The organism is Streptomyces sp. NPDC047072 (assembly GCF_040643855.1).
Classification (GTDB): domain Bacteria; phylum Actinomycetota; class Actinomycetes; order Streptomycetales; family Streptomycetaceae; genus Streptomyces.
The window spans coordinates 1-41,744 of record NZ_JBEYVC010000087.1 but is presented as its reverse complement, the minus strand read 5'-3'; the positions used below and the strand labels follow the sequence as shown (position 1 = coordinate 41,744).

The following is a 41,744-nucleotide window of genomic DNA, read 5'->3' as shown; positions in this document are numbered from 1 at the left end:
AGAGCGTGTCCTCGATCGCCTTGTCCAGGAGGCCGTTGGTCGTGTAGTGGTCGTCCGTGAACAGCAGGTGCAAGGTGTTGCCGATGAGGTTGCGCAGCCCGGCGAGGGCCCGGTGCGCCCGGCGCCGCACGCGCGCGTGCCGCCACAGCGCGCGCCCGCACACCGCGGCGACCGCCAGCAGCGCCGGGATCGCCGCCGTGCCGGCCACCTCGTCGTACGGCACGGCCTCCCGGACCTCCGGGTCGGACCAGCCGTCGGGCAGCGGGTTGCCGGGCAGCTGCGCGGTGCCGACGACCATGAGCAGGCCGAGGCAGACCGTGCTGCACAGGGCCATCACCCCGGCCACGCCGGTCAGCAGCCGGGTGGCGACGCGCGGATGCAGATGCTGCTCGGCGAGCCGCGCGATCGGCCAGGCCGTCAGCGGCAGGACCAGCGGCAGAAAGACGAACACCCCCATGAGGCCTCAGTCTTCCCTTTCAGGGGTCTGCCCCAGCAGTTCCCGCAGCAGCTTCTCGTCGTCCGCGTCGAGCGAGGTGACGAAGCTGGCCAGCACCGCCTCGCGGTCGTTCTCGCCGTCGAGGAGGCGCCGCATGCGGTGCGCGGCGAGCCCGGCCTCGTCGGCGACCGGGGTCCACACGAAGGAGCGGCCCGAGCGCTCCCGGGTCACCACGCCCTTGGCCAGCAGCCGGGTCAGGATCGTGATGACCGTCGTATAGGCGAGGCCGGCGCCGAGGCGTTCCTGGACCCAGCCCGCGGTCGCCGGTCCGTCCGCGTCCCGCAGGGCCGACAGGACCTGCACCTCCAGCTCGCCCTGTCCCCGCCGCCGGGGCCGCCGGTGGTCCGTCATGCCCACTCTCCCTTCCGCCGCCTCGTCGCGGACGCCCTCCCACCCTATATCTACAATGGTGTAGATTCGGCTCGCGTCGTCGTCTGCCGGAGGGCCCTGACATGTTCGGACTGAGCGAGCTCGCGATCATCCTGGTCGTCGTCATAGCCGTCCTCGCCGCCAAGAAGCTTCCCAACCTGGCCCGTTCGGCGGGCAAGTCGGCGCGGATCCTCAAGGCGGAGGCCCGTGCGGCCCAGGACGACCCCGGTCCGCGCCCGGTGATCCAGGGCGAGGTCGTCCCGCCGGCCGCCGAGCAGCCGGGCGCCGGCTCCCGCTGACCCCCGCCGACTCCCGCAAGGGAGCGCGTGGCGCAGCCGACAGCGGCAGTCCGGGGCTTCGGCTGCCGCGGGGGCGTGCGATGCCCCATGATGAGCGGGCCATGTACCAGCCCGTCACGACGTCCCGTGCGCCCCTGCCCGTTCTGCGGGCCGCGGTGTTCGCCGTCGTCGGCACGGTGCTCGGGGTGAGCGCCCACCATCTGCTCGCCGAGGGGCCGGTGCCGTGGGCACCGGGCGCGGCCGCGGCGGGCGTGCTCTTCGGAGTCGGTCTGGTCGGGGTGCGCAGACCGCGCGGTCTGGCCACGGTCGTCGCGTGCAGTGTCGCGGGACAGTCCGGGCTGCACCTGTGGCTGACGCTGACCTCGCACCCGTCCACCCCGGTCATGGCCCACCACGGCGGCCACCTCCACGAGTCCCATCTGGCCTGGCATGCCCGGCTGCACGGCTCCCTGGCCATGACGGCGGGCCACGCGCTGGTCGCCGCCCTGGTCGCGGTCCTGCTGCACCGCGCGGACACGGCCTGCTGGACGCTGGCCCGCGGGGTGACGGCGGCGCTGGACGCCGTACGGGATCTTCTGGCCGCCGTACGGCCGCTGTTGACCCGGACTGCGGCTCTCGAAGCCTTCCAGGCACCGCTGTTCGTCCCTTCCGACGGCGAACGGCCGCCTCCGGTACGGCCGTTGCTGGCGCACGCGGTGGTACGGCGGGGTCCGCCGGCGACGAGCGCAGCTCTCGCCGTCTGACCTCATCGGGACCCTCGTCCCGCCGAACCGCCCTGTCTGGAGACAGCCATGTCCCGCACCACCCTGACCCGTCTGTCGGTCGCCGCCGCCACGGCCGCGACCGCCGTCCTGCTCACCGCGGTACCGGCCGCCGCGCACACCGAGGTCGAGGCCGACAAGCCGCAGGCGCTCGCCGAGAACGTCACCGTGTCGTTCCACGCCGAGGCCGAGTCCGACACCTCCGGGATCACGCAGGTCCGCGTGGTCCTGCCCGAGGGCATCGCCCCCGCCGACGTGGCCTACGGCAAGGGCCCCGAGGGCTGGAAGTTCACCGCGAGCGCCGACGGCTACACCGTCGGGGGGCCGGAGCTGAAGACCGGCGCGAGCGCCGAGTACTCCGTGGTCGTACGGCAGTTGCCGGACGCGAAGGAGGTCGCCTTCAAGACGCTCCAGACCTACGGCGACGGGCATGTCGACCGCTGGATCGAGCTGGACGAGAAGAGCGACACCCCGGCGCCGACGCTGGCGCTCAAGGCGGCGGCCCCGGGCGCGAAGCCGCTCAGCCCCTCCCCCACGGCGACGCCCACACCGACCCCGACCCCGACGCCCACACCCTCGCCCGAGGAGACGGCCCCGTCGACCTCCCCGCAGGCCGCGGACACCGAGAAGGACGACGAGGGCGGCCTGTCCGCCGCAGCCTGGACCGGCATCGTCGCGGCGGTGCTGGTGGCGGCGGGGGCGGTGGCTTTCGCGGTACGGCGCAGGGGGGCGACGCCGGCACAGGCGGCGGAGGAGGAGCCGCAGAAGCAGGAGTAGGCGCGGAAGGAGGAGCCACTGAAGCAGGAGCACGCGCCGGAGGAGTGGGCGGGCCGCCCTCGGCTGGATCCAGAGCTTGGCGCCGTACGTGATGTCCGCGCCGAGGCCGGGCCGGATCGACCGGAGGCAGTCCGGCGGGCGTCGGCCGAGCAGCCGGGGCGGGGCCGGACATCGCGTCGGCCCGCCCCTTCGGCTCCGCGTCCGCGAATTCCCCCGTGCTCCGGATGAATCCCCCCGCTCCGGGTAGGCCAGCCCCACGGTGTACCCGGAGATGGAGTGCCATGACCTGTGCGAACCCTCCTGCACGGCACGGGACCTGGGCGGCGGTGGTCGCGGTGGCCGCCCTGGTCCTCACCGGAGCGTGTGACGGCGACGGGGGCGGTGACGGCGGTACGAGTCCGTCGGCGTCGCCCTCCGTCACCGGTTCGCGGAGCGCGGCGACGGACGCGTCCCCGTCGCTCTCCGCCTCGCCGACACCGACCGCCACGGCACCCGAGGACCCGGAGTCCGCCGAGCGGGACATCAGGGAGGCGTGGCGGGTCCTCTTCGATCCGCAGTCCTCCTCGGAGGAGCGCAGTGACGTCGTCGAGGACGGCGCCGAGAACTCCCTGATGATCGACAACCTCTTCCGCGACCCGTCCGGACGCAAGCTGCGCGCCGAGGTGACCGCCGTGTCGTACACCTCGGACCTGCGCGCGGACGTGACCTACGAACTCACCCGTGACGAACGGCCGTTGGACACCGGCGGGCCGGGCGCGGCCGTGCTCCAGGACGGCTCCTGGAAGGTGGCCCTGCGCACGGTCTGCGGTCTGACCCGGCACGCCGAGGACGCCCCCGAGGCACCGAGCTGCGTGCTCACGCCGACGCCCACACCCTCCTAACTGCGGAAAATGCCGTTGAGTTCGTTCTGGGAGAGCTGGTCGGCCGCGTACGAGAAGGTGCCGAGGTCCGCCAACTCCCGTGCCGCGGACAGCAGATGGCGGTACATCGCGCGGGCGATGCTGCCGCCGACCGTGACTCGCCGGACGCCCAGTTCACGCAGGTCGTCCAGGGAGAGCGCGTTGCCGGTCAGGCCCATGACCACGTTGAGCGGGCCGTCGATTTCGCGGACCAGCGTCCCGATGGTCTCCGCGTCGGCCGCCCCCGGCACGAACGCGCAGTCCGCGCCCGCCTCCAGATACGCGTTGGCCCGTCGCACGGCCTCGTCGAGCGGGCCGCCGACGAGCAGCACATCGGTACGGCCGACCAGGACGAAGGGCTCACCGGCGGCGCTCAGCGTCTCCCGGGCCGCGCGGACACGGTCGACGGCGAGCTTCTCGTCGTAGAGCGGACGGGCACGGTCGCCGGTGAAGTCCTCGATGTTGCCGCCCGCGGCCCCGGCGGCGAGGGCCAGCGAGATCGTCTCCGCCACGGTCTCCGGCGCCTCGCCCCACCCGTCCTCCAGGTCGGCGCTCAGCGGTACGTCGATCCCGGCCGCGATCTCGCGCACGCGGCCCAGCATGGTGGCGCGGTCGACGCGGTCCTCGGACGGCTGCTCGGCGAACCAGTCGTGGTCGGGGCGGCCGAGGGAGAAGGCCACGCCCGCGCTGGTGGTGGCCACGGCGGGGAATCCGGCCGCCGCGAGGATGCGGGCGCTGCCCACGTCCCAGGCGTTGGGGAGCAGGAAACAGCCCTCCCGATGCAGGTCGGCGAAGCGCTGCGCCCGTGCTCGACTCTCGGTGTCCACGCGATCCTTCCCGGCCGGTCGCCCCTCGACGGCCTCCAGGAGAACCTACGCCGCTGCCTGCGGCGCATGGGCGGGGGCGGGGGCGGGTGCCTGCGGCGCATGGGCGGGTGCGGGCCGGTGGGGGCTGGTCGCGCAGTTCCCCGCGCCCCTACGGGGGTTGCACGTGTCGCCGCCGACAAAGCGCCCCCGATGCCGGTCCCCGTCCCTCAGGCGTCCCGTCCCAGCCATGTCTCCAGCGCCCACCACCACTGAAGTGTCCGTACCGGGCCCGATCGTTGATCGGTGAGGGCCCAGCCCGTGATCTGCTGGAGTCGGCCGAGGCGGTAGCGGATCGTGTTGGGGTGGGTGAACAGGGCCGCGGCCGTCTGGTCGAGGCGGCGGCCCTGGTCCAGGAACGTGCGGGCGGTGAGGGCGAGTTGGCGGTGGAAGTCGTCGGCGGGGTCCAGGGAACCGAGCAGGCGGCGGCTCAAGTGCGCGCCGAGGAGCGGTTGTTCGGCGAGCGCCACCTCGGCCGCGAGGTCCGTGAGGTCGTACAGGCCGGTCCGTCCGGCGGGTCCGCCCACCTCGACCGCGCGGGCGCACAGCCGGTACAGCGCGCGCAGTTCGCCCGCGGGGGCGGCCGGGGCCACGACGACCAGGGCGCCCGGCGGGATCTCCTCGGGGTCCGGAGGACGCGGGGCGACTCCGGCCACATGGCCGTCGAGGAGGGCGGAGACGGGCAGGGCGTGCGGGTGGGCGGCGGTCGCGGCGAAACAGTGGTGCAGGCCGGCGGCGCCCGGACGGATGCCCGCGCGCGCCAACTCCTCGGCGGGCGGGACCACTCCGTCCAGGAGCAGCTGCCTGAGCAGACGTCCGCGCACCGCGCCCGCCTCCCGGGGCGTCTCCTGCTCGGCCGCCCGGTAGCCGTTGACGACATGCCGTTCGACCGCGTCGCCGTACTCCTTCATGCGCAGCACGACCGAGAGCAGCACGGCGTCCGGGACCCCGGCGTCGCGGCAGCGGTCGACGGCGATCTCCACCGCGCGGGTGAGCCCCGCCTGGACGCCCTGGAGGACGGAGGTGACGGCGATGCCCTGCACCGCGCGGTCCGCGCCGAGCAACAGGGCGGCGCCGAAGTCCTGTTCGTCCACGTCCTCGGCGCGGCCGAGCGCGGTCAGCCAGGGTCCGGCGGCCCGGATCAGGGCGACCACGTGCGAGCGGGTCTCGGCCTCGCCGATGCGGGCCAGTTCCGGGGAGCGGGTGCGGGCGGCGCGGACGAGCTCGCCGCACACGTCGGTGTCGCCGGCCATGTCCAGCAGGACCCCGACGACCGGCTCGGGTCCGTGGACCACGGTCATGCGCACCTCCCGCACTGTCTCCGAACCACACGGCCCCGGACCACATGTCGCCCGGCCACATGGCCGCAGCGCACATGTCCCCGGACCACATGGCCTGGGACCACACTGTCTGCGGGCCACAACGTCTCCGGGCCCGTGTTGACGCCCGGCCACTACCGCTCCGGCATGACGTGCTGGTTTCCTGTGGGCTACCGACGGTAACAGCGCAGTTGGCGCAGCAACACCCTTTGCCCTCTCTTGACTTTCCCGTGTCACCTGCCCCGGAGGCGCTCCATGGACACGCCCGCAGCCGTCAACGGCGTCACCCGCCGTCACGCCCTGACCGTGGCCGGCGGGGTGGCCGCGGCCACCGCCCTCACCGCGCACGGCTTCCCCGCCGCCGCGGCCGAGTCCCAGGACGCCGACGCGATCGTCGTGGGCCACGGACTCGCCGGACTCGTCGCCACCGCGGAACTCGCCGCCGCGGGGCGCAAGGTGCTCCTCCTCGACCAGGAGCCCGAGGCGAGCCTGGGCGGCCAGGCCTTCTGGTCCTTCGGCGGACTGTTCTTCGTCAACTCCGACGAACAGCGGCTGATGGGCGTCCAGGACACCTACGACCTGGCCTGGCAGGACTGGCAGGGCACCGCCGGCTTCGACCGGGGCGTCGACGACCCCGCCGGACAGGACTACTGGGCCGCCAAGTGGGCCAAGGCGTACGTGGAGTTCGCCTCCGGCGAGAAGCGCTCCTGGCTCGCCGGGCTCGGCATGCAGTGGTTCCCGATCGTCGGCTGGGCGGAGCGCGGCGGCGGCCTCGCGACCGGCCACGGCAACTCCGTACCGCGCTTCCACGTCACCTGGGGCACCGGCCCTGCCGTGGTCGAGCCGTTCGAGAAGAAGGTCCGGACAGCCGTCGCGAGCAAGCTCGTCACCTTCAAGTTCCGCCACCGCGTGGACGAGTTGGTGACGACCGGCGGGGTGGTGACCGGGGTGCGCGGCGCGGTCCTGGAGCCCAGCGACGCGGCCCGCGGCAAGCCCAGCTCCCGTACCGTCGTCGGCGACTTCGAGCTGCGCGCGCCGGTGGTCGTCGTCACCTCGGGCGGTATCGGCGCCAACCACGATCTCGTACGCCGGAACTGGCCCGCGCGGATGGGCACTCCGCCCGGGTTCATGGTGACCGGCGTCCCCGCGCACGTCGACGGCCGCATGCTCGCGATCACCGAGAAGGCGGGCGGGCGGATCGTCAACCCGGACCGCATGTGGCACTACACGGAGGGGCTCCGCAACTACGACCCGATCTGGCCGGGGCACGGTATCCGCATCCTGCCCGGGCCGTCCTCGATGTGGTTCGACGCGAAGGGGCGCCGCTTCGACACACCGGACATCCCGGGATACGACACCCTGCACACCCTCAAGACCATCGTCGACTCCGGGTACGACTACTCGTGGTTCGTCACGACCCAGAAGATCATCGCGAAGGAGTTCGCGCTCTCCGGGTCCGAGCAGAACCCGGACCTCACCAACAAGAACATCTGGCAGCTGCTCACCCGCATCTGGCAGACCCCGGAGCCGATCGAGCGGTTCAAGAACAAGGGGGAGGACTTCGTCGTCGCGACGACGCTGACCGACCTGGTGGCCGGGATGAACAAGCTCACCGGGGACAACCTGATCGAACTCGCCGATCTCAAGCGGCAGATCGAGGCGCGGGACCGGGAGATCACCAACTCGTACACCAAGGACGTCCAGGTGATGGGCATCCGCAACGCCCTCAACTACCCGGGCGACACGCTCAGTCGTACGGCGTCCATCCACCGGATCCTGGACTCGTCCGCGGGGCCGCTGATCGCCGTACGCCTCAACGTCCTCACCCGCAAGACGCTCGGCGGGCTACAAACCGACCTGTCCGGGCGGGTGTTGGGGGCCGACGGGTCGCCGGTTCCCGGTCTTTACGCGGCCGGGGAGGTCGCCGGGTTCGGGGGTGGCGGGGTGCACGGGTATCGGTCGCTGGAGGGGACGTTCCTCGGCGGGTGCCTGTTCTCCGGGCGGCAGGCGGGGCGGGCCGCGGCGGAGGCGACGGCGTAGCGGGTGACTCCGTGAACGGGCACCGCGTCGGGGCCGTACCTCATCCCGTACGACCCGGCGCACAGCCCTGCCACAGCAGCCCTCTAGGATGAATCCCGATGACCGGCCCGACGCAGTTCCGCACGCGAACGCCCTCGTGGCGCGCGCTGTGCGTGCTCGGGCTGCTCGTCGGGCTGTTGGGCATGCACGCCCTGGCCCCCGTCGGCGGGCTCTCCAGCCATCACGAGACCTCCGCCCGCGTGGCCGTCGCCGCCGTCAGCGCCGACCAGGACTGTCACGACGACTGCGGCTCGGGACACATGCGCCACGCCGACGTCACCTGCGCGTCGGCCTCCGTCGGGGGCGCGCCCGCGCTGCCCGCGCTCGGCTCCGACCCGTCGGCGGCCGTCGTACGACCCGATGCCCTGTGTGCCCAGACGGCGGCCGGTCAGGACGGCGCCCGCGCACCACCCTCCCTCGCGGAACTCCAACTGCTGCGGATCTAGACACGACGTGCTCCGTCGCGTCCAGATCCCTTTCACAGCACAGGAGTTCCAGCATGCGCACCACCCGTACCCTGACCCGTCGCGCCTGTCTCGCGGCGGTGGCCGTCGGTGCCGCACTCACCCTCGCGGCCTGCGGCGGTGACAACGGCGACGACAGCGACAGCGGTTCCGCCGCCTCGTCGCCCTCCGTGTCCGCCGAGGCGTCGGCCGCGGCCCACAACGAGCAAGACGTCTCCTTCGCGCAGGGCATGATCCCGCACCACCAGCAGGCCGTGGAGATGGCGAAGCTCGCCGCCGGCCGGGCGTCCTCCGCCGAGGTCAAGGACCTCGCCGCGCGCGTCGAGAAGGCGCAGGGCCCGGAGATCACCACCATGACCGGCTGGCTGAAGTCCTGGGGCGCGAAGGTCCCCGAGTCGATGCCCGGCATGGACCACTCCGGGATGGCCGGCATGGCCGGGATGATGTCCCCCGACGACATGGCGAAGCTGGAGAAGGCCTCCGGCAAGGAGTTCGACACCATGTTCCTGACCATGATGGTCGAGCACCACGAGGGCGCCGTCGAGATGGCGACGACCGAGAAGGACAAGGGCGCCTCCGAGGACGCCAAGACGATGGCCGACGCCATCGTGACCACACAGACGGCGGAGATCGCCGAGATGAAGAAACTGCTCGCGGGCTGACGCGCGCACGCGGCCCGGCGCCTACGCCCAGTGGGTGCCGGGCCGCCTCTCTGCTGTAGCCTCTACTCCAATTGGAACGATCACTACGTCAAGGCGGCCAGGGCGGCCGGTGCGGCGGCGAGGAGCACCGGATGAGCCTGACCTACGTACAGCGCGAGGAGGCCGCCCGGCTGCTGCGGGAGGCCGAGCACCGCGCGACGCCGGTCGGCCCGCTCTCCGCCCTGTTGCCCGGACTGGACCTCGCCGGCGCCTATGCCGTACAGCGGGACAACGTCTCCTGGCGGGTGGCCGACGGGGCCACCGTCATCGGCCACAAGGTGGGCCTGACCTCGGCCGCGATGCAGCGCCTGCTCGGCGTCGACGAGCCCGACTTCGGACATCTGCTCGACGACATGGTCCACCGCGACGGGGCCGCCGTCCGCGTCGCCCGGTACTGCGCGCCGCGCGTCGAGCCCGAGATCTGCTTCCGGCTCGCGCGGCCGCTGTCCGGTCCCGACGTCACCGTCGAGGACGTCCTCGCGGCCACCGACGCGGTGGCGCCCGCGCTGGAGATCGTCGACAGCCGGATCCGGGACTGGCGGATCACGCTCGTCGACACGGTCGCCGACAACGCGAGTTCGGCGGGGCTGGCCTGCGGCCCGTGGACCCCGCTCGCACAGCTGCCCGACCTCGCAGCCGTCCCCGTCGACCTGGTCGTCGACGGGGAGCGCGTCGCCTCCGGGAGCGGCGCGGAGGTACTGGGCCACCCGGCCGCCGCCGTGGCCTGGCTCGCCCGCACCCTCGCCGACTTCGGCGGCGCCCTGGAGCCTGGGCACGTGGTGCTGCCCGGCGCGATGACCACCGCCCCCTTCGTCACGGCGGGCCAGAAGGTGGAGGCGCACTTCGGCCTCCTCGGCCCGGTGTCACTGACGTTCACCTGAGTCCGCGTGTTTACATCCACGTGACGGAAGCGTTGACGCGGGCATGACTTGCCCTTACCTTCTGACCGAAGTTACGAACCTCGTTCGAAATAACGAACAGGACAGGACGGTCCGGGATGCGTCGGCTGCTCGTCTGCGTGCTCGCTCTGCTGCTCGCCCTGGTGTCGGGAACCTCATCGGCCTCCGCCGCCGACGGCCGCCCGTACACCAACCCGCTGAAGTCCGCCAAGGGCGCGGATCCCTGGCTGGAGTACTACGACGGCAACTACTACCTGATCACGACCACGTTCACGGGCATCCTCGGCATCCGGAAGTCGCCGACCCTCGCGGGCCTGGCCACCGCGCCCAGCGTGCAGGTGTGGTCGGACACCACGGCGACCCGCAACACCAACATCTGGGCCCCGGAGATGCACTTCCTGGGCGGGCACTGGTACGTCTACTACTCGGCCGGCCAGGGTGGTGTGGCCTGCTGCGACTCGCAGCGCACCCATGTCCTGGAGAGCGCCGGGACCGACCCGCTTGGCCCGTACACCTACAAGAACACGCTCACCGGATCTGACCTCACGCCGGGCGGCTGGCTGATCGACGCGAGCGTGCTCCAGCACAACGGCGGGCTGTACCTGGTCGGCAGCGGGTTCGTCGGCGGCAGTGCGCAGAGCCTGGTCATCGCGCCGATGAGCAACCCGTACACGCTCGCGAGCAGTACGTTCACCGTCATCTCCGGTCCGACGCTGGACTGGGAGAAGTCCGGCGCCCCGGTCAACGAGGGCCCGGAGCCGCTGTATCACGGCGGCCGGACCTTCCTCACCTACTCGGCGAGCTACTGCCAGACCGCCGACTACAAGCTGGGCCAACTGGAGTTGACCGGCTCCGACCCACTGAGCCCCGCGTCCTGGACCAAGAAGCAGACGCCGGTCTTCCAGCGCAGTGACGCCAACGGCGTGTACGGGCCGGGCCACAACGGCTTCTTCACCTCGCCGGACGGCACCGAGAACTGGATCGTCTACCACGCCAATGCGTCCGCGAGCGGCGGCTGCGGCAACGGACGGACCACCCGCGCCCAGGAGTTCACCTGGAACGCCGACGGCACTCCGGACTTCGGGACCCCGGTCGCCCTCGGCACCACCCTCCCCGGCCCGTCCGGCGAGACAGCGGCCACGCCGACGTCGTACACGATCGTCAACCGCAACAGCGGCAAGTGCCTTGACGTGAACGGCGGTTCGACGGCCGACGGCGCCAACATCCTCCAGTGGACCTGCAACGGCGGGACCAACCAGAAGTGGAAGGTCGAGGACCTCGGCGACGACACCAGCCGGCTGGTGAACGTGGCGACCGGCAAGGTGGCCGACGTCGCCGACTGCTCGGCCGCGGACGGCGCCGACATCCGCCAGTGGTCCTGGCTCGACAACAAGTGCCAGCGTTTCCGGCTGGTGTTCACCGCCACCGGCGACTACGTGCGGATCGTCAACGAGTCCACCGGCAAGGTCGCCGACGCGGCCGACTGCGGGACCGCGAACGGCACCGACGTACGGCAGTGGACCTGGCTGAACAACACCTGCCAGCAGTGGCGCCTCGTACCGACGACGTGACCGGACCCCTCGAACTCGGAGAACTCCCTTGAGACGTATAGCCGTTCGGCTGCTGACGGCCCTTCTCACCGCCGTCCTGATCGGCGTCGGCATCCCCGCGCACGCCGCCGTGCCCGACTCCCCCGCCGTGACCTACACCAACCCGATCGCGGAGAAGCGGGCCGACCCGCACATCTTCAGACACACCGACGGCTACTACTACTTCACGGCGACCGTCCCCGAGTACGACCGGATCGTGCTGCGCCGGGCGACCACCATCCAGGGCCTGTCGACGGCCGCCGAGACCACGATCTGGACCAAGCACTCCAGCGGGGTCATGGGCGCGCACATCTGGGCGCCGGAGATCCACTTCATCGACGGCAAGTGGTACGTGTACTTCGCCGCCGGGTCGACGAGTGACGTGTGGGCGATCCGGATGTACGTCCTGGAGGGCACCGGCGCCAACCCGTTGACCGCCACCTGGACCGAGAAGGGCCAGATCAAGACCACCTGGGAGAGCTTCTCGCTGGACGCGACGACCTTCGTCGTGAACGGCGTGCGCTACCTCGCGTGGGCCCAGCGCAACCCGGCCGAGGACAACAACACCAGCCTGTTCATAGCCAAGTTGGCCAACCCCTGGACCATCAGCGGGACTCCGGCCGAGCTGTCCCAGCCGACGCTGTCCTGGGAGACGATCGGGTACAAGGTCAACGAGGGCCCGGCGCTGATCCAGCACGGCGACAAGGTCTTCATGACGTACTCGGCGAGCGCCACGGACGCCAACTACTGCCTGGGCATGCTCACCGCGTCCGCGACGGCCGACCTCACCAACCCGGCTTCCTGGACGAAGAGTTCGGTCCCGGTGTTCCAGTCCAGCGCCGCGACCTCGCAGTACGGGCCGGGCCACAACTCCTTCACCACGTCCGAGGACGGCAAGTCGGACATCCTCGTCTACCACGACCGTAGCTACAAGGACATCAGCGGCGACCCGCTCAACGACCCCAACCGCCGTACCCGTGTGCAGAAGGTCTACTGGAAGGCCGACGGCACCCCCGACTTCGGCATCCCGGTCGCCGACGGCGTCACGCCCCAGCGCCTGTCCTCGTACAACTTCGCGGACCGGTTCATCCGGCACTGGGAGTACCGGGCGAAGATCGAGGCGAACGTCTCGCCGCTCGCCGACTCGCAGTTCCGGGTCGTCACCGGTCTCGCGGGCAGCGGCACGGTCTCCCTGGAGTCGGCCGACTTCCCCGGCTACTACCTGCGGCACAAGAACTTCGAGGTGTGGGTGGAGAAGAACGACGGCACGACGGCCTTCGCCGCCGACGCCAGCTTCCACCAGCGCGCGGGGCTCGCCGACTCGGCGGGGGTCTCGTACGAGTCGTACAACTACCCCGGCCGCTACGTCAGGCATTACAACTACCTGCTGTACGTCCAGATCCCGAGCACGGCGACCGACCGGGGGGACGCGACCTTCTACGCCCAGTGACACCCCCTGCCCGGCGGGCCGTGATTGGTCCGCCGGGCTGCGGGCACCCGGAGAGGGAGTTCCGGATCCGGCAGGAGTGCGCGAGGAGCGACGGTGACGACAGGGCGACTTCCCGATCACGAGCAGCGCATCCTCGACGACATGGAACGCGCCCTGCGCCGCGACCGCCGCCTTGACCGGCGGTTGCGCACACTCAAGGTGCGCAGGCGTCCCGATCTCTCCGGTCCGGTCGCGCGGGTGGCCGGCTACCGACCGCACCCACTGACCGCGGCGGTCCTCCTCGCGGTGTCGATCACCCTCATGGTGATCGGGATCCGCACCTCCGACCCCGCCGTGATCTGGACCTTCGCCGGGGTGTGGCCGCTGACGCTGTTCGCGGGGTTCCGGCTGCTGTGCCGGTGGTCCGAGCCGTGAGCCCCGTCATCGCGGCCCCTGCTTGTACGCCGACCTGATCGGCCCCTCGTCCACCAGCACCCGCCCCGTCGGCGTCCCGGCGAGCAGCGCGCGTACGGCGGTGCGCAGGTCCGGCGCCACATGGTCGGCCCGTGCCGTCTCCTCCGGCCCGGTCCGCCCGTCCGGTACGAGGATCCCGTGCGCGCCCGCCCGGTGCGCGGCCTCGGTGTCCGCCAGGGTCCCACCGACGACCGCGCACCGGTCGGGCGGGGTGCACAGGCGTCCCACGGCCCACAGGAGGAGCCCCGGCTCGGGCGGCCGGCAGTGACAGCCGTCCTCGGGCGCGTGCGGACACACCCCGCGGACGTCGAAGGGGCCGAGGAGTTCGTCGACCCGGCGGTCCACGGCCCGTACGTCGGCGTCGGTGAGCCGGCCGCGCGCGATGCCGGGCTGCCGGGTGAGGAAGCCGGTGCGGACACCGCCCAGCCGGAGCATGCCGAGGGCCTCGCGGGCACCGGCGACCGGGCGCACCCGCTCCGGGTCGGCGTTGTCCGGGACGTCCTCGACGAGGGTGCCGTCGCGGTCGAACAGCACGGCACGCACGCGGGTCATGAGACACCTCCTGGCTCTGGCGTGGCTCTCGGGCACGGGTACCCCGCAGGGGCGGTCCATGCCGTGAGAGCACGATCTACCAGGTCAGGTGCAACTGCTGCGGCGAGCGGTGGATCATCGTCGGGCGCATGGTGACCGGCTGATCCTCGGCCAGCCGCAGCCCCGGCAGGCGGCTGGTCAACTCCTGGAGTGTCAGACGGAGTTGTTCGCGGGCCAGCTGGGAGCCGGGGCAACTGTGCACGCCGAGACCGAAGGCGAGGTGGCGGCCCGGCGGGCGGGTGATGTCGAACGCGTCGGGGCGCGGATGCCGCTCCCCGTCCCGGTTGGCGCTCCCGAAGGCCACGAACACGGCGGCTCCGGGCGGGAGTTCGGTGCCCGCGAGGGTGAGCGGCCGGGTGGTGACGCGGCGGAATCCCTGGATGGCGCCGTCGTAGCGGGCGACCTCCTCGACGGCGGCCGGGATCCGCTCCGGTTCGGCGCACAGCAGCGCCCACTGGTCCGGGTGGCGCAGCAGGTGCAGGACGGTCGTGCCGATCAGCGCGGTGGTGGTCAGATGCCCGGCGATCAGCAGGTTCTGGAGGTGGGAGACGAGGGCGTGCCGGTCCTCCAGGGTCAGCTCGCCGGGGGACGCGAGGTCGGCGACGAGCTGGGTGCACAGGTCCTCGCGCGGTTCGGCGTGCCGCTCGCGCACATACCGGTCCAGGAGGTGCTGCGTCGCCACGACGTCCTCGGCGGCGGCGATCTGCTCGGCCTCCGCCAGCGGCCGGAACAGCAGTTCCTCGGCGCGGTGTCCGCCGTGCACGGCGAGCGGGACGTCGGCGGGGTCCAGGCCGACGATCCGCCCGATGACCTCGCCGGGCAGCCGTCGCGCGTAGGCGGACATCAGCTCGACCCGGCCGTCCTTGGCGAACCCGTCGACCAGGGCGGCGGCGCGCTCGGCGGCGTACGGGAGGACGGCGGCGACCCGGGACGGGGAGAGCCCGCGCACGATCGGCGCACGTAAGTGCTGGTGCGGATCGCCGTCGGTGGTGAGAACGACCGGGCGGCCGCCGAACCCGCCGCCCAGGACGGCGAGCGCGGCGGGCGTCGGCAGGACGTCGGGCACGAGGGTGTTCGCCGACGAGAAGTCCTCGGGGCGGCGCAGCACTTCGCGTACGTCGGCGTCCCGGGCGACCAGCCAGGCGTCCAGCTCGGGGAGGTGCACCAGGCCGTCGGTCCCGCGGGCCCGTTCGTAGTGCGGGTACGGGTCGCTCTGCAACGCGTCGAGCCTGCCCTGCCGTTCGCTGTCCACGAGACGCCCCCCTTGCGGCCGGTGGTGCGGGTCGCGCTCATGGTGCCGTACGGGTGCACGCGTGTACATGCGTAGACACGTCAGCCTGTGGGCCACCTTCCCCCGTACGCCTTCCCGCTCACCCGGCGCTGCCCCAACGATGTGAGACCGCTGTGAAGGGCCCTGTGAACAGTGCGGATTCCCTAAGATCACCTCGTGGTCACCTTCCTCCTCGAACGCACGGCCCCGCTCTCCCAGGACGAGGCCTGGCGCCGTCTGACGACCTGGTCCCGCCATGGCGAGGTCGTCCCGCTGACCCGGATCAGGGTCCGGCCGCCCGGCCCGACGGCCGTCGGCACGGTCGTCGTCGCCCGCTCGGGGATCGGCCCGCTCTCCTTCGACGACCCCATGGAGGTCACGGCCTGGCGCCCGCCGGCCGACGGCGAACCCGGCCTGTGCCGGCTGGAGAAGCGGGGCCGGGTGGTGCGGGGCTGGGCGGAGCTGGAGGTGCACCCCGGCCCGGGCGGCCGGGCCCGGGTGGTCTGGCAGGAGGAACTGCGGATCCGGCTGCTGCCGGGGGCGTTCGACCCGGTGGTGGGGGCGGTGGCACGGTCGGTGTTCGGGCGGGGGTTGAACGCGCTGCTGCGGAAGCCGTGACCGGCGAAGCCGCAGGGCTCCGGTGGCGTCCTTACCCGGTCATGCAACAGTGGTCGCCATGACGGCAGTTGAGGGTACGACGGTGCGGACGGACCAGGTCGAGGAGCTCGCGGCGGACGGGCTGCGGTGGTTGATCTCCACCGCGCGGGAGTCGGAGGACGGAGGGCTCGGGTGGCCCGCCACACCCTCCGCGGACACGACCGACCCGACCCTGTACAGCGGCACGGCCGGCGTCATCGCCGTACTCCTGGAAGCCTGGCGGCACTTCGGGGACGACATGTACGCGGACCTCGCCTCTCGCGCGGCCCGTTCCGTCGCCGCCTCGGACGAAGCACACGACTCCCTGTACTTCGGCCGGACCGGTATGGCCCTCGTCCTGCGGGCCGTTCAGGAGAGCCTCGGCGACACCGCGTCCGGCGCCGCGGCCGACCGCGTGCTCGAAGGCGTGCGGACCCGCTTCGACGGGCGGCGCTGGAACGAGTTCTCCGACCTGATGGGCGGCAACGCGGGCATCGGCCTCGGCGCCCTGTTGGTGGGGGACGCCGATCTCGCCGTACTGGCGCTGGAGCCGTTCCTGGAGTGGGCCGAGCAGACCCCGTACGGCGTGACGTGGGCCCATCGCGAAGGCGTCGAGTCCCGTCTGCACCACATCTCGCACGGCGCCCTCGGCATGGCCTACGCGCTGGCCCGGGTGGGCCACGCGACCGGCCGTCCCGACCTGGTGGACCTCGCGCTGCGGGGCGCCGCGGACACCGTGGGCCGCGACCAGGACAGGCCCGACGGGTTCCTGGTGCTGCACTCGACCCCGCAGTACCGCCCGGACGTGATCCAGCCCGTCAGCTACGGCTGGTGCCACGGACCGGCCGGTGACGCCCAGGTGTTCCGGCTACTGCGCGATCTCGACGGCGACCCCGCGTGGGCGGTCCTCGCCGACCGCTGCTGGCACACGGTCACCCACTCCGGTGTCCCGCGGCGGCTGCGCCCCGGGTTCTGGGACAACAACGGCCGCTGCTGCGGCACTTCGGGTGTCCTCGCCCTCGCCTGTGACCGGCTCGCGGAGGGGCGGGAGGCGCGCGACCTCGCCGAGGTCCTGGTCGCGGACCTCGCCGCCCGCGCGGTCCGGGACGCCGACGGCGCCCGCTGGTCCAACGTCGAGCACCGGGCCACTCCCAGCGACCTCGAACCCCGCACCGGCTGGGCGCAGGGCGGCGCGGGGATCGTGCGCGAGCTGCTGCGGTTCGTACGGATCAGCCGGGGCGGCGACCCGGCGTACGCGTTCACGTGGCCGGACCAGCCCGCGGTCGGCTGAACGGGCCCCCGGATACGGGGAGTTCAGGCCACCGACCCGATCCGCCGGGCCGTCGCCGCTGTGCCGTCGTGATGGATCGGCGTGTGCGCTCCGGTCAGGGAGAGGCCGCTGCCGCCGCGCCGGTTGGCGACGATCTCCGAGGCGATCGACAGGGCCGTCTCCTCGGGGGTGCGGGCGCCTAGGTCGAGGCCGATCGGGGACCTGAGACGGGCCAACTCCAGCTCGGTGACGCCCACTTCGCGCAGCCGCTCGTTGCGGTCGAGGTGGGTGCGGCGGGAGCCCATCGCGCCGACGTACGCCACCGGCAGACGCAGGGCCAGCTGGAGGAGCGGTACGTCGAACTTGGCGTCGTGGGTGAGGACGCACAGGACGGTCCGGGCGTCGACGTGAGTGCGCTCCAGGTAGCGGTGCGGCCAGTCGACGACGATCTCGTCGGCGTCCGGGAAGCGGGCCTGCGTGGCGAAGACCGGGCGGGCGTCGCACACCGTGACGTGGTAGCCGAGGAACTTACCGATGCGGACCAGCGCCGAGGCGAAGTCGATCGCACCGAAGACGATCATGCGGGGCGGCGGGACGGACGACTCGACCAGCACGGTGAGCGGGGCCCCGCAGCGGGAGCCCTGCTCGCCGATCTCCAGGGTGCCGGTGCGGCCGGCGTCCAGGAAGGCACCGGCCTCCGCCGCGACCGTGCGGTCCAGTTCGGGGTGGCCGCCGAGGCCGCCGTCCCAGCCGAAACCGCCGATGCCACCGCCCGGGCCGGAGCCGCCCTCCCGGCCGAGACCACCGTCCCTGCCCATGCCACCGCGCCCGCCAGAGCCGCCGTCCCCCGCGTCACCGGGCCGGACCACCAGCGCCCGCCCGACCAGCTCCGCCGGCCCCGACACCACCCGCGCCAGGGCGGCCGCCTCGCCGCGCGCGGCGGCTTCGAGGGCGCCCCTGACCGTCGTACGGACGAGGTCGCCCGCCCGGACCGGAGTGACCAGGATGTCGATGATGCCGCCGCAGGTGAGGCCGACGGCGAAGGCGTCATCGTCGCTGTAGCCGAAGCGTTCGAGGACCGACTCCCCGTCTTCCAGGGCCTGTTGGCACAGTTCGTACACCGCGCCCTCGACGCAGCCGCCGGAGACCGAGCCGATCGCCGTGCCGTCGGCGTCCACCGCGAGGGCGGCACCGGGCTGGCGGGGGGCGCTGCCGCCGACGGCCACGACGGTGGCCACGGCGAAGTCGCGTCCCTGCTCGACCCACCGGTGCAGCTCTTCGGCGATGTCCAGCATCTCTCGGTCTCCTTACGGCAGTTGAGTGGACGGGCTAGTGAACGCCCAGCCAGCTCTCGATCGGGTTGAGGGCGAAGTAGACGAGGAAGATCGCCGTGAGGGCCCACATGAAGGCCCCGATCTCCCGCGCCCTGCCCTGGGCGGTCTTGATGGCGACGTACGAGATCACGCCGGCGGCGACGCCCGCGGTGATGGAGTACGTGAAGGGCATGATCACGACGGTCAGGAAGACCGGGATCGCGGTGGCGCGGTCGGCCCAGTCGACATGGCGGGCGTTGGTCATCATCATGGCGCCGATCACCACCAGGGCGGCGGCCGCGACCTCGCCCGGCACGATCGCCGTGAGCGGGGTGAAGAAGAGACAGGCGGCGAAGAACAGCCCGGTGACGACCGAGGACAGCCCGGTGCGGGCGCCCTCGCCGACCCCGGTGGCCGACTCGACGAACACGGTCTGGCCGGAGGCCCCCGCCACCCCGCCGATCGCGCCGCCCGCGCCGTCGATGAACAGCGCCTTGGACAGGCCCGGCATCCGGCCCTGGTCGTCGGCGAGCTTGGCCTCGGTGCCGACGCCGATGATGGTGGCCATCGCGTCGAAGAACCCGGCGAGCACCAGCGTGAACACGATCATGCCGACCGTCATCGCGCCGACCTCGCCCCAGCCGCCGAACTCGACCTTCCCGAAGAGCGAGAAGTCCGGCATCGACACCGCGCTGCCGTGCAGTTCGGGTGCGCCGCTCGCCCACTGCTTCGGGTCCACGGCACCAACTGCGTTGAGAACAACGGCCAGTACGGTCCCGCCGAGGATGCCGATCAGGATCGCGCCGGGGACTCCCCGGGCCTGGAGCATGAAGATCGCGAGGAGGGTGACGGCGAACAACAGGACGGGCCAGCCCGCGAGTTCGCCCGTCGGACCGAGCGTCACCGGGGTCGCCTTGCCCTGGTGGACGAAGCCGGCCTTGTAGAAGCCGATGAGGGCGACGAACAGGCCGATGCCCATGGTGATCGCGTGTTTCAGGGCGAGCGGGATCGCGTTCATGATCATCTCGCGCAGGCCTGTGACGACCAGCAGCATGATGACCACGCCGTACATCACGCACATGCCCATCGCCTGCGGCCAGGTCATCTGCGGGACGACCTGCGAGGAGAGCACGCCGGAGACGGAGAGGCCGGCGGCCAGCGCGAGCGGGACCCTGCCGAGGAAGCCCATCAGCAGCGTGCTGAGGGCCGCCGCGAACGCGGTCGCGGTGATCAGCGCCTGCTGGCCGAGCATGTCCCCGGCCACGTCCTTGCCGGACAGGATCAGGGGGTTGAGCAGAAGGATGTACGCCATCGCCATGAAGGTCGTGACGCCGCCGCGGAGTTCGCGGGCGACGGTGGACCCCCGCCGGGATATGTGGAAGTACCGGTCGAGCCAGGACCGGCCGGCCGGGACGCGGGTGCCTGCGCCCGCGTCCTCGGCGGTGGTCCTGGGCTCCAGGGACTGCTGGGTCATGGTGCCGTCTCCCAAGTTTCAAAGGGGGTTGGGATTTCACGACCCGGGGGACGGCCCGAGACGAACTGGGGGTGTGTCACACGGTGCCGGTCAGATGTTCCGGACGGACCGGCGTGCGGTTCAGCTCCAGCCCGGTCGCCGCGCGAATCGCCGCGAGGACCGCGGGAGTCGACGACAGGGTCGGTGCCTCGCCGATGCCACGGAGCCCGTACGGCGCGTGGTCGTCGGCGAGTTCGAGCACGTCGACGGGGATGGTCGGCGTGTCGAGGATCGTGGGGATGAGGTAGTCCGTGAAGGAGGGGTTCTTCACCTTCGCCGTCTTCGGGTCGACGATGATCTCCTCCATGACCGCCACGCCCAGGCCCTGGGTCGTGCCGCCCTGGATCTGGCCGACGACGGACAGCGGGTTGAGCGCCTTGCCGACGTCCTGCGCGCAGGCCAGCTCGATCACCTTGACCAGGCCGAGCTCGGTGTCGACCTCGACGACGGCGCGGTGCGCGGCGAAGGAGTACTGGACGTGCCCGAAGCCCTGTCCGGTGCGCAGGTCGAAGGCCTCGGTCGGCCGGTGCCGCCACTCCGCCTCGACCTCGACGGCCTCGTCCTCCAGGACGTCGGCCAGGTCCGCGAGGACCTCACCGCCGTCGGTGACGACCTTGCCGCCCTCCAGAAGCAGTTCGGCGGTGGCCCAGGCCGGGTGGTAGGAGCCGAACTTGCGGCGCCCGATCTCCAGGACCTTCTCGCGGACCAGCTCGCAGGAGTTCTTGACGGCGCCGCCGGTGACGTAGGTCTGCCGGGACGCGGACGTCGAACCGGCGCTGCCCACCTGGGTGTCGGCGGGGTGGATGGTCACCTGGCTGACGCCGAGTTCGGTGCGGGCGATCTGCGCGTGGACGGTGACCCCGCCCTGGCCGACCTCCGCCATGGCGGTGTGCACGGTGGCCACGGGCTCGCCGCCGACAACCTCCATGCGCACCTTGGCGGTTGAGTAGTCGTCGAAGCCCTCGGAGAAGCCGACGTTCTTGATGCCGACCGCGTAGCCGATGCCGCGTACGACGCCTTCGCCGTGGGTGGTGTTGGACAGACCGCCCGGCAGCTGCCGTACGTCCGCGCCCTCGCTCGACTCCCACTGGCGCTCCGGAGGCATCGGCATCGCCTTGACGCGGCGCAGGAGTTCGGCGACCGGGGCGGGCGAGTCGACGGGCTGCCCGGTCGGCATGATGGTGCCCTGCTCCATGGCGTTCAGCTGCCGGAACTCCACCGGGTCCATGCCCAACTCCGCGGCCAGCTTGTCCATTTGGGCCTCGTAGGCGAAGCACGCCTGGACCGCGCCGAAGCCGCGCATCGCGCCGCAGGGCGGGTTGTTGGTGTAGAGCGCGATGGCCTCGATCTCGACGTCGTCGACGACGTACGGCCCGATCCCGAGCGAGGAGGCGTTGCCGACGACCGCCGGGGAGGCGGAGGCGTACGCGCCGCCGTCGAGGACGATCCGGCACTTCACGTGGGTCAACTTGCCCTCGCCCGTGGCCCCGTGCTCGTAGTACAGCTTCGCGGGGTGGCGGTGGACGTGCCCGAAGAAGGACTCGAAGCGGTTGTAGACGATCTTGACGGGCTTGCCGGTGCGCAGCGCGAGCAGACACGCGTGGATCTGCATCGACAGGTCCTCGCGGCCGCCGAACGCGCCGCCGACACCGGACAGCGTCATGCGCACCTTGCGCTCGGGCAGGCCGAGGACGGGCGCGATCTGGCGCAGGTCGGAGTGGAGCCACTGGGTGGCGACGTAGAGGTGGACGCCGCCGTCCTCCTCGGGCACCGCGAGGCCGGACTCGGGGCCGAGGAAGGCCTGGTCCTGCATGCCGAAGGTGTACTCGCCCTTGACGACGAAGTCGGCCTTCTTCGCGGCCTCTTGGACGTCACCGCGGATGATCGGCTGCCGGTGGACGATGTTCGGGTGCGGGACGTGCCCGATGTGGTGGTCGTCGCGGCCCTCGTGGACGAGGATCGCGTCCGGGGCGGTCGCGGAGGCCTCGTCGGTGATGACGGGGAGTTCGCGGTACTCGACCTTGATCTTGGCGGCGGCGCGGCGGGCCGTCTCCGGGTGGTCGGCTGCGACGATGGCGACCGGCTCGCCGTGGTGGCGGACCTTGCCGTGGGCGAGGACGGGCGTGTCCTGGATCTCCAGCCCGTAGTTCTTCACCTCGGTCGGCAGGTCGTCGTACGTCATGACGGCGTACACGCCGGGCAGCGCGAGGGCCTCGCCGGTGTCGATGGAGACGATCTCGGCGTGCGCGACGGTCGAGCGGAGGATCTGCCCCCAGAGCATGTCCTCGTGCCACATGTCGGAGGAGTACGCGAACTCTCCGGTGGCCTTCAGGGTGCCGTCGGGGCGGAGCGTGGACTCGCCGATGCCGCCCTTGGTCTGCGAACCCTGGTTGATCTTCGTAGGAGCGCCTTTGGTGGACGCGGCTTGGGTGGACGTGCCTTTGGTGGGCATGTTCAGACCCCCTCGGACTGCCGGGCGGCCGCGAGGCGGACCGCGTCCATGATCTTCTCGTAGCCCGTGCAGCGGCACAGGTTGCCCGAGAGCGCCTCGCGGATGTCCGCGTCGCTCGGGTTGGGGGTGCGCTCCAGCATCTCGTCGGCGGCGACCAGCAGCCCCGGCGTGCAGAAACCGCACTGGACGGCGCCGGCGTCGATGAACGCCTGCTGGATGGGCGAGAGTTCGGTGCCCTCGCCGGTCTGCGAGTCCTGTCCCTCAGGGGCCCGGTGTCCACACGCGCGGTGCTTGGCGTAGTCGGCGAGCCCCTCGACGGTGACGACCTCGCGGCCCTCCACCTGCCCCGCCGCCACCAGACACGAACACACGGGAACGCCGTCCAGCCGGACGGTACACGACCCGCACTCGCCCTGCTCGCAGGCGTTCTTGGACCCGGGGAGCCCGAGCCGCTCCCGCAGCACGTACAGCAGGGACTCGCCCTCCCACACGTCGTCGGCCTCCTGCGGACGTCCGTTGACAGTGAAGTTGACGCGCATCAGGCGACTCCCTCCGTGCGGGCGGCCGTGCCGCGGTACGACTCCCAGGTCCAGGTCAGCGTGCGGCGGGCCATGATCCCGACGGCGTGGCGGCGGTAACTGGCCGTCCCCCGGACGTCGTCGATCGGGTTGCAGGCGGCCGAGCACAGGTCCGCGAACTGCTTGACGACCGAAGGCGTGATGACCTTCCCGTTCTCCCAGAACCCGCCTTCCTCCAGAGCGGCGTTCAGGAACTCCTCGGCGGCCTTGGCCCGGACGGGCGTGGGAGCGGCGGACCCGATACCGGTCCGCACGGTCCGCGTCTCGGGGTGGAGAGCGAGCCCGAAGGCGCACACGGCGATGACCATGGCGTTCCTGGTCCCCACCTTGCTGTACTGCTGAGGCCCGTCGGCCTTCTTCACATGAACGGCGCGAATGAGCTCGTCGGCCGCCAGCGCGTTGCGCTTCACGCCGGTGTAGAAGGCGTCGATCGGGATGAGCCGCGAGCCCCGTACGGACTCCACCTCGACCTCGGCGCCGGCCGCGAGGAGCGCGGGGTGGGCGTCACCGGCGGGAGAGGCGGTCCCGAGGTTGCCGCCGACGCCGCCGCGGTTGCGGATCTGCGGGGAGGCGACGGTGTGCGAGGCGAGCGCGAGCCCCGGCAGCTCGCCGCGCAGGTTCTCCATGATCTTCGTGTAGGGCACCGAGGCGCCCAGCCGCACACTCTCCTCGCCGACCTCCCACTCGTAGAGGTCACCGATGCGGTTGAGGTCGAGGAGGTACTCGGGCCGACGGTGGTCGAAGTTGATCTCGACCATCACATCGGTGCCACCCGCAATCGGCACAGCGGTGGGGTGCTCGGCTTTCGCGGCGAGCGCCTCCTCCCAGCTGGCGGGGCGAAGGAAGTCCATGACCGGCTCTCTTCTGCGTCTCGTGATCGTACGGATCGAGCCAGATCGGGTGCGGCGGGCCCGGCTCGTTCATGTGCTGTTTACGCGGAGTGGAGTCAGTACACAGCGGTGTACTCCGACGGGGTCAGTCACGGAAACCATGAAGGAGTTGGCTGGTCGGGACCCTCATCTTGTAGATTCGTATGAACGGAGGTCCTCAGTAACCTCTGCGTTTTCCAGTGGAAACGTGCGGCACACCCCACGTGACCTGGGCCACAGTCGGCCCGCTCCACCGACTCCCCTCCCACCATGGTTTTCGAGACAAAGAACGGCGGCGACGAGAATGCGGCTGCGCGCACTGCTGGACACCGACGCGCTGGGCCTGCGGCTGCTCGGCGGCGAGGACGAACTGGACCGGACCGTGCGCGGGGTGATGACCACCGACCTGCGCGACCCGAGCCGCTATCTCTCGGGCGGCGAACTGGTCCTGACGGGCCTCGCCTGGCGCCGTGACGCCACCGACTCGGAGCCTTTCGTACGACACCTCGTACAGGCCGGGGTCATCGCGCTGGCGTCCGGCACCGCGGAGTTCGGGTACGTCCCCGAGGACCTGGTGGTGGCCTGCTCCCGGCACCGCCTCCCGCTCTTCTCGGTGGACGAGTCGGTGGCCTTCGCGACGATCACCGAGCACGTCGTACGCCAGGTGTCCGGCGAGCGCGCGGGCGACCTGGCGGCCGTGGTGGACCGGCACCGCCGCATGATGACGTCAGGACCCGCGGGCGGCGGCCCGGACGTGGTCCTGGACCTGCTGGGCACCGACCTGGACCTGCGCGCCTGGGTGCTGTCCCCCACCGGTCGCCTGATCGCGGGCCCGAAGACGGCGGGCCCGGGCCTGCCCGCGGACGTCTGCGCACAGCTGGCGGCCGAGCACCTGGCGGCGACCCGCACCGGCCGCCGGGGCCCGCACCGCGTCACGCTCGGCCCGTCGACGTACTCCCTCTTCCCGGTCCGCTCCTCGGCCCGCTCCCCGCAGGCCGCCCGGGACGTCCGCGAGACGGTCCTGTCGGAGTGGCTGCTGGCGGTCGAGGCGGACGCCGGGGACTGGCCGGAGGAGCGCCTGGACCTCCTCCAGGGCGTCACCCAGCTGATCGCGGTGGAACGCGACCGCAGGGACGCCGCCCGTACGGTCCGCCGCCGGCTGGCCCAGGAGGTCCTGGAGCTGGTCCAGGCGGGCGCGGCCCCCGCGGAGATCGCCGCGCGCCTCAGGGTGGCCGCCCCGGTCCTCCTGCCCGGCCTCGGCGCCGCCCCGCACTGGCAGGTGGTCGTCGCCCGGGTCGAATGGCAGGGCGCCGAGCTGGAGGACGGCCCGGTGGCCCAGTCCCTCCTGGAGGAGATCCTGGTCGACCCGCAGGCCACCGGCCCGGAACCCTTGGACCGCATCGCGGTCGCCCACATGGCGGACGAGGCGATCGCCCTGGTCCCCCTCCCCGCGGTGTCCACCGAGCACGACGGCTCGGAGACCGGGATCCTCGCGGACGCGCTCCTGGAGGCGATCCGGGACCCCCTCTCCGCGGGCCTGGACGACGACGGCAGGGTCACCCTCGGCGTCAGCGCGTCGGTCCACTCGGCGGAGGGCCTCAGAGGCGCCCTGGAGGAGGCGCGGCACGCCCGCAGAGTGGCGGCGGCCCGCCCGGGCAGAGTCTGCGCGGCAGGCCACCAGGAACTGGCCTCTCACGTCCTCCTGCTCCCCTTCGTCCCTGACGACGTACGGCGAGCCTTCACGGCCCGCCTCCTGGACCCCCTGCGCGACTACGACCGCCGCCACCGCGCCGAACTGATCCCCACCCTCGAAGCGTTCCTGGACTGCGACGGCTCCTGGACCCGCTGCGCCACCCGTCTCCACCTGCACGTCAACACGCTGCGCTACCGCGTCGGACGGATCGAGCAGTTGACGAGCCGGGACCTCAGCCGCCTTGAGGACAAGCTGGATTTCTTCCTGGCACTGAGAATGAGCTGAAACTCAGGAAGGTACCGGACCCCACGACTTTGTGAATTCCTTCACCCACCCCCTTGGCCGGGCATGGCGATCCGTGCTGAGATTCCGCCACCACTCAAAGCTCGATGGCGTGCTCGGGGAGGGCAACGTGGCGCATACCGCCATGTCTGGTAACGGAACGACCGCCGGTGACGATCCACTCCAGACCGCGGTGTGGCGGCTGCGCTCCCGGGCCTGCTGGGCCGACGCGGCCGCCCTGCTGGAACCGGTCACCCCCGCGACGGCCCTCCAACGCACAGCGCTCCTGGTGGAACGCTGCCTCTACACGGAACAGGGCTGGCCCGAAGCCGAGGACGCCCTCCGCACGGCCGAGGCCCTGGCCCACACCGACGACGAGCGCGGCGCGGCCGCTTGTGAACGAGGGCAACTTGCCTACGCGGCAACCCTCCACGGCGTCCGCGACCGAGCCGACGAAGCGCGCGCCGCCCTCGGCCGCGCCGCCGCGCTGATCCCTCCGGGGGCGCCGCAGAGGGCCCTCCTGGACTTCCGCAGGGGCCTCCTGGCCGAGAACCTCGCACACGCCCCCCAGGCCGCAAGGGCCGCGTATCGCCGGGCACATGCGGGGGCGACGGCCGGCGAAGACCCCCTCCTGCTCTCCTTCACCTGGCGCCACCTGGCCGGACTCGCCCTCCGAGAAGGCGAGTTGGCCGAAGCCCGCCACGGCTTCGCCGAATCCCTGCGCATCCGAGAGGAGTTGGGCTACCTCGTCGGCACGGCACCGGCCCTCGCATCTCTGGCCGACGCCGAGGTGGAGCCCGAGGCGTCCCGACTGCGCGAGGAGGCACGGCGGTTGTACCGGCTGCTCGGCGGGGTCCCGACATGGCTGGCCCGGCAGCTGTCTCCACCGGCTGCGAGTGCGTGAATCGCTTCACGGGGTGGGGGGTATCGGCGCGATGGCGACTGCGACCCGGTGGGGGCTGGTCGCGCAGTTCCCCGCGCCCCTAGGGAGTTGCAGGCAACGCGAGCCCCTATGCACCGTTGGCCGCGTACGGCGCGCAGGGGTCGGGGGCGGGGGGTGTCCGCCCGCAGCGGCCGGCGTCCGTTGCCCAGTACTTCTCAATCGACAGCTACCGCCGGACCGAGGACGGATACCCCCCGCCCCCGGCCCCGACCCACCACCGAACCGTAGGCGCGTCTTTCAGGGGCGCGGGGAACTGCGCAAAACGCCCGCCCCCACCGAACCCGCAGACAACCAACTCACGCCCCAGCGAAGTGCTCCCCCACCAACACCCGCACCACATCCAGGTCACGAGCAATCAACGCATCCAACAACGCCGCGTGCTCCGCCGCATCCGCAACAAGATCCCCCCGCACCACACCCGCCCCACCCCCCAACGACCACTGCGACCGCCGATGCAGATCCTCCGCCACCTGCACCAACTGCAAGTTCCCCGACAACCCCAACACCCCCCGGTGAAACGCAAGATCGGCCTCCGCATACGCAGCCCGGCACCCCGAAGACGCCGCCCGCACCGTCCCCTCCGCCAACGGCCGCAACTCAGCCCACCGCTCCACCGCCACACTCCGCGCCAGCCGAAGAATCACCGGCACCTCGATCAGCGCCCGCACCTCCCCCAGCTCCGCCAACTCCCGAGCCCCCCGCTCGACAACCCGGAACCCCCGATTCGGCACCACCTCGACGGCGCCCTCCAGCGCAAGCTGCTGCATCGCCTCACGAACAGGCGTCGCCGACACCCCGAACCGCTCCCCCAACGCCGGCGCCGAGTACACCTCCCCCGGCTGCAACTCCCCCGCCACCAACGCCGTACGCAGGGCGTCGAGTATCTGCCCCCGCACAGAGGCCCGCTGCACCACAGGCCGAGGAATCGGCACCTCACTATGGGTGTGCTCCCCCCGAACCCCACCCCCGACAGCAGCCCGCCCCCGTTCGGAACCGGCGACATCCGCAGCCCGCACCTGAGCAGGCACCCGCGCCACCCCAGCCGCGTACCCCGGCACCCCCACCCCGGCGGAGCCCTGCGCACCCTGCTTCACGGGTCCTCCTCCGGACGTGTCAGTACTTGCGGTCATTACGGCGGGTTGTTACTCACCCGTCAAGCACCTTAGGCGCAGAACGCCTCAGTTCAAATCCCGACCAAGACGGGTAAGGTAAGCCTTACCTCTAGCCCGTCCGCGCAAGACGACTGCGAATCGGTGACCCCGCATGCCCGTCACAGCCGCCTACACCCAGGTCACACAGGTGTTCCCGTACCTGACGGTCACAGAAGTGGACAAAGCCACCCCTCTCCCCTCCACGGACGGCTGGATCACGACAGAGGCGCTCGCGACGGACGAACAAGCCCTCGACGCCTTCCTGACCTGGGACGACGAACAGGTACAGCGGGACAACAACCAAAAAGGCCGCCCCGACGTCATAGCCAGCTTCGGCCTGCACCGCTACGCCTGGCCGGCCTGTCTCCTCTTCACGGTCCCCTGGTTTCTGCACCGCAGGGTCCCCCGCTTCCCGGTGACCCACGTCTCCTACGACCGCACCCGGGGCCCGATGGCCTTCACGGTCCGCCCGACGACCTTCGCCTGCCTCCCGGACGACCCCGCGGCGAAGCACCCCGACGCCCGCCCCGTCCCGGACGAGGACGCCCTGCGCGCCGAACTGCGGCACGCGATCGCGGAGCACATGGAACCGGTCCTCGCGAGCTTCGGCCCCCGGATGCGCCGCCGCGGCCGCTGGCTGTGGGGGATGGTGACGGACGAGATCGTCGAGGGGCTCTGGTACGTCGCCGAGCTCCTCGGCGAGGACGAGAAGCGCCGCGCCGAGCACGCGCTCGACCTCCTGCTGCCGGGCACGACGAAGCCGTACGTAGGCTCCCCAGGCTTCCGCGTCCTCACGGACCCGGACGGACGGCCGCTGCCCACCCGCGACCGGGCGAGCTGCTGCATGTACTACACACTCGACCCGGACGACACCTGCGCCAACTGCCCGCGCAACTGCGAGGCGGACCGGATCGCCAAGCTCACGGCGGCCGCGGCGAGTTGATGCCCCCTCAGGGATCCCCGCAAGGGGACCCCCCTGACAGGGCCCGATCAGCGTCCCGTAAGATCAACGCCGTCTAGGACTCTCGTTGGGTTACAGGTAATTCACAACTTCCTCACTCGGCGCAGGAACTTTCCGTGGAACCACCCGTACGGGTAGTCTTATTCGAACTCAACTCCCGCCCCTCAAGCGGCAGTTCGAGCAAAACGCCGCCCTGGGCAACTCCCTTGCACCTCCTTGGCGGCCTCTTGCCCCGAAACCCCCTGAGGGCCGGTGGGATTGGGCCACTATGGCGGGCGTTACGCCCTATCCCAATGCAAGGGACCCCAGATGAGACTGACCGACATATCGCTGAACTGGCTGCTCCCGGGCGCCGTACTGCTCCTGGGCATGCTGGCGGCGGTGGCGGTGCTCGCGCGGAGCAAGCGGTCCGGCGGGGAGCACGCGAAAGACGACTCGTGGGAGCGCAGCGAGGAGCGCCGCAGGCGCAAGGAGGCCATATACGGCACCGCCTCCTATGTCCTTCTGTTCTGCTGTGCGGCGGTCGCCGCCGCCCTCTCCTTCCGCGGCCTGGTCGGCTTCGGTGAGGAGAACCTGAGCCTCTCCGGCGGCTGGCAGTACCTGGTGCCGTTCGGCCTGGACGGCGCGGCGATGTTCTGTTCCGTGCTCGCGGTGCGCGAGGCCAGCCACGGCGACGCGGCCCTCGGCTCCCGGATACTGGTGTGGACGTTCGCGGGCGCGGCGGCCTGGTTCAACTGGGTGCACGCCCCGCGCGGCTTCGGCCACGACGGCGCGCCCCAGTTCTTCTCCGGCATGTCGCTCTCGGCGGCCGTGCTGTTCGACCGCGCGCTGAAGCAGACCCGCCGCGCCGCGCTGCGTGAGCAGGGCCTGGTGCCGCGGCCGCTGCCGCAGATCCGGGTGGTGCGCTGGCTGAGGGCGCCGCGTGAGACGTACAAGGCCTGGTCGCTGATGCTCCTTGAGAACGTCCGCAGCCTCGACGAGGCGGTCGACGAGGTCCGCGAGGACGCTCGGCAGAAGGAGAACGCCCGTATCCGGCGCCGGGAGCAGCAGCGTGTCGAGCGGGCGCAGCTCAAGGCCATCAGCCGCGGTCACCGTGGCTTCGTCGGCCGCGGCGGACGGCACCAGCTGGAGCAGCCGCCGCAGGCCGCGGCCCTGGAGCGCGCTACGGAGCCTGCCATATCGACGCCGGAGCCCCAGCCGCTGCCCGTACGGCAGCGTCCGTCGCTCCAGCCCGTTCGTCATGGGGCTGACTCCTCCGTCGACCTCACCGCGGAGGACGACACAATGGCCCTGCCGCGACTCGACTCCCTGGAGCGCAAGCTCAAGGACCTGGAGCAGCAGTTCGGCTAGGAAGCTGAAGCACCACGGGAAGGGGGCGTGACCGCTGCGGTCACGCCCCCTTCCGTTCGTCTCACGCCACTTCGGCGACCGGTCTCACGCCGCTTCCGCGTCGAGTTCGAACCAGACGGACTTCCCGACGCCGTGCGCCCGGACGCCCCAGGCGTCCGCGAGGGACTGCACCAGGACCAGTCCCCTGCCGTGCGTACCGTCGTCGGCGTTCGGTACGGACAGCCGGGGCCGGCGGGCCACGAAGTCCCTGACCTCCACTCTCAGGGCCCGGGGGCCCACGGTGGCGGTGACCACCGCGTCGTGGTCGGTGTGGACGAGTGCGTTGGTGACCAGTTCACTGGTGAGCAGTTCGGCTATCTCGGATCGTCCGGGCCTCCCCCATTGTCGTAACAGCTCGCGCAGCGCCCTACGGGTCTCGGGTACCGCCCCCAGGTCCGCCCGCTCCAGTCTGCGCCGGAGCTGCGGCGCCGGCGCCCGCTCCGTGGCGCTGTCGGCCTTCTCCTCCACTGTCGGTGCCGAGAAGGCCCCGCCTGCCATGGGACCGCCTCCTCGCGCCTGCCTCTTCATGACCCCCGCCCGCGTGCCGATGTCGGTTCCCCTCCTGCTCGAACACGTTCACGGGGATCCATGCCCGATAGTTCATGGGGCAGTCATGTCGAATCATCAACGACCAGGTGTTCGGCCACTTTGGAAGCGGTACGGGCGTCCCGGACCGCGTCCTCGCCGCCGCGCGGAAGCGGTCGTACCCGGTGATCGACCATCAACTCGGGCCCGCCCGCCGGACCGTGGGTGTGCCCCTGGTCCCGTCCGTGTGGCATGTGCCCGGCCTTCCGGTGCCGACGGGCCGGGCGGGACGGGCCGCCCACGAACTCCCGCGCGCCGGACGGGGATCAGGAAATCCCTGGTCGACGGGTGGGTTCCGCTCTCAAGGCCGTACCCGGGAAGGGACCGCGGCCTCGGGAACCGGTCGAGGCGTCTGTCGTACGACGTCCCGGGCGCCCTTGCGCAGGCGCGCGCCCGTGGGTCCGGGCGAGCCGGTGCGTCCGCCCCCGGGGACGGCGGCCGACCTCGTGGGACCGGACCGTTCAGGGCCCGCGCGCCCGGGAGACACCCTGACCGCAGCGGCTGGGCCCATCTGCCGACGCGGCGCTGCCGACGTCGCCGTACGCGACAAAGAGCGAAACTGGCCGGAATCCACTGCCCTTGGTCGGCACATGCGGAAACGGCCGCGGTCCGGATCCCCCCTGAGTTCCGAACCGCGGCCGCGGGTGTGCGGCGTCCGCTACTTGGCGCCGAGGCCCTTGTCCCCGATGTGGAAGATCTTGTGGCTGCCACGGGTCATGTCGACGACCAGCGTGGAGGTGCTGTCCTTGCTCCAGGTGAGGGTGATGACGGCCTCCGTGCGGTCGGCGGTGGAGCCGTTGTCGGTGACCTTCCAGGCGAGCGGGACGTTCTGGGCGCGCAGGACGCCGTTGGCGTGGTTGCGCTCCTCCCAGGCGTCGAGTTCCTTCTGGAAGGCGGGCGTGAGGTAGTGGGCGCGCAGGGCGTCCTGGAGGGCGCCGCTGCCCTCGTCGTTCACGGCGTCGATGTAGGCGCCGTAGAAGTCGGCGATGCGGGTGATGTTGTCGGACGGCTTGCCGCTGACGGAGCGCGGTGCCCCGGCGGAGGCCTGGGCCGTCGCGCCCAGGCCGAGGACCAGGGCGAGGCCGGCGGCCAGGGTGGTGCGGCGGACGGTCGTGCGGTTCATGGGTGTTCCCCCGTGTCTGGTGGTTCCGGTCTTGGTGTGGTGCTGTGGTCATTGCGGGGCCGCCCGCCCGACCCCCGTGCGGGAGGGCGGCCCCGGTTCTCAGTGGAGCCTGTTCACCGCGGTCGTGGTCGTCTTCTTGAACGCCTTCACCGGCGCGCTGCCGAGGTCGCCCATCTGTCCCCAGTCGACGACGGTCACGGTCCGGCCGTCCCGGCCCACCGCCAGGAGGCTCACGTCGAGGGCGCCGTAGGAGGTCTCGGTCTCCAGGCCGTACACATGGGCGCCCTCCTCGACGGAGAGCTTCCCGTAGTCCTTGCCGGTGGCCTCGGTCCCCGGGTCGGCCTTCTCGATCCGGGCCGCGCAGGACTTCATGTCCTTGTTCAGCCGGGAGACCAGGTTCTTGGCCGCCTTGGTGTCAGGCAGGACGACGGTGACCTGGCGGGCGCTCGTCTCCAGGTCGGTACGGAACTCGCGGTGCCAGGCGGACGCGTGGGCCGGGACACCGGCCCGCACACAGACGCCGAGCCCCGCCTCACCCGCCCCGCGGGTGACCTTCCCTGCGGTCCAGGACGAACTCGGGTGCGGCGGGAGGTCGGCGGCCTTGAGGAAGCCGGGCGCCTTGGGCGCGGCCTGCGCCGGAGTGGCGAGCGTCGCGCCGAGGGCGAGACCGGTGACGGCGAGTGCGGCGAGCACGCCGGCTCGGATGCGCATGGGCATGGGTGTCCCCCGTGAATGAGTGCATGAGTGTGGGATGCCGCCCGGATCGCCGGTTGGTCGGTCCGGCCCTGGTCGGTGCGACACCAAGAGCATCGGCTGTCACAGGAGTCCGGCGCAACGATTGACGGGCGTTCACGGGTGGTGGAACCATCCCAGCCCATCTGACGTGCAGGTATAGAGGTGCCTGGGATACGGGATCTGACAGATCTGGGGAGAATCGTTGTCGGAAGCACAGGACCGCGGGGACGGCGTACGGGAGTTCTCGGCGCTGCTGCGGGGATTCAAGGACCGCACGGATCGCAGCTACGGCCAGCTGGCCCGGCGCCTCAACATGAACACCTCGACCCTGCACCGCTACTGCGCGGGGGACGCGGTACCGCTCGACTTCGCCCCGGTGGAACGATTCGCCGCGCTGTGCGGGGCGTCATCGGAGGAACGGCTGGAGCTGCACCGGCTGTGGCTGCTGGCGGTGGAGGAGCGGCAGCGGGCGCGGGAGCCGAAGCAGGAGGTTCCCAGCGAACCCGACGGTCCCGACGAACCCCTCGAAGAAACCGAACCGGAGGTCACGCTCCCGGCCGCCCCGCCGTCCACGCGCCCCTGGTACCGCCGTAGGCGCGTCGTCGTCGCCACGGCCGTCGCCGCGGCCCTGATCGCCACCGTCGGCACCCTCTCCGCGCTGCCGTCCGGGCGGTCGGCGTCCAAGGATGTCGCCGAGGCGCCCGCGCCCTCCTCCGGTGCCACGGCCTCGGGTACGGCTTCGCGCTCCCCGTCGCCCTCGGCGAGCGCCTCCTCCCCCACCGGTTCCCCCTCCTCGAAGGCCACCGGAACGCGGCCCTCCGCGAAGGGCACCGCCGGCCACACCTCGGGTACCGGCGGCACCGGCGGCTCCGGCGGGCAGACCGGCACCGGAACGCCCCTCACCTGGACCGTCGACTCCCACGTCTGGACGGCCGGCTGCGGGCACGACTACGTGATCGACAAGCCGCCCGCCGAGGTCCCGCCGCCGCCCGTCGCGCAGGACGCCGCGCTGTGGGCGGCGACACAGGGGGCCGTGCACGGCGGCGACACCAATGTGCGGATCTCGGTGCAGGGGCGGAACGCCACGGCCGTCGTCCTGGAGGCGCTGCGCGTCCGCGTGGTCACCCGCGAGGCGCCGCTGAAGGCCAACTCCTTCGCCATGGAGCAGGGGTGCGGCGGCGCCCTGACCCCCCGCTACTTCTCCGTGAACCTCGACGCCGACCGCCCGATCGCCCACTCGGAGTCGGGCAACGACGGCGAGCACGTCATCCCGGCGATCCAGATGCCCTACCGGGTCTCCTCCACGGACCCCGAGGTGCTGCTGGTCACCGCCAAGACCGTGACCTGCGCGTGCAGTTGGTACCTGGAGCTGGACTGGTCCTCGCAGGGCCGCACGGGCACGGTCCGCGTCGACGACGACGGCCGGCCCTTCCGCACCACCGGCATCAAGGGCCTGCCCCGATACTGGTACGGCACGAACGACAGCGGACAGCGAGGGTGGGTGCCGTATGACGGCTGAGGCGACGAATCCGTCGTGGTGGGCGGAACTGGTCGGGATCAGCGAGGTGCTGGCGGACACCGACCGTGCCGACATCGAGCACTGGCGGGGTCCGGAGCCGGGCGACGACGACAGCCTCCCGCCGCTGACCGTCCGCCTGAGCGTCCTGGGTGCGGCCTACGGCAAGCACGCGGCCGAGTTCTCCCCGGATCAGGTGCGCCGGCTGTTCGGCCTGGTGGAGCGGGTCATGACGGAGGGCACCGACGAGGAGGGTACGGCCGTCGCCACCGGCTTCCTCGAAGCGGTGCTGAGCGCCTGGGACGAGGGGCTCGACCTCGCGGCCGTGTGGGAGCACGTGGGGCCGCGCTCCCGCGAGTACTGCCGCGGCTGGAACGACTTCACGGGCGTCGGGACACCCGGCTGGATGCGGTGAGGCACCCGCCTCAGAGCGGGTTGAGGCGGGCCTTGAGCAGGCAGAACTCGTTGCCCTCCGGGTCCTGGAGGACGTGCCACTGCTCCTCGCCGGTCTGACCGATGTCGGCCCGGCGCGCGCCGAGCTTCAGCAGGCGTTCGAGTTCGGCGTCCTGGTCGCGGTCGACGGGGTTGACGTCGATGTGGAGCCGGGTCTTGCCCGGCTCGGGCTCGTCCCGGCGGCTGAGGATGATCGTCGGCTGCGCCCCGCCGAACCCCTCACGCGGACCGATCTCGAACATCTCGTCCCCTTCGCGGTCGAGCACCACGAAGTCCAGTACCTCGCACCAGAACCGCGCGAGCACCTCCGGCTCACGACAACCGAGCACGAGCTCACTGATACGACATGCCATCGACAAGACCTTCTTTCCACGCGGAAACCACGGAGACGCTACCTGCCACCGGCCCCGGACGCGAAGGGATTTGACGATCTAGGGCCGCGGTACGTTGCGCAGGTTGGAGCGGGCCATCTGGAGCATGCGGCCCACTCCGCCGTCGAGGACGATCTTGGACGCGGAGAGGGCGAAGCCGGTGACCATCTCGGCGCTGATCTTCGGGGGAATGGAGAGGGCGTTGGGGTCGGTGACGACGTCGACGAGCGCCGGGCCCTTGTGCTTGAACGCCGCTTTCAGGGCGCCGGTCAGGTCCTTGGGCTTCTCGACACGCACGCCGTAGGCACCGCAGGCGCGGGCCACGGCCGCGAAGTCGGGGTTCTTGTTGGTGGTGCCGTACGACGGCAGTCCCGCGACCAGCATCTCCAACTCGACCATCCCCAGCGAGGAGTTGTTGAAGAGGACGACCTTGACCGGGAGGTCGTACTGCACGAGCGTGAGGAAGTCGCCCATCAGCATGGTGAATCCGCCGTCGCCCGACATGGAGACCACCTGCCGCCCCCGGTCGGTGAACTGCGCGCCGATCGCCATGGGCAGCGCGTTCGCCATCGAGCCGTGCGAGAACGAACCGATCACCCGGCGGCGGCCGTTGGGCGAGATGTAGCGCGCGGCCCAGACGTTGCACATCCCGGTGTCGACCGTGAACACCGCGTCGTCGTCGGCGAGTTCGTCGAGCACGGACGCCACGTACTCGGGGTGGATCGGGACGTGCTTCTCCACCTTCCTGGTGTACGCCTTGACGACCCCCTCCAGCGCGTCGGCGTGCTTCTTGAGCATCCGGTCGAGGAACCGCCGGTTCTCCTTGGCCTTCACCCGGGGCGTGAGACACCGCAGCGTCTCCTTCACGTCGCCCCACACCGCGAGGTCCAACTTGGAGCGGCGGCCGAGGTGTTCGGGCCGGACGTCGATCTGCGCGATCTTGACGTCGTCGGGGAGGAAGGCGTTGTACGGGAAGTCGGTGCCGAGCAGGATCAGCAGATCGCACTCGTGGGTGGCCTCGTAGGCGGCGCCGTAGCCGAGGAGCCCGCTCATGCCGACGTCGAATTTATTGTCGTACTGGATGTGTTCCTTCCCCCGAAGGGCGTGCCCGACCGGGGACTTGATCTTCTCCGCGAAGTCCATGACCTCGGTGTGCGCGCCCGCGGTGCCGCTGCCGCAGAAGAGGGTGATCTTCTCGGCCTTGTCGATCATCTCGACGAGCCGGTCGATCTCGGCGTCGCCGGGGCGGACGGTGGGGCGGGAGGTGACGAGGGCGGTCTCGGCGGACCGCTCGGGGGCGGGCTGGTCGGCGATGTCGCCGGGGAGAGAGACGACGCTGACGCCGGAGCGGCCGACGGCGTTCTGGATGGCGGTCTGGAGCAGCCGCGGCATCTGCTTGGGGCTGGAGATCAGCTCGCTGTAGTGGCTGCACTCGCGGAACAGCTGGTCGGGGTGGGTCTCCTGGAAGTACCCGAGGCCGATCTCGCTGGAGGGGATGTGCGAGGCGAGGGCGAGGACCGGGGCCATGGAGCGGTGGGCGTCGTAGAGGCCGTTGATGAGGTGGAGGTTGCCGGGCCCGCAGGAACCCGCACAGGCGGTGAGCCTGCCGGTGACCTGCGCCTCGGCGCCCGCGGCGAAGGCGGCGGTCTCCTCGTGTCGGACGTGCACCCAGTCGATGGCGGCGTTGCGGCGGACGGCGTCCACGACCGGGTTGAGGCTGTCGCCGACGACGCCGTACAGGCGCTTCACTCCGGCCTTGACGAGGATGTCCACGAACTGCTCGGCGATGTTCTGCTTGGCCATGGATCCATGCACCCCTTCGGTCTCCTTGGGTCCATCAATCCACAGTGGCCGCGATCACGCCTCCCAAACCGCGGCGGCCGTACGGTCGTCCGCATAACCCTTGACCCGGACTTGGGTGTCGGCGAGGAACGCGGCGAGACCGGGCGGGGCGGCGCCGTGCCACCGGCCGGTGAGGTACTCGCACAGGTCGGGTTCGCCGCGCAGCGGTTCGGCGAGGCCGCCGGTGCACATCAGGAGGGTGTCACCCGGGCGGGCGACGGAGGCGCGGAAGCGGAAGGGTTCGCGGGGCGGCTCGGGGGCGGGTTCGTAGGGGCTCGGCGGGGTGGGAATGCCGAGGTCCATGGTGAGGCGGTCGCCCTCGGGGGTCTCGGCGGGCAGGGAGCCGAAGCCGACGACGGGTTCGCCGGTGGTGTCGGTGAGCCGGGGCTCGATGTCGTGCCACTCTCCGTCGCGCAGCCGGAAGAGTCCGCCCGCGCCGACGCCGAAGAAGACGCGAGTACGGCACTCGGGGTCGGCGGGCAGGAGCAGACAGCGCAGGGTGGCGGCGTACTCCTCCGGGTCGACGCCCTGCTCGGAGGCGCTGGCGCGGAGCTTGCCGAGGCTGCGGTCGGTGAGGCGGTGCAGGCCGGACTTGAGGTCGCCGCGGCGGGCGGCCCTGAGGTCCTCGGCGAGCCTCGCGTGACTGCGGCCGACGGCCCGGCCGATCCAGTGACAGGCCTCGGCGGCGGCCCGGTGCGCGCCGGCGGTGGCCCGGGCGCCGGTGGCCATGGCGACGAGGATCAGCGCGTGGTCGCCGGTGCCGAAACGGGCGGTGAGCAGGGAGTCCCGGCGCGGCTCGCCGCGGTACCGGGCGGAGTCGCCGCGCACGGACACGGCCCGCAGCGTGCACGCCCCGTACCGGGCGCCGTCCAGCACGGTGTCCGCGACCAGGTCGTCCAACTCGTCCGGGTCGGCGGGCGGGAGGGCGGTGGGCTCGGCGTCGTAGGTCGGCGGCCCGGACCCGACGAACCCGACAGTGGGGAGGTCGAGGCGGGTGGCGGTACGGGTTGCCTGCGGCGCTCGGCCGATCGGCTCGGCGGCACCGGGCCTCTCGTCCTGGTGCCGGTCCGGGGCGGGGGGCGCGTCGGGGGGATCGGCTGGAGCGGGGTCAACGGGTACGGCGGACACGGCGGGTTCATGGGGCTCGACCGGCGGGACGGGCCGGTTGGGCTGGGTGGAGCCGGGGCCGGTGCGTCCGGGGATCTGGACCGGCGCGTCGAACCGCGTGGAGCCGGGGCCGATGCCGCCGTCCGGCTTGGCCGGTGCGGGCGGCTCGGGGGTACCGGGGGCGGAATCGGGGCCGGGAGTGGAGCCGAGGCCAGGGCGAGAGCGACCGGAGGCGTCAGGAGGTTCCACCGGTGCGTTCGGCTGGGTGAACCCGGGGCCGGTGCGGGGGGCTCCGCCGGGAGGTGCCGGGACGGGCTCCGACGCGGCCGCACGGGGCGCGGCCCACCAGTCGCTCGTCGCGGACGGCGTCTCCGCCGACGTACGACCACCGGATGGCGAGGCGGAGGCGGCGGGGGCGGGACTGCCGGGCGGCGGGGCCGAGACGCCGGGCCCGGGACTGCCGGAGGGTGGGGGCGGGGCCTCCTCGGAGGTGTGCTCGTCGAATCCGGGGGGCTTGGGGCCGGGCGGGAAGGGCGCGGGGGGTGGGGGTGCGTCGGACGGCGGCTCCGGATCCCCGGCCCTCGCCCCGGCGCCGTATCCCCCGGAACGGGGCGCGGGGACGCCTCCGTCCGGGCGTCGGCCCGAGCTGTCCGTGTCTCCTGCGCCTGCCCCGGGGGGCCGCGCTGTGCCCGGGACGTCGTTCAGTGTGTCGGCCGCCGAGGCGAAGCGGTCGTCCAGTGAGTCGGGGGCGCGGGTGGGGCCCGTGTCGCCCTTGGCGTCGTCGTACAGCTGCCCCCACCAGTCGTCCTCGTGACCGGTGGGCCTTCCCCCCTGCTGGCTCATGCCCCTAATTGTCCACCGCACGGGCCGGATGAAAACGGGGCATCCCGAAAATCGGGCACGCCGGCACGCACCGAACGGCGTGGCGGGTGATCCGCCGAACGGCCGTACGAATGGGGCCGCCGGACGGTTCCACCCCCCACGGGAGAACTGTCCGGCGACGGCCCTGAGTGTGACCCCCTTTCCTGTCCCTGAGCTGTGATTCACCCCTGTCTCGCTGACCTGCGACTTCACCGCGGCTCCGGCACCCTGGACAGATGGGAGCGTGGGATCTCCTGCTGGTCGGGCTGGTCATGCTGTTCGGCCTGGTCGGAGTACTGGTGCCCGGCGTACCGGGGTCGTGGCTGGTGTGGGCCGCGGTCCTGTGGTGGGCGCTGAAGGATCCGCAGCCGGTCGCGTGGGGTGTGCTGGTCGGCGCGACCATGTCCCTGTTCCTGTCCCAGGTGGTGCGCTGGTCCCTGCCGCCCCGACGACTGCGGCAGAGCGGTGCGACCCCGCGCATGGGGGTGTACGCCGGAGCAGGGGCGTTTCTCGGCTTCTGCCTGGTGCCCGTCGTGGGCGCGATCCCCGGCTTCATGGCCGGCATCTACCTCTACGAGCGGCTCCGCCTCGGCCGCCACGGCGAGGCGAGGGCCGCCCTGCGCACGGCGATGCGCTTGGGCGGCTCCAGCGTGCTCACGGAACTGTTCACCTGCCTGCTGATCGCGGGCGCGTGGCTGGGCGCGCTGATCTGGGGGTGACGTAGGCCTCGGTCCCCAAGAGATTCCGCGCGTCGGCTGGTCCAGCCTTCACGGCTGGTTGAGATGGAGGACTACCGGGAGCCCGCCGCAGGGCGCGACTTGTAGAAGGACTCCTCCAGGTAGGCGGTCCCGTGGGGCTGGTACGGCTCCTCCAGGTAGGCGGCCTCGGCTTCGTCGAGTTCGACGTCCACCGCGGCGACCGCGTCGGCCAGCTGGGCCGGCTTGGTGACCCCGACGACGGGCGAGGTCACCGCCGGGTTGCGCATGACCCAGGCCAGGGCGACCTGGGCCGGGGACAGACCCCGCCTGCCCGCGATCTCGTGGACGCGCTCGGCCACCGCCTGGTCCTCGTCGCGGTAGAGGATCCTGCCACCCGGGTCGGTCCCGGCACGTGCCGTGGCGGTGTCCCGGACCCGCGTCAGCCTGCCCCGCGCCAGCGGGCTCCACGGGATGACGCCGATGCCCTGGTCGGCGCAGAGCGGGATCATCTCCCGCTCCGCTTCCCGGTGGATGAGGTTGTAGTGGTCCTGCATCGACACGAACCGGGTCCAGCCGTTCAGGTCGGCCAGGTACAGGGCCTTGGCGAACTGCCAGGCGTACATGGAGGAGGCTCCGAGGTAGCGGACCTTCCCGGACCTGACCGCGTCGTGCAGCGCCTCAAGGGTTTCCTCGATCGGGGTGTCGTAGTCCCAGCGGTGGATCTGGTACAGGTCGATGTAGTCGGTCCCCAGTCGCTTCAGGGAGGCGTCGAGCTCGGCGAAGATCGCCTTGCGGGACAGCCCGGCGCCGTTCGGGCCGGGGCGCATCCGCATCCAGACCTTGGTGGCGAGAACGACCTCCTCGCGCCGGGCGAAGTCCTTGACCGCCCGGCCGACGATCTCCTCGCTGCTTCCGGCGCTGTACCCATTGGCCGTGTCGAGGAAGTTGACGCCGCTCTCGAGGGCCTGCTTGATGATGTCCCGGCCGGCGTCCGCGCCCAGCGACCAGGGCTCGCCGCCCCGGTCCGGCTCGCCGAAGCTCATACAGCCGAGGGCGATGGCGGAGACTTCCAGTCCGGTCGTTCCGAGTCTGATGTAGCGCATGCCTCCGAAACCTAGGAGTTGGAGTGCGCCCTAACGCAACTCGCGGGATCTCCAAGTCGTCAAGCCGATGCGCCGGGCACGCCGGACATGCTTCGCTGGCTGTCATGACCGCATTCAGCGAGGCCGAGCGCGCGTACCTGACATCACAGCGGCTGGGACGGCTCGCCACCGTCGACCCGCATGGGCAGCCGCAGGCGAACCCGGTCGGTTTCTTCCCCCAGGACGACGGCACGATCCTGATCGGCGGCTACGCGATGGGCCGCACCAAGAAGTGGCGCAACCTCCAGAAGAACCCGAAGGTCGCGCTGGTCGTCGACGACATCGTGAGCGTACGGCCGTGGCGGGTGCGCGGCATCGACATCCGCGGCGAGGCCGAACTCCTCACGGGCCCCCACGAGTTGGGCCCGCACTTCAGCGAGGAGGTGATCCGCCTGCATCCCCGCCGGATCCACAGCTGGGGCCTGGACGAGGACTAGAGCACGCCCTCCAGGGTGAGCAGCGCGGTCTTGCGGGGCAGGCCGCCCGCGTACCCGGTGAGGGCACCGCTCGCACCGATCACCCGGTGGCAGGGGCGCAGGATGAGCAGCGGGTTGGCGCCGATCGCGCCGCCGACGGCCCGGACGGCGACCCGGGAGGCCCCGACGCGGGCGGCGATCTCGCCGTACGTCGTGGTCGCGCCGTACGGCACGTCGTCCAGGGCGTCCCAGACCCGGCGCCGGAATTCGGTGCCCTGGGGGCTCAACTCCAGGTCGAACTCCTTGAGTTCCCCGGCGAAGTAGGCGGCCAGCTGCTCCTCGGCGCTCCGGAAGGGACCCGGGTCGTGGCGCCAACCCTCTTGCACGGTACGGCCGTTCTTCTGCTCGGGCACGGACAGCGAGGTCAGTGCGCCGGTGTCGTCGGCGGTCAGGAGCAACTGTCCGACGGGGCTGTCGAGGTGGGTCCAGCGGATGGTCATCGGTACTCCCGGGCGGAGGCCGAACTGACCATGCGCCGCGGCTACTTGAGCTGGGACGCGGGGCAC

At 71.7% G+C, this 41,744-nt stretch carries 40 protein-coding genes and 1 pseudogene; 21 read left to right on the top strand and 20 right to left on the bottom strand.

Annotated elements, in window-relative coordinates:
• Both ABZ896_RS30815 and ABZ896_RS30810 read right to left on the bottom strand, forming a co-directional pair.
• Positions 1–457, bottom strand: a pseudogene (locus ABZ896_RS30815) (hypothetical protein); the annotation flags it as partial.
• 6 nt (positions 458–463) lie between these two features.
• Entirely contained in the window at positions 464–847 is a 384-nt protein-coding gene (locus ABZ896_RS30810) for a BlaI/MecI/CopY family transcriptional regulator (protein WP_360936264.1), read from the bottom strand.
• A gap of 101 nt (positions 848–948) precedes the next feature.
• Between ABZ896_RS30810 and ABZ896_RS30805 the strand changes: the two genes are divergently transcribed.
• From ABZ896_RS30805 to ABZ896_RS30790, 4 genes are all read left to right on the top strand, one after another.
• Positions 949–1,164, top strand: coding sequence for a twin-arginine translocase TatA/TatE family subunit (locus ABZ896_RS30805; protein ID WP_360936262.1), 216 nt, complete (start codon positions 949–951; stop codon positions 1,162–1,164).
• A gap of 101 nt (positions 1,165–1,265) precedes the next feature.
• Positions 1,266–1,907: a hypothetical protein gene (locus ABZ896_RS30800; RefSeq protein WP_360936260.1), complete on the top strand. Its 642-nt coding sequence runs from the start codon at positions 1,266–1,268 to the stop codon at positions 1,905–1,907.
• A gap of 48 nt (positions 1,908–1,955) precedes the next feature.
• Positions 1,956–2,702 (top strand): DUF1775 domain-containing protein, encoded by a 747-nt coding sequence (locus tag ABZ896_RS30795; protein ID WP_360936258.1) that lies wholly within the window; start codon positions 1,956–1,958, stop codon positions 2,700–2,702.
• A gap of 281 nt (positions 2,703–2,983) precedes the next feature.
• Positions 2,984–3,583 (top strand): hypothetical protein, encoded by a 600-nt coding sequence (locus tag ABZ896_RS30790; RefSeq protein ID WP_360936256.1) that lies wholly within the window; start codon positions 2,984–2,986, stop codon positions 3,581–3,583.
• Here ABZ896_RS30790 and ABZ896_RS30785 read toward each other — a convergent pair.
• Both ABZ896_RS30785 and ABZ896_RS30780 read right to left on the bottom strand, forming a co-directional pair.
• Positions 3,580–4,428 carry an isocitrate lyase/phosphoenolpyruvate mutase family protein gene (locus ABZ896_RS30785; RefSeq protein ID WP_360936255.1) on the bottom strand — a complete coding sequence of 283 codons (849 nt, stop codon included), beginning with the start codon at positions 4,426–4,428 and terminating at the stop codon, positions 3,580–3,582. The two genes, ABZ896_RS30790 and ABZ896_RS30785, sit on opposite strands and share 4 nt — an antisense overlap.
• 206 nt (positions 4,429–4,634) lie before the next feature.
• Positions 4,635–5,765, bottom strand: a complete 1,131-nt coding sequence (locus tag ABZ896_RS30780; RefSeq protein WP_360936253.1) for a helix-turn-helix domain-containing protein — start codon at positions 5,763–5,765, stop codon at positions 4,635–4,637.
• Between the two features lie 273 nt (positions 5,766–6,038).
• On the opposite strand from ABZ896_RS30780, the gene ABZ896_RS30775 reads away from it, so the two are divergent.
• The 7 genes from ABZ896_RS30775 to ABZ896_RS30745 all read left to right on the top strand — a co-directional run bounded on the left by ABZ896_RS30775 (position 6,039) and on the right by ABZ896_RS30745 (position 13,379).
• Positions 6,039–7,823, top strand: a complete 1,785-nt coding sequence (locus ABZ896_RS30775) for an FAD-binding dehydrogenase (protein ID WP_360936251.1) — start codon at positions 6,039–6,041, stop codon at positions 7,821–7,823.
• Positions 7,824–7,921: 98 nt separating this feature from the next.
• Positions 7,922–8,308, top strand: a complete 387-nt coding sequence (locus ABZ896_RS30770; protein ID WP_360936249.1) for a DUF6153 family protein — start codon at positions 7,922–7,924, stop codon at positions 8,306–8,308.
• A 53-nt stretch (positions 8,309–8,361) separates the two neighbouring features.
• Positions 8,362–8,988 (top strand): DUF305 domain-containing protein, encoded by a 627-nt coding sequence (locus tag ABZ896_RS30765; protein WP_360936247.1) that lies wholly within the window; start codon positions 8,362–8,364, stop codon positions 8,986–8,988.
• A 131-nt stretch (positions 8,989–9,119) separates the two neighbouring features.
• Positions 9,120–9,908: a fumarylacetoacetate hydrolase family protein gene (locus tag ABZ896_RS30760; RefSeq protein ID WP_360936245.1), complete on the top strand. Its 789-nt coding sequence runs from the start codon at positions 9,120–9,122 to the stop codon at positions 9,906–9,908.
• 116 nt (positions 9,909–10,024) lie between these two features.
• Positions 10,025–11,497: a family 43 glycosylhydrolase gene (locus tag ABZ896_RS30755; RefSeq protein ID WP_360936244.1), complete on the top strand. Its 1,473-nt coding sequence runs from the start codon at positions 10,025–10,027 to the stop codon at positions 11,495–11,497.
• Positions 11,498–11,525: 28 nt separating this feature from the next.
• Positions 11,526–12,965, top strand: coding sequence for a family 43 glycosylhydrolase (locus ABZ896_RS30750; protein WP_360936242.1), 1,440 nt, complete (start codon positions 11,526–11,528; stop codon positions 12,963–12,965).
• A 93-nt stretch (positions 12,966–13,058) separates the two neighbouring features.
• Positions 13,059–13,379: a DUF3040 domain-containing protein gene (locus tag ABZ896_RS30745; protein ID WP_360936239.1), complete on the top strand. Its 321-nt coding sequence runs from the start codon at positions 13,059–13,061 to the stop codon at positions 13,377–13,379.
• Between the two features lie 6 nt (positions 13,380–13,385).
• On the opposite strand, the gene ABZ896_RS30740 is transcribed toward ABZ896_RS30745, so the two are convergent.
• Both ABZ896_RS30740 and ABZ896_RS30735 read right to left on the bottom strand, forming a co-directional pair.
• Positions 13,386–13,970 (bottom strand): HAD-IIIA family hydrolase, encoded by a 585-nt coding sequence (locus ABZ896_RS30740; RefSeq protein WP_360936237.1) that lies wholly within the window; start codon positions 13,968–13,970, stop codon positions 13,386–13,388.
• Between the two features lie 76 nt (positions 13,971–14,046).
• Complete coding sequence (locus tag ABZ896_RS30735; protein WP_360936235.1) at positions 14,047–15,261, bottom strand: cytochrome P450; 1,215 nt, start codon at positions 15,259–15,261, stop codon at positions 14,047–14,049.
• A gap of 195 nt (positions 15,262–15,456) precedes the next feature.
• Here ABZ896_RS30735 and ABZ896_RS30730 point away from each other — a divergent pair, with 195 nt between their 5' ends.
• Both ABZ896_RS30730 and ABZ896_RS30725 read left to right on the top strand, forming a co-directional pair.
• The gene (locus ABZ896_RS30730; protein WP_360936233.1) at positions 15,457–15,897 is read left to right on the top strand and encodes an SRPBCC family protein; all 441 of its coding nucleotides are present in this window, start codon (positions 15,457–15,459) and stop codon (positions 15,895–15,897) included.
• Positions 15,898–15,955: 58 nt separating this feature from the next.
• Positions 15,956–17,206, top strand: a complete 1,251-nt coding sequence (locus tag ABZ896_RS30725) for a lanthionine synthetase LanC family protein (RefSeq protein ID WP_360936231.1) — start codon at positions 15,956–15,958, stop codon at positions 17,204–17,206.
• A 23-nt stretch (positions 17,207–17,229) separates the two neighbouring features.
• Here ABZ896_RS30725 and ABZ896_RS30720 read toward each other — a convergent pair whose 3' ends face one another.
• From ABZ896_RS30720 to ABZ896_RS30700, 5 genes are all read right to left on the bottom strand, one after another.
• Entirely contained in the window at positions 17,230–18,480 is a 1,251-nt protein-coding gene (locus ABZ896_RS30720) for an XdhC/CoxI family protein (protein ID WP_360936229.1), read from the bottom strand.
• A gap of 34 nt (positions 18,481–18,514) precedes the next feature.
• Entirely contained in the window at positions 18,515–19,972 is a 1,458-nt protein-coding gene (locus tag ABZ896_RS30715; protein ID WP_360936227.1) for an NCS2 family permease, read from the bottom strand.
• Between the two features lie 76 nt (positions 19,973–20,048).
• Positions 20,049–22,463 (bottom strand): molybdopterin cofactor-binding domain-containing protein, encoded by a 2,415-nt coding sequence (locus ABZ896_RS30710; protein ID WP_360936225.1) that lies wholly within the window; start codon positions 22,461–22,463, stop codon positions 20,049–20,051.
• Positions 22,464–22,465: 2 nt separating this feature from the next.
• Entirely contained in the window at positions 22,466–23,002 is a 537-nt protein-coding gene (locus ABZ896_RS30705; protein ID WP_360936223.1) for a (2Fe-2S)-binding protein, read from the bottom strand.
• The gene (locus tag ABZ896_RS30700; RefSeq protein WP_360936221.1) at positions 23,002–23,892 is read right to left on the bottom strand and encodes a xanthine dehydrogenase family protein subunit M; all 891 of its coding nucleotides are present in this window, start codon (positions 23,890–23,892) and stop codon (positions 23,002–23,004) included. The genes ABZ896_RS30705 and ABZ896_RS30700 overlap by 1 nt, the downstream gene beginning before the upstream one ends.
• A gap of 322 nt (positions 23,893–24,214) precedes the next feature.
• Between ABZ896_RS30700 and ABZ896_RS30695 the strand changes: the two genes are divergently transcribed.
• Positions 24,215–25,888, top strand: coding sequence for a PucR family transcriptional regulator ligand-binding domain-containing protein (locus ABZ896_RS30695; RefSeq protein WP_360936219.1), 1,674 nt, complete (start codon positions 24,215–24,217; stop codon positions 25,886–25,888).
• 127 nt (positions 25,889–26,015) lie between these two features.
• The gene (locus ABZ896_RS30690; protein WP_360936217.1) at positions 26,016–26,789 is read left to right on the top strand and encodes a hypothetical protein; all 774 of its coding nucleotides are present in this window, start codon (positions 26,016–26,018) and stop codon (positions 26,787–26,789) included.
• 335 nt (positions 26,790–27,124) lie between these two features.
• Here the strand turns inward: ABZ896_RS30690 and ABZ896_RS30685 are convergent, their stop codons facing one another.
• Positions 27,125–27,922 (bottom strand): GntR family transcriptional regulator, encoded by a 798-nt coding sequence (locus ABZ896_RS30685; RefSeq protein ID WP_360936215.1) that lies wholly within the window; start codon positions 27,920–27,922, stop codon positions 27,125–27,127.
• Positions 27,923–28,091: 169 nt separating this feature from the next.
• On the opposite strand from ABZ896_RS30685, the gene ABZ896_RS30680 reads away from it, so the two are divergent.
• Together ABZ896_RS30680 and ABZ896_RS30675 are read left to right on the top strand one after the other, a co-directional pair.
• Positions 28,092–28,922, top strand: coding sequence for a (2Fe-2S)-binding protein (locus tag ABZ896_RS30680; protein ID WP_360936214.1), 831 nt, complete (start codon positions 28,092–28,094; stop codon positions 28,920–28,922).
• Positions 28,923–29,249: 327 nt separating this feature from the next.
• The gene (locus ABZ896_RS30675; RefSeq protein WP_360936212.1) at positions 29,250–30,290 is read left to right on the top strand and encodes a DUF2637 domain-containing protein; all 1,041 of its coding nucleotides are present in this window, start codon (positions 29,250–29,252) and stop codon (positions 30,288–30,290) included.
• 84 nt (positions 30,291–30,374) lie between these two features.
• Here ABZ896_RS30675 and ABZ896_RS30670 read toward each other — a convergent pair whose 3' ends face one another.
• The 3 genes from ABZ896_RS30670 to ABZ896_RS30660 form a co-directional block, all read right to left on the bottom strand.
• Positions 30,375–30,827 (bottom strand): ATP-binding protein, encoded by a 453-nt coding sequence (locus ABZ896_RS30670; RefSeq protein WP_360936210.1) that lies wholly within the window; start codon positions 30,825–30,827, stop codon positions 30,375–30,377.
• Positions 30,828–31,572: 745 nt separating this feature from the next.
• Positions 31,573–32,037 (bottom strand): hypothetical protein, encoded by a 465-nt coding sequence (locus tag ABZ896_RS30665; RefSeq protein WP_360936208.1) that lies wholly within the window; start codon positions 32,035–32,037, stop codon positions 31,573–31,575.
• Positions 32,038–32,136: 99 nt separating this feature from the next.
• Entirely contained in the window at positions 32,137–32,754 is a 618-nt protein-coding gene (locus tag ABZ896_RS30660; protein ID WP_360936206.1) for a hypothetical protein, read from the bottom strand.
• 220 nt (positions 32,755–32,974) lie between these two features.
• Between ABZ896_RS30660 and ABZ896_RS30655 the strand changes: the two genes are divergently transcribed.
• Complete coding sequence (locus ABZ896_RS30655; protein WP_360936204.1) at positions 32,975–34,291, top strand: helix-turn-helix transcriptional regulator; 1,317 nt, start codon at positions 32,975–32,977, stop codon at positions 34,289–34,291.
• Positions 34,281–34,703 carry a hypothetical protein gene (locus tag ABZ896_RS30650; RefSeq protein WP_360936202.1) on the top strand — a complete coding sequence of 141 codons (423 nt, stop codon included), beginning with the start codon at positions 34,281–34,283 and terminating at the stop codon, positions 34,701–34,703. Before ABZ896_RS30655 ends, ABZ896_RS30650 begins: the two co-directional genes overlap by 11 nt.
• 10 nt (positions 34,704–34,713) lie before the next feature.
• On the opposite strand, the gene ABZ896_RS30645 is transcribed toward ABZ896_RS30650, so the two are convergent.
• The 3 genes from ABZ896_RS30645 to ABZ896_RS30635 form a co-directional block, all read right to left on the bottom strand.
• On the bottom strand, positions 34,714–35,094 hold the full coding sequence (locus ABZ896_RS30645) for a VOC family protein (protein WP_360936201.1): 381 nt from the start codon (positions 35,092–35,094) through the stop codon (positions 34,714–34,716).
• Positions 35,095–35,172: 78 nt separating this feature from the next.
• Positions 35,173–36,915, bottom strand: coding sequence for a pyruvate dehydrogenase (locus tag ABZ896_RS30640; RefSeq protein ID WP_360936199.1), 1,743 nt, complete (start codon positions 36,913–36,915; stop codon positions 35,173–35,175).
• Positions 36,916–36,969: 54 nt separating this feature from the next.
• Entirely contained in the window at positions 36,970–38,904 is a 1,935-nt protein-coding gene (locus ABZ896_RS30635) for a protein phosphatase 2C domain-containing protein (protein WP_360936197.1), read from the bottom strand.
• 254 nt (positions 38,905–39,158) lie between these two features.
• On the opposite strand from ABZ896_RS30635, the gene ABZ896_RS30630 reads away from it, so the two are divergent.
• Positions 39,159–39,641: a DUF456 domain-containing protein gene (locus ABZ896_RS30630; protein ID WP_360936195.1), complete on the top strand. Its 483-nt coding sequence runs from the start codon at positions 39,159–39,161 to the stop codon at positions 39,639–39,641.
• Between the two features lie 71 nt (positions 39,642–39,712).
• Here ABZ896_RS30630 and ABZ896_RS30625 read toward each other — a convergent pair whose 3' ends face one another.
• Positions 39,713–40,723 carry an aldo/keto reductase gene (locus ABZ896_RS30625; RefSeq protein WP_360936193.1) on the bottom strand — a complete coding sequence of 337 codons (1,011 nt, stop codon included), beginning with the start codon at positions 40,721–40,723 and terminating at the stop codon, positions 39,713–39,715.
• 104 nt (positions 40,724–40,827) lie between these two features.
• Between ABZ896_RS30625 and ABZ896_RS30620 the strand changes: the two genes are divergently transcribed.
• The gene (locus ABZ896_RS30620) at positions 40,828–41,199 is read left to right on the top strand and encodes a PPOX class F420-dependent oxidoreductase (RefSeq protein ID WP_360936191.1); all 372 of its coding nucleotides are present in this window, start codon (positions 40,828–40,830) and stop codon (positions 41,197–41,199) included.
• On the opposite strand, the gene ABZ896_RS30615 is transcribed toward ABZ896_RS30620, so the two are convergent.
• Positions 41,196–41,678 carry a methylated-DNA--[protein]-cysteine S-methyltransferase gene (locus ABZ896_RS30615; RefSeq protein WP_360936189.1) on the bottom strand — a complete coding sequence of 161 codons (483 nt, stop codon included), beginning with the start codon at positions 41,676–41,678 and terminating at the stop codon, positions 41,196–41,198. The genes ABZ896_RS30620 and ABZ896_RS30615 overlap by 4 nt on opposite strands.
• Positions 41,679–41,744 lie beyond the last annotated feature (66 nt).

Bases quoted from the DNA above. Each gene is read 5' to 3' on its own strand.
- ABZ896_RS30710 (WP_360936225.1), bottom strand. From the start codon at position 22,463: ATGCCCACCAAAGGCACGTCCACCCAAGCCGCGTCCACCAAAGGCGCT.
- ABZ896_RS30660 (WP_360936206.1), bottom strand. From the start codon at position 32,754: ATGCCCATGCGCATCCGAGCCGGCGTGCTCGCCGCACTCGCCGTCACC.
- ABZ896_RS30700 (WP_360936221.1), bottom strand. From the start codon at position 23,892: ATGGACTTCCTTCGCCCCGCCAGCTGGGAGGAGGCGCTCGCCGCGAAA.
- ABZ896_RS30695 (WP_360936219.1), top strand. From the start codon at position 24,215: ATGCGGCTGCGCGCACTGCTGGACACCGACGCGCTGGGCCTGCGGCTG.
- ABZ896_RS30760 (WP_360936245.1), top strand. From the start codon at position 9,120: ATGAGCCTGACCTACGTACAGCGCGAGGAGGCCGCCCGGCTGCTGCGG.
- ABZ896_RS30670 (WP_360936210.1), bottom strand. From the start codon at position 30,827: ATGGCAGGCGGGGCCTTCTCGGCACCGACAGTGGAGGAGAAGGCCGAC.
- ABZ896_RS30810 (WP_360936264.1), bottom strand. From the start codon at position 847: ATGACGGACCACCGGCGGCCCCGGCGGCGGGGACAGGGCGAGCTGGAG.
- ABZ896_RS30705 (WP_360936223.1), bottom strand. From the start codon at position 23,002: ATGCGCGTCAACTTCACTGTCAACGGACGTCCGCAGGAGGCCGACGAC.
- ABZ896_RS30755 (WP_360936244.1), top strand. From the start codon at position 10,025: ATGCGTCGGCTGCTCGTCTGCGTGCTCGCTCTGCTGCTCGCCCTGGTG.
- ABZ896_RS30615 (WP_360936189.1), bottom strand. From the start codon at position 41,678: ATGACCATCCGCTGGACCCACCTCGACAGCCCCGTCGGACAGTTGCTC.
- ABZ896_RS30765 (WP_360936247.1), top strand. From the start codon at position 8,362: ATGCGCACCACCCGTACCCTGACCCGTCGCGCCTGTCTCGCGGCGGTG.
- ABZ896_RS30675 (WP_360936212.1), top strand. From the start codon at position 29,250: ATGAGACTGACCGACATATCGCTGAACTGGCTGCTCCCGGGCGCCGTA.
- ABZ896_RS30725 (WP_360936231.1), top strand. From the start codon at position 15,956: ATGACGGCAGTTGAGGGTACGACGGTGCGGACGGACCAGGTCGAGGAG.
- ABZ896_RS30720 (WP_360936229.1), bottom strand. From the start codon at position 18,480: ATGCTGGACATCGCCGAAGAGCTGCACCGGTGGGTCGAGCAGGGACGC.
- ABZ896_RS30625 (WP_360936193.1), bottom strand. From the start codon at position 40,723: ATGCGCTACATCAGACTCGGAACGACCGGACTGGAAGTCTCCGCCATC.
- ABZ896_RS30740 (WP_360936237.1), bottom strand. From the start codon at position 13,970: ATGACCCGCGTGCGTGCCGTGCTGTTCGACCGCGACGGCACCCTCGTC.
- ABZ896_RS30635 (WP_360936197.1), bottom strand. From the start codon at position 38,904: ATGAGCCAGCAGGGGGGAAGGCCCACCGGTCACGAGGACGACTGGTGG.
- ABZ896_RS30775 (WP_360936251.1), top strand. From the start codon at position 6,039: ATGGACACGCCCGCAGCCGTCAACGGCGTCACCCGCCGTCACGCCCTG.
- ABZ896_RS30645 (WP_360936201.1), bottom strand. From the start codon at position 35,094: ATGGCATGTCGTATCAGTGAGCTCGTGCTCGGTTGTCGTGAGCCGGAG.
- ABZ896_RS30715 (WP_360936227.1), bottom strand. From the start codon at position 19,972: ATGACCCAGCAGTCCCTGGAGCCCAGGACCACCGCCGAGGACGCGGGC.
- ABZ896_RS30640 (WP_360936199.1), bottom strand. From the start codon at position 36,915: ATGGCCAAGCAGAACATCGCCGAGCAGTTCGTGGACATCCTCGTCAAG.
- ABZ896_RS30795 (WP_360936258.1), top strand. From the start codon at position 1,956: ATGTCCCGCACCACCCTGACCCGTCTGTCGGTCGCCGCCGCCACGGCC.
- ABZ896_RS30665 (WP_360936208.1), bottom strand. From the start codon at position 32,037: ATGAACCGCACGACCGTCCGCCGCACCACCCTGGCCGCCGGCCTCGCC.
- ABZ896_RS30620 (WP_360936191.1), top strand. From the start codon at position 40,828: ATGACCGCATTCAGCGAGGCCGAGCGCGCGTACCTGACATCACAGCGG.
- ABZ896_RS30680 (WP_360936214.1), top strand. From the start codon at position 28,092: ATGCCCGTCACAGCCGCCTACACCCAGGTCACACAGGTGTTCCCGTAC.
- ABZ896_RS30630 (WP_360936195.1), top strand. From the start codon at position 39,159: ATGGGAGCGTGGGATCTCCTGCTGGTCGGGCTGGTCATGCTGTTCGGC.
- ABZ896_RS30790 (WP_360936256.1), top strand. From the start codon at position 2,984: ATGACCTGTGCGAACCCTCCTGCACGGCACGGGACCTGGGCGGCGGTG.
- ABZ896_RS30650 (WP_360936202.1), top strand. From the start codon at position 34,281: ATGACGGCTGAGGCGACGAATCCGTCGTGGTGGGCGGAACTGGTCGGG.
- ABZ896_RS30770 (WP_360936249.1), top strand. From the start codon at position 7,922: ATGACCGGCCCGACGCAGTTCCGCACGCGAACGCCCTCGTGGCGCGCG.
- ABZ896_RS30780 (WP_360936253.1), bottom strand. From the start codon at position 5,765: ATGACCGTGGTCCACGGACCCGAGCCGGTCGTCGGGGTCCTGCTGGAC.
- ABZ896_RS30805 (WP_360936262.1), top strand. From the start codon at position 949: ATGTTCGGACTGAGCGAGCTCGCGATCATCCTGGTCGTCGTCATAGCC.
- ABZ896_RS30800 (WP_360936260.1), top strand. From the start codon at position 1,266: ATGTACCAGCCCGTCACGACGTCCCGTGCGCCCCTGCCCGTTCTGCGG.